Here is a 54,897-nt window from a genome sequence, read left to right as displayed (position 1 = left end):
CGTCCCCGTCCCCCACCGTTTCGGAGAGGAATCGAGATGAGTCCTGCACGAAAGCCCTCCCGCACCGCTCTCACGAGATCCACGCGCTGCGCTCTCGTCGCCTTGATGGGCTGCACCGCTCTCGCCGCGCTGCCCGCCACCGAGGCCGGAGCCGCCGCGGGCGCCGTGTCGGTCCAGTACCACACCGGCTCCACCGGCAGTGACCAGGCCGAACCCTGGCTGAAGGTGAAGAACACCGGCTCCTCCCCGGTGGCGCTCAGCGGCGTGAAGCTGCGCTACTACTTCAAGGCCGACTCCGCGAGCGCCACCTACCGCTTCGCCTGCTCGTGGGCCGTCAAGGGCTGCGGAAACATCACCGGCACGTTCGGCACACTCGCCCACCCGACCGCCACCGCCGACCGCTACCTGGAGATCGGCTTCACCTCGGGCGCCGGTTCGCTTGCCGCCGGAGCCGACAGCGGCGACCTCCAGCTCCGCTTCCACCGCTCCGACTGGCAGTCGCTGAACCAGCGCGACGACTACTCCTTCGGCGCCACGCAGAGTTCCTACGCGAACTGGACGAAGGTCACCGCTCAAGTGGACGGAGCGACGGTCTGGGGCACCGCCCCCGAAGGCAACGACCCCACAGATCCGACGGACCCGACCGACCCCACCGACCCGCCCGGCTCCGGAGCCAGCCTCTTCGACGACTTCAACTACACGAAGCACGACGACCCGGCCCTCTCGGCGCACGGCTGGAACGTGCGCTCCAACTCGGGTGGCCCCGGGGTGCCGGGTGCGACCTGGGCACCACAGAACGTGACGTTCTCCGCATCCGGCGGCAACTCGGTGATGAACCTGGAGACCTCCACGGCCGGCACGGGCGCCAGCACCAAGCAGACCGAAGTGCTCACCAAGGCAACGAAGTTCAAGAACGGGACCTACGCGGCGCGCGTGAAGTTCAGCGACGCACCCAAGAGCGGCCCGGACGGCGACCACCTGGTGCAGACGTTCTTCACCATCAACGACCTCAAGGCACCGATGGCGGACGACTACGCCGAGTACGACTTCGAGTACCTGCCCAACGGCGGATGGGGTGAGCCGTCGAACATCCTCTACACGACGTCCTGGGAGACCTACAACCCTGACCCCTGGCAGGCCGTCAACCAGCACACCGAGAGCCGGCAGAGCTACGCCGGCTGGCACGACCTCGTCGTCACCATCGACAACAACTCCATCAAGTACTACGTCGACGGCCAGCCGTTCGGCACGCACGACGCCGCGTATCTGCCGGAGCGGCCCATGTCCATCAACTTCAACCAGTGGCTGATCGACCTCGCCGGGCAGACCAGCACCAGCCCGCGCGCGTACGACCAGCAGGTCGACTACGTACTGCACGTCAAGGACCAGGTCCTGAGCCCCGCGCAGGTGGCCGCCAAGGTGGCCGCCTACCGCACCGCGGGAACCGCCTTCGAGGACACGGTGCCCTCCGCGTGAGGTGAGAGAGGACCGCCTACGGCCACAAAAAGGCGTCGGGGTGGAGAGAGTCGAGCTCTCTCCACCCCGACGCCTGAAGTGGTGGGTGGTATGAGGCAGAAGTCAGATGTGGCCATGCGTCAGTCGCGTCAGCGGTCCGCCCTGGATCTTCGCTGTCTTGCGCCCGGCGGTGAAGGAAAGACCTACCACACTGACCAGACCCGCAGCGGCACCCGCGGCTATCGCCTTGCGGTTCTTCACCAGCGTCCAGCCGGCGACCGCCGTCGACGTGACCTTGCCGGTGGCCGCTGCCACCGTCTTGCCGCCGCTCTCGAGACCGGCGGCCGCCGCCTGCTTCGCGCGCTGTGTCGCGAGCCCGAACGACTGCGCACCGGAACCGGCGGCGTCGGCCGCCTCCCCGGCGGAACCCTTCGCCTTCTCGGCAGCCTCAGCCGATTCCTGCTTGGCCTTCTGTGCTGTGGTATTCACCTTGCGCGCCCCTGTACTCGCCGTGGACCGCCCCTTGGCGGCTGCTGTCTTCGTGCTTTGCCGAGCGTTTCCGGCGTTGTCATCAGAGTTTCTTCTCTCTTCAGCCATGCGGACCGTGTTGCCACTCAACGGCTCATGAAACTTCCGTCGTTCGGGAGCGCCGATGGGCCGCGACGCGTTCGCGGGTCGCGCATCGGCGGGAGCAGTAGCGGCGTTCCGGGCCGCTGCCCTGGGTGATGAAGACGTTCCGGCAGCTGGGGGAGGCGCAGATCCCGCCGGGCGGGCGTTGGCGGTCCCAGACGAGGACGGCCAGGGCCATGCAGGAGGAGGCCAGGAGCCACTGGTCCCAGGGCGCGTCGTCGGCACGGTCGAGATGCGGATGCCAGGGGGTGCCGCCGCCGTGCGAGGTCAGGCGGAGCGCTCCGGTGTGGTCCCGAAGGAGACGGTTGAGGGTGGCCGCGGCGTCGTCGACGTGCTCGGCGGCGAAGACCTGCCGCAGCAGAGCGGCGGCTGCCCGCATCCCGGTGACCTCGCGGGGAGTGAGGTCGATGGGGTCGGTCTCCCCGTATGCGCGCAGCACATCGGCGACCTCCGCCGGGTCGGGGCTGTCATCGGCAAGGGCGTTGAGCAGGGCGGCGGTTCGCCGCGCCGTGGCCAGCACGGAGTGCCGGGTGGACCAGTCGTCGCTGTGTGGGGGCACGAGGGGAATGTAACGCATCTTGTGGAGTTTTGAGTTACCTCCGTAACGTCTCGCCGATGGGAAAGGGTTACTCACTCCGCCTCTACCTCGCCGGAGCGGTGGTGGCACGTGCGGGGGACGAGATGTCGGGGCCGGCGTTGATGCTGGCGGGATACGCCGTGGCCGGCTCGACCGTCGAGGCGTCATCGCTGCTCGCGGGCCTCACGCTCTCCGCAGCGGTGGGCGGGCCGGTGCTCGGGGCCCTCCTGGACAGAGCGGAACGCCCGGGACGCCTGCTGGCCGGGGCCCTGCTCATGTACACGGTGGGGCTGGCCGTGCTGCTTGCGGGACTCGGCCGGACACCGTTCGCCGTCACCATCCTCATCGCTTTGGCGACAGGGCTGCTGGGTCCGGCTCTCTCAGGCGGCTGGACGGCCCAACTGCCGCGCGTGGTGCGCGGCGACGACCTGCCCCGGGCGAACGCGCCCGACCACCTGCCCCGGGCGAACGCGCTCGATGCCATGACCTTCAGCGTGGCGAGTCTGGCCGGTCCGGCACTGGCCGGGGCCATCGCGGAAGCGTGGGGGGCTCCGTCGGCGGTAGTGGCCTCCGTGGTACTCATCGGCCTGGCGTTGCCGGCCGCGTGGTTGCTGCCTGCGGGTCCGGACCGCCCTGGGCGTCCTGCTCGTCCAACCCGTTCGGCTCGTCTCGCCCGCCTCGTTCGGGCGCGGGGCAGGCAGACGACTTCTCTGACGCGGGGCGGGCAGGCGATTTCTCTGACACGTGGCAGGCAGCCGACCTCGGTGATCACTGACCTTGCCGCCGGAATGCGGACCATCGCGAGGAGGCCGGCCCTGGCCCGGGCGACCCTCAGCTCCGTCATCTCCTGTGCCGCCACGGGGATGCTGACGGCGTGCATCCCGCTCCTGGGGGAGCGCGTCCTGGGCGGAGCAGGCCGCGGCGCGATGCTGCTCTCCTGCGCTGCTGCCTCCGCCTTGGTGGCCAACGCAGTACTCGTACGGTTTCCGCGTGCGGTCGCCCCCGACACGATCATCTGGGCGGGCGCCCTGCTTCAGGCTGTCGCGCTCGCCCTGGCGAGCACGGGATCACCCGTGGTGCTCGTCGCGGCCGTACTCCTGGCGGGGGCAGGTGAAGGCCCGCAACTGACCGCCTTGTTCGCCATCCGCCACCGAGAATCCCCAGAACACCTGCGCGGCCAGATCTTCACGACCGGCGCCAGCCTGAAGATCACCGGATTCGCGCTGGGGGCGGCGGCCGCGGGTCCCCTCGTGACCTGGTCCCTTCCGGGCACCTTGGCACTCGCGGCGAGTGTGGCCGCGCTCGCGGCGTCGGCCTTTTGTTGCGGGATCAGTCGGGGCGGTTGATCCGTTGCCGGTCGTAGGTCGTCCAGTCGTCGGGTGGGTACGTGGCTTGTGGAGCGGCGAGGGCCACGTCGATGGCGAGCCCGACGTTCCCGCCGAAGAACTCGTCGAGATCGCGGATCATCTCCAGTGCCCGCACGGTGGCGTCGCCGAGGGGACGTGCCATGCGATCGAGGCCGGAGGGGACGCCCACTGGTTTCAGGCGTGCCGTGCGGATCGCACGTTCGGCTTGTTCGTCCAGACCCAGCGCCGTGTACCCGGCGGCCAGGGCCACGCGACCGAGCGCGTCACGCACACCGCCGGAAAGCTCGCCGATCCCATGCACCGTCTGCCCGGGGCTGCCCGCGACGCTGTCCCCGTACCGCTTCCCGTACTGTTGCTCCAGGCGGTTCTGCTCGCCCACCAGCAACGCCAGCGCTTGGTTCAACACCCCGCCGACGCGGCCGAGTTCAGTTAAGTCCTGGGTCATGCGATGCGCCCTTCCCGTAAGACATCTCTGTGACTCTACGGGCGGGTGCGGTAACTGTGGGGGTGGTGGCGCACAACAGCCCCGTTGTAGTGAAAGCTCCCCTGGGAGGGAGTGGGTTCCTGTCTCACGTTGCTCGGCCCCCTGTCACCCGTGGCAACCACCCACCGGCTCAGGCGCCGGTGTGTCGCTGTCGTCGATGCCTTCGGTTGGCGATCAGGAGGATGACGAACGCCACGCACATGAGGGCGGCGGTGGTGATTTCTCCCGCCATGGCGCCGTCCACGACTCGCCACACCAGGAGAGCGGTACTCAGACAGAGCATCGGCCAGTAGAGCCAGGGCCCCCAGCGTGCTCCCGGCCGGGGCCAGGCCGGAGCTTCGGATTGTCTCGTCACCGTGCACCTCCTGCCGACCCGTATGCCCGTGGGACGTTGTCGCAACCGCCCACGGTGGCTGGTCCGTGTCAGGTACAGGCAAGACGGGGACGGCGCCCGTGCAGCGAGAGGACCCGTCTGCCCGCTCTGTCGTGACCAGCCGGGCGGTCCCGGCGTTGGCAGCGGAGAACCCTTTCCATCGCCGACCCACGCTGCACCGGGACGGCTCCGAACAGATCAGGACAGCTTGTGAACGCGCAGATCATCTACCTTGCCGACGACATCGAGAGCGAGAGCCGCGGCGTGATGGCCCTCGACCAGAAGACCGGCGCCGTCGCCTGGGGTCCCACCCGTGCTGAAGCGGAATCCCGTGTCCGTGAGAGCCAGCACGCTGAGCGCCCCGGCAACTAAGGGCGGGCCTGACCCAAGCCGCCGCGCGCTCCCCTCCCCGGCGAGGCCCGTGTGCTGCCTCGCAGGGCAGACAGCTCATCGTCGTCGGCTCCCTGCCCGTCCCAGCCTGACGCGATGTCAGTGCGGCGCGCCACACTGGTCACCAGTCGATCAGTGAGGGGGCCGGTGTGGCGTTCAGGGCAGTGCACGCGCAGTGGGGGACCGTGTTCGCTCATCTGCCCGATCTGGGGTGTGGGCAGAGCTGGGAGGCAGTGTGGAAGGTCCGGCCGCCCGCACCGATCACCTGTGACGAGTGCCGGCACCCCATGTACGCGAAGACCTCCCGCAGCGGCCTGCGCTTCTTCGCGCATGCTCCGGGAGCCCCCACCTGCGCGCTGGGACTGGAGACCGTCGCCCATCACTTGCTCAAGCTCGAACTCGCCACGGCTGCCCGCGAGGCGGGCGCGCACGCCGAGCTGGAGTTCCCCGGCCCCGGAGGTGCCTGGCGGGCCGACGTACTGGCCAGTGACCCCTTGGGCGGCTGGAAGACCGCGCTCGAAGCCCAGCTCTCTCCGATCACCGCAGGCGAGATAGCCACCCGGACCGAGCGCATGGCCGCCGACGGTGTCTCCTCGATCTGGTTCAGCGACCGGCGTCGGCCTCCCTGGCTGGGCATCGTGCCCTCGATACGCCTGGAGAGGATGGATGGCGAAAGCGACCTGACCGTCGCCGAAGGCCTGGCGAGGTTCTCCGAGGGAGGCTGGTCGACGGTCACCGCCTCGCTGCCCGACTTTCTCGGCTGGGCGTTCACGCGTCGCATCATCGCGCATGCCCCGCGCATTCCCTTGCGGCCCCCGCAGCGTGCCATCGCCACGGTGTGGACGGCACCGCGATATGTCGGAGCCGAGCTCGCCCAACTCCCGCCCGTCTTCCACGTCCACGTCTGCACCTGCACCGCCCCTCAGCTCGTCGCGAGATTTCAGAACGCCCTGTACGCCGCGCAACCGAGCGACCGTATGGGTCCCGGCGCCGCACATCTGCGAGCGCACTGCCGGGCGTGCGAGGGGAGGTATGACAAGCCATGGCGCCGCACCGGCAGCGAACCCATGTCGATGGTGTGACGCCGAAATCGCGAGGGCTCGCATCAAAACCCGTTGCGCGGGCCGGGCAACGAGCCGAATGTGTCTCTACGGCTGCGCAGCGCGCGCACTCCACGGCTGCAGCGCGCACAGCCGGCCGCAGTCCTCGGCCTGGGCGGTCGTGGACCCACCGGAAAGGACCTGATGTCAGCCGTTGTTGTTGTCGGTGCGGGGATCGTCGGCTCCTCAGTGGCCTACCACCTCGCACGACGCGGCGTCCCGGTCACCCTGCTCGAGCAAGGACCTGCCCCGGCCGCCGGGGTGACCGGCACGTCCTTTGCCTGGATCAGTGGCGTGGGAGGCCACTGGCCCGGCGGCGCCCAGGATCTTCGCGAGCACGTCCTGGCGGACTACCGACGCCTGGAGGAGGAACTGTCTCAACTGCATCGTCTGCCCCAACTGCCTCAACTGCCCCATGTCACTGTTCGCCGTACCGGTTCGCTGTCCTGGGCCGACACACCGGATGAGGATGCGCCGCTGGGGCCGGGCCAGTTCCGCATAGGGCGGAGCGACATCGCCACGCTGGAACCCAACCTCCGACACCCGCCCGACCACGTCATCCACACCCCGAGCGACGCAGGCGTCGACCCCACAGCATGGGCCCACGCCCTCGTGGCAGCCGCCGTCGCCCACGGGGCGACTGTGCTCCACGACACCGCCGTCACCTCCTTGCAGGTGACCAACGGGCGCATCGGGGGAGTGATGACGTCGAGGGGACTCATCCACACCGCCGAGACCGTCGTCCTCGCGGCCGGGGTCAATGTTCCCGAGCTCTGCGAACCGCTGTCCGCCGACTTGCCCATTGCGGCCTCCCCGGCCACCCTCGCGCGGGTCACCGCACCGCCTGGCCTGGTCAAGACCATCGTGGCCAGACCTGATTTCGAGGTCCGAGAGGTCCGGGATGGCGAGCTCTTGATGGTCCTGCCGCACCGTGAAGGCACCGCTGCGGTGTCGGAGCAGGCTGCGCAACACACGCTCCGGCGCTTCAAGGCAACCTTTCGGGGGAGCGACAGGTGCCGTCTGCTGGGCCACTGCACCGGCATGCGCCCCATGCCTGCGCACGGGCCCGTCATCGGTTACGCGACAGGCGATCGATCCGTGTACGTCGCTGTCATGCACTCCGCCATCAGATTGGCACCCACTGCCGGACGGCTCATCGCGGAAGAACTCGTGACCGGCTCTCCGCCCCCTGACCTGCGGCACTGTCGCCCGCCGACCGGCGCCACCTCGTTAGCACACGAGCACACGAGCACATGAGGATTCGCGTTCGGTGCCCCTGCGCCGCTTCACCTCGCTGGTGCGTGGTCCAACTGCCTGCGTTCTGCTTCGCTCAGTGCAAGCTCGGCCGCCTCGGCGGAGTCCCGGATCGATGCCGGACGACTGGCACCCGGCACGGGGATCACCGCTGGGGAGCGGGTCAACAGCCAGGCCAGGGCGACCTGTTGTGGGCTTACGCCTCGCTCAGCTGCGATGCGGTGAAAGGCAGTGCGGGCCCCGACCGGCCCGGAGGGACCGTCCAGGGAGCTTCGGGAGATGCCGCCCAGTGGGCTCCAGGGCAGGAAGGCCAGACCCAGCTCGGTGCTCAGCCGCAGCTCGGGCTCGCTGTCGCGGACAGCGGGTGAGTACTGGTTCTGTACGGAGACCAGGTCCTCGCCCAGGATGGCGTGCGCCTCGCGGATGTGCTCGGTGGTGACGTTGGAGATTCCGGCGGATCGGATGGTCCCGGCGTCGAGCAGTTCACGCAGCGCGCCCACGGAATCCGCCCAGGGAACGGCCGGGTCCGGCTTGTGCAGCTGGTACAGGCCGATGGCCTCCGTGCCCAGGCGTCGGAGAGAGGCTTCGGCGGCGCGCTTGAGGTGGGAGGGGTCGGCGGTCACGGTCCAGCTGCCGTCTCCGGGGCGGCCGCGGCCACCTTTGGTGGCGATGAGCACGTGGGATGTGTCGCCGCCGTAACGGGTCAGGGCGCAGGCTATGAGGAGTTCGTTGTGGCCGGTTTCTTCGGCGTGCCAGTGGTAGCTGTCGGCGGTGTCGATGAGCGTGATCCCGGCGTCCAGGGCCGCGTGGATGGTGGCGATGGCTTGCTGCTCGTCCGGTCGGTGCTCGATGGACAGTGGCATGGCGCCCAGGCCGACGGCGCTCACGGAGGTGTCCCCGATGGTGCGGTAGCGCATGGTGTCTGCTCCTCAGGCGACGGGGGTGGCAGCGTTGGTAGCGGCGGAAGTGGCAGAAATGGGCGGCGCGTTGAGGGTTGCGGAGGCAGTTTCGGCGACGGCTTCGTCCACGGCGTCGGGAAGCCACTGTGCGGTGTGGGAGAAGCAAAAGCCCAGTTCTTTCGCGCGGGCGTTGCTCATGGCGTAGTGGCGGTCGAAGGAGAACGGCGAGGCCGGCTCGCCCGCCACGACGCTGCGGTAGGAGGCTTCCGCGCCGGTCTGCGCGGCGATCACAGCACACAGGGCACGGACATCGAGTCGGCCGTCGGAGCATGCGTTGATCGGGCCCGTGAAGTCGCTGGCCGTGGCCGCCCACAGCAGCAGGTCGGCCAGCTCCCGGTAATGGATGAAGACGGTGGGCAGCGCCTGGGCGTGCACGGTGATCTGCGTGCCCTGGGTGATGTGATCGATGTAGTGCGCCAGCCGGCCCGTGAATTCCTGAGGGCCGCCGCCAAGGACGTGGGCGCTGCGCACGGCAGCGAAGTCGAACCCGCGATGCTGCGCGAAGACAGCCTCCGCCTGACGCTTCCCCTCGGCGTAATGAGCCTCCAGATACGCCGTGTCGTGCCAGGGCAGGTCCAACTGCACCCGCCACATGGCCGGATCGACCGTCTGTTCAGGGATCGGAGTTCCGGCCGGGACGTCGGGCAGTGCGGCGGTGGCCGGATCGTAGACCTCGATCGTGGAGGTCATGACGTAGCGCCGGGTACGGCCGCTGAAGGCGCGGGCGGCGATTGCGGCCTGGATCGGTGTGTAGCAGACCTGGTCCACGACCACATCGAAGCTGCGGTCGCCCAGGACGGCGATCAGGGCAGCCTCGTCATCGCGGTCGGCGATGAGGTGCTCGACCCCTGCCGGCGGCGGGGTGGAGCCGCGGTTGATCACAGTGACCTGGTGGCCTGCCGCTTGCAGGAGCTGTACCAGGAGCTTGCCGAAGTATCGGCTTCCGCCGATGACGCAGATTCTTTGCATGCCCCTCATCCTGAACACCTAAGGTCGTCAGTAGAAGTGCCTGCTTACTGGCTACGTATTAAGGAATACTGTTGATCGATGTGCAGCGGCTCCGAGTCCTGCGGGCGGTGGCCGAACACGGCAGCTTCAACCAGGCGGCAGCGGCCCTCCGCCTCACCCCCTCCGCGGTCTCCCAGCACATCGCCGCACTCGAACGCAGCCTGGGCGCCCAGGTTGTCGCGCGCAGCACCCGCGGAGTCACCCTCACCCCGGCCGGGCGGATCATGGTGGGGGCTGCCGAGTCGGTGGCCGCGGAACTCGTCCACGCCAAGCAACAAGTCGACCAACTCGGCAGTGGCCGCTCCCAGATCACCATCGCCACCTTCACCAGCGGAGGCAGGCTCCTGCTGCCCGGCGCACTCGCGCGCCTGGCCGCCGCCCATCCCGACACCGTGGTCCACGTCAGGGAAGCCGAGCCCGAGGACAGCCTGCCGCTGGTCCGCCAAGGCGCCGTGGACGTCGCCGTCGCCTACCACTTCGACGGCCCGCTGCCCGGCCGCCTTGGCCCAAGCTCCAGCCTGGCGTGGACGCCGCTCATGGAAGACCCGCTGCACGTCGTCCTGCCCGAGGCTCATCGGCTGGCCGACCGCACCTCACTCGACATCACTGAACTGGCCGACGAACCTTGGGTACTTGGGTGCCTCAAGACCGAGGCGTACCTGCGCCGCCACGCCGAACGCGCAGGCTTCGACCCGGAGGTGCGCAGCACGACGACCGACTACTTCTTCGCCTGCTCGCTCGTCGCCGCGGGCGTGGGAATCTCACTGATCCCCTCCATCGCTCTGACGCCGCGGACAACCGGAGTACGCACCATCCCCATCGCACCACCCACCCCGACCCGACACATCGGCGTAGCCACGATCCTCCGCCGCCGCCATCCCCAGGTCATGACGCTGATACAGGCACTACAGGCTCTACAGGAAGAGCCAGAGAACAGTTAGTAACGCCGGAGGAGGTCTGACTGACGGAGCGTGGGGTTAGCCTCATGCGTTCCGGGGGCTGAGGTACTGACGGCGTCATCCGGCCGCTGGTGGGCTAAGCTGCGCGGCGATGACTACCGGGACGGCGTTGCGCCACACACAGACTGGTTACCCGGTGCTCTCCTGAGCGCCGTGCGGGCCGGAGTGGGCCCGCTGTTCGACCAAAGGTCTCGCGCTGCCGCGCGGGCTCCGCCTCCGTCGTGTTGATCTCAGGTTCCACACATCAACCACGACAGGAGAAGTCATGCCCACCAAGACGTTGCAGATTCCCACCGCGGACGGCCAGGCCGACGCGTTCGCCGCCTTCCCCGACGACGGCGAGCGGCATCCGGGGGTGCTGCTGTACGCGGACGCCTTCGGCATGCGGCCCGTACTGGCGGAGATGGCCCGTGAACTGGCCGGGCACGGGTACTACGTGCTCGTCCCCAACTACTTCTACCGTCATGGCCCGGCACCGCTCGTCGAACTTCCCGACTACATCGGAGAAGAGGCACGGCCCGCGATCCTCGCCCAACTGATGCCTTTGATCGAGGAGCACATCGCCGGCGAACGTGTCGCGAACGACGCGGAGGCCTACCTCAGGTTCCTCACCGCGCAACCTGAGGTCGCCGCCGGACCGGTGGCCGTGACCGGCTACTGCATCGGCGGTCTGCTCGCCCTGCGCACCGCCTCGGCCCACCCCGGCCAAGTGGCCGCCGTCGCCGGATTCCACTGCCCGGTGGTCGCGGACGGGCCGGGCGGCCTGCACGGTCTCCTCTCGAAGATCACCGCACAGGTGCACCTCGGCCACGCCGAAACAGACCTGACACCCGAGGCCCTCGGCGAGCTCAACCAGGCTTTGGACACCGCAGGTGTCGACCACACCTCCGAGATCTACCCCGGCACCGTCCACGGCTTCACCATGGCCGACACCGACGCGTTCAACGCCGCTGGCCTGAAGCGGCATTGGGAGCGCCTGCTCGACCTCTTGGACCGGAATCTGGCCAGTAGCTGAGGCCTCGCTTTCGCGAACGGGAGTACGCCATCACGCTGTTGCGCGGGCGCCGTGGTGGCGAGCGGCTCGCGGCCGTGAGGGCGCCAAGTCAGGACTCGCGGGCCGGACTGCGCCCGGTCGCGAGGCGGCGTTACTCCCCCTTGGACAGGGGCAGGGCCGCCAGTGCGGTGTCCGCAACGCTCCGCACCGTCTCCGGGTCCAGGCCGGCCTTGCCCACCGCCTCGATGCCGCGGACCACCGTCAGCAGCAGTGCCGCCAACCGCTCCGGATCCGCGCCACCATCGATGTCGCCATGGCGCTGGGCGGCGCTGATCTCCGTCCGCAGCAGGGTCAACAGCGCCGTCATGGTCTCGGCCGACCGTTTGGCGACTGTCGGGTCCTGCTGGGCCAGTTCCGCCACACCCTTGGCCATCAGGCACCCGCGGCGCTCGGTGTCGGAGGCGGTGTTCTCCGCCATCAGGCGTACGTACGCCGACAGCCGGGCCAAGGCTTCTGAGTCCGGGCCACCTGCCAGCCGCCCTTCGGCCACCTCGGCGACCGCGGTGCACCAGTCGTCGAACACACGGTGGAACAGCTTGCCCTTGTCGCCGAACGCGCCGTACAGGCTGCCCTTGCCCAGGCCGGTCGCACGGGCGATGTCGTCCATCCGGGTTCCCGCGTAGCCGCTCGTCCAGAACTGTTCCCGGGCCTGCTCCAGGACTTGGCGTTCGTCGAATGCGCGTGGTCTCGGCATGGCCTCAGCCTAATCATTCTTGACTGGATCGTCCATTACTGCTTTCGTTATGGACGATCGATTCCATAACCGAAGGGGTTCGACATGCCAGGCGTGCTGCAGGAGAAGGTGGCTGTGATCACCGGAGGGACCAGCGGGATCGGGCTGGCCATCGCCCACCGCCTCGTCCGGGAAGGCGCGCGGGTCTTCGTGACCGGCCGGGACGTCGACCGCCTCGAGGCGGCAGTCAAGGAGATCGGCCCAGCGGCCACCGGCGTACGATCCGACGTCTCGGTCCTGGCCGACCTGGACGCGCTCTACGCGCGAGTCCGCGAGGAGGCCGGGCGCATCGACGTGCTGGTGGCCAACGCGGGGATCGTCGCGGACGCCGCGCTCGGCGCTCATACCGAGGCGAACGTCGACCTGACGCTCGCCGTCAACGTCAAGGGGCCGCTCTTCACGGTTCAGAAGGCTCTTCCGCTGCTGGCGCAGAACGCTTCCATAGTGGTCATCGGCTCGAGCAACAGCGTGCGGCCCAATGAGCAACTCGAGGTCTACAGCGCCTCGAAGGCGGCGCTGAGCAACCTCGTGCACAACTGGGCCCGGCAGTCGCGGGAGCGCCGATTCCGGGTCAACGTGCTCAGCCCGGGACCCACGCGGACCCCCGGCCTGGTGGGCGCCGCGGGGCCGGGCGTCGACCAGTTCGCCGAGGCCGTCGTACCACTGGGGCGCTTGGCCGACGCCGAGGAAATCGCCGAGGCCGCCCTCTTCCTGGCATCGGACGCCTCGTCGTTCGTCACCGGCGCCGAACTCTTCGCGGACGGCGGCTACACCCGGGCGTGAGGCTGCGATCGGTGGTGCGCGTCCGCTTCCCACCGAGTTCCCACCGAGGTGCAGGCACTCCCGGTCGAAATGAGGGGGTGCACCCCGGCCGCGTATGGACGTGGTGCGAGGTCGGCGCGCGCGTGTGACCCTTTCCAATTGAGCCACGTTCAGAGGCTGTTCCGGCCCCAATTGCTCCTTCTGGGCAAGCCGCTTCCCGTCAACACCCCCCACCCCTATGGTGGTGGATACGGATACCCAAGCGTGCCCGGGGGGTGAGACCGATGGCCTTGACGGAGATTGCCGTAGCTGTGATTACTACAGGCCCTGCCTATATCGCGGTCTGGCTGACCGTACGCAAGGCCCAAGCTGGACCGGCGCAGCCGCGTACGTGCGCGCAGGCCGCCCCTTGTCAGCAGTGCGAGGATCGAACCCCGCAGGACAGCATGCACGGCATCCGTGAGGTGTGGGCTCTCGCGGTCTGACCTGCCCTCGTCGCCGTAATGTCGCCGTAATTCCGCGGGCCCGCCGCACCGCATCAACAGAGTGGATCAGGTGTGTGCGGGTCGCGTGGGACGGCTCCAATGTGGCGCCCAGACATTGCTGTCGGAGCGACCGGGATACGCGGCGGTGAGATGACGGCGCAGGACGGCGAGGGAGGGGTGCGGATTCTGCGTGCGCCAGACCAGCGAATGGGGATAGACCGGGGTCGGGTCTTTCAGGGGAATGCGGCGCAACGTATGGCCGGCGGGCCACACCAGAGGTGTCTGTTCGCTGACGAAGGTGGCCAGCGTCGCGGAGCCGGCGATGGTGTCGAGCAGAGCCTCGATGCCGAAGTCCGGTCCCACTGAGTCGATGATGAAGCCGAAGGCGGTGGCGAGGTCGGCGTAATAGGCCTCCCACTCGGTGCCGGGCAGGTTGCCGGGCATCCAGATGCGCTGCCCGGCGAGTTGGGCGGGCGTGAGCGAGGGGGCATTCGCGAACTCATGCCGTGAGCCGGTGAACAGGTGCAGTGGTTCATCGAAAACGGGAGTGGCCTCCACGCCTTGCGGGAGTTGCTGCCCCGGCATGCTGACGGCACGGAACGTCGCGTCGATCGTCCCGTCCCGCACCGCGGCGGTGGCCGCGTCGGAGTCGAAAAGCGTCACGACGTCCAACTCGATCTCGGGGTAGGCGCGATGGAAGTCGCGCAGCAGCCCTGCCAGGGAGAGCTGGCGACCGATCACGTCGACACGCAGGGCCCGATGGCCTGGCTGCACGGACGCGACAGCGCGCTCTGCGGAGTCGAGAAAGGAGCGGGCGTGAGGCAGGAACGCCTGCCCGTCGATGGTGAGCCGTGCCCCGCGGGCGTCTCGGGTGAAGAGCTGGACCCCGAGCACCTTCTCCAGTGCGGCAACGCGCTTGGACACGGCTTGCGGCGTGACCCGCAGATCGGCGGCAGCTTCCTGGAACTGACCCGCGTCCGCTACGGCGACGAAGGTGCGCACGGCCATGACGTCCATACGTCGAAGTCTAGCCAGACAACCAACGGTTGATCCTACGGATAGTGATCGTTGTTTGATTCGCACTTCATGCGGCCGCTTTGATGACTCGGGTGGACCTCCGGTCAACGCCTGGTTGCTCAAGTGGCGCGACCGGCCGGTGCCATGCACCAGCTACGCGCCCTCAGACACCCCATCGCGAGGACTTCTCATGCCTGATCTGAACCGCCTCTACGTCCGCACTCCCGAGTTCGCGCGGGTAGCCGAACGGATCGAGCACGTGACCACGCTCACCTCTCGGCTCAATGTCCTGCCTTTCGACGACAAGGTCACCCGCGCGGCCTTGCTTTCCGAGATCATCGGCAAGCCGGTTTCGGACTCCGTCACCGTCTATCCGCCCTTCTACACCGATCACGGACTCCGCATCGAGTTCGGGGAGCACGTCTTCGTCAACCAGAGCTGCACCTTCCTGGACCAGGGCGGCATCTACCTGGGCGACGGCGTCCTGATCGGCCCGAAGACCAACCTCATCTCCTCCGACCATCCCCTCACGATGCCGGAGCGCAGCGATATCATCACGCGTGCTCCCATCACGATCGGCGCCAACGCATGGCTCGGCGCGGATGTGACAGTCCTCCCCGGCATCACGATCGGACACGGTGCCGTTGTCGGCGCCGGATCCGTGGTCACCAAGGACGTTCCCCCGAACACCTTGGTGACGGGTCCGGCGGCGTGCGCGCGCAAGCACTGGAACGGCTGAAGGCTGCACTCGCCGCACCGATGGCCCCGGCCCTGGCGGTCCCCGTCCTGCCGGTCACAGCCCCGACGAGTGACCGGAGAGCCAGTGGGCATGGCGATCGCGTATCCGGTCCCGTTCCTCGGGGGTGGGGAGGAAGACGTCGGCGCCGCCGTCGTAGGGACAGTGGATGCGCTGCATTCGAGTGTCGGTGATGAGGACCCCCGCCACCTTTTCGTCGGCGATGTCTCGCAGCAAGTCGTCGATGCAGCCTCGCTGCCAGGGTCGGCGGGTGGTGAACAGGTGGCAGTACGTGCGGAACTCAGGGTCCGGGTCGTCCATCACCAGATGGCTCCGCCAGTAGCTCGCGCCGGGTCGGCTTAACGGAACCTCGGCTTCGGTCGTCCAGAGGGGAGTGATCACGTATACGTCCGCACCAGCGAACAACTCATCAAGGACGGTGTTGTAACGCTCCAGGACAACGGCGTACTCGCTCTCGTCCTCCGCGTAACGCTGTGACTCCGGCAAGCTGTGAAAGCGAACCCAGACATCCCGATACGGGTGACGGAGCTTGTACCCAACCGGAGGGCACCTGGGCCAACGCTCCTGCCACAGCTCCGTCAACGCTTCCTGCCCGCCTTCAAGCACCTGCGGCACTCGCCCTTTCGACGTATGAATCCACGTGCGCCCATGATGCCGGTGCTCACCCACGCCAGAAAGCCGGGTGGCCAGAGGTCGCTTTTACTGAAGGCGCGGCTGTGGCGGTGTCGCGAAGGCGACGTCGGGTGCCGGATGCGTACATAGGACTGAAGAACACGCTGCCTCTACAGGAGTGGGTCGCCCGGTGATTTGGATGCGGCAACTCCTGTGTCCGGGCGCTGGGTTGTGGCGAGTCATGGGTGGGAGTCGTGAAGAGTTCGCTCTTCGTTCTGGGGATTCGGTCACGGGAGCGAAAAGATCGGGGAGTTTACTCGGCGCTTTCGAACAAGTCGGGGGCGTCGACCGTGCGATGGGAGACCGATCAACGATGTTCACTCTGGTACGGAGCAGAGTGCGGACCGCCGCGCTCGCTCTCTCGGCCGTCGCGGCCCTCGCCTTCGGCGCGACCGCCACGACCGGCGCGGCAGCGGCCCCTGCGCCCGCCCCCGCTCCCGCTTCGGCGAAACAGGGGCCAACCTCGGTGGCGTACGTCGAGGTGAACAACAACAGCATGCTCAACGTCGGCAAGTACACGCTCGCGGACGGAGGCGACAACGTTTTCGACGTAGCTGTGATCTTCGCGGCGAACATCAACTACGACACGAGCAAGAAGGCCGCGTATCTGCACTTCAACGAGAACGTGCAGCGGGTCCTCGACAACGCCGACACGCAGATACGGCCGTTGCAGCAGAAGGGCATCAAGGTCGTCCTCTCGGTACTCGGCAACCACCAGGGCGCCGGGTTCGCCAACTTCCCGTCACAGCAGGCCGCTTCGGCGTTCGCCAAGCAGATGTCGGACACCGTGACCAAGTACGGTCTCGACGGGATCGACTTCGACGACGAGTACGCCGAGTACGGCAACAACGGCACCGGCCAGCCCAACGCCAGCTCGTTCGTCCACCTGGTGTCGGCATTGCGCGCGAACATGCCGGACAAGATCATCAGCCTCTACAACATCGGCCCGGCCGCAACGCGCCTGTCCTACGGCGGGGTCGACATCTCCTCCAAGTTCGACTATGCCTGGAACCCGTACTACGGCACCTGGCAGGTCCCCGCCATCGCCCTGCCCAAGTCGAAGCTGTCGCCGGCGGCCGTCGAGATCGGCCGAACCTCGCAGAGCACGGCAGCCGACCTCGCCCGCCGCACCGTCAGCGGCGGATACGGCGTCTACCTGACGTACAACCTCGACGGCACCGATCGCAGCGCCGACGTCTCCGCGTTCACCAGGGAGCTGTACGGCAGTGACGCCGTCTACACGCCGTAAGGCCTTTGTTCGCTCCGGCGCGCGGTGCTGCTCCGGGGCAAGCCACATCCCCTGAAGCTGCGGCGATCCGCCCAGGCCGCGCCCTCGACAACGATGTCGAGGGCGCGGTCGCTCTGCCCACCCGTGAACATTCCAGTGTCGCGATTCGGGTTCGCACGACCGCAATTGCGCCCCAGTGAGGGATGATCGGCCGCAGTCGGTACATCAACGTGTCGGCCAATGGGGTTTCTTTTGACTGCTGTTATGGACAGTGGTCGACTTTGGGGGAGTCATGACGAGCTATTCGATCTCGGTTCGCTTGCAGCGCACGACGCTGGAGGAGGCCTACGTCTCCGTCCCGGTCACCGGTGCCCTGATGCAGGAGGAGCCCGGCGAAGACGGGTCGTACAGCATCGACACGGAGAAGTTCGTCGCCGCGGCGATCGAGCTTCAGGGCGGAGCTGATTGGGTGCCGGAGGAGCAGCAGGTCGGACTGCACCCGATCCAGCAGGCTCCCGACAACGCATAGCTGAACGGGCCGAAGCCACCGGCCCGGCCCGGCCCGTCAGCAGCCACTGCCTCCGCGAGAGCCGTTGCGTACTCGCGTCCTCAGTGTCTCAGTGGCTGCTCAGCGGCTTGCCGTACTGCTGAGCCGTCGTGAGGTACGGGAGGGCGAGCGTGCGGGGGGAGAAGGCGGCCGAGCCGTTGGCCGCGCCCTTGGGGAAGAGCCATGCGGCGCCCAGGGAGGAGTTCTCGCCCGGCGATCCGACCGTGACGTCCGGTGCACCGTCGGCGTTGTAGTCGCCCGCGGCGACAGCCGCGCCGAACGCGTCACCCGCTTCGGCGACGCCCGGGACACCGGACGTGTCCTGGTTCCAGGAGACGGAACTGGCGGCACCCTTGGCGTCGACCAGGCCTTGGGCACCCCCGCGCAGCAGCCACGCGGCGCCCGCCCCCGTGCCGCTTCCGATCGCTTCACCGGGAGCTCCCGCGATCAGGTCGTCGCGGCCGTCGCGGTTGACGTCGGAGACCGCGAGGGAGGCACCGAAGCGGTCGCCGTCCTCGGCCGCCCCCGGCACGCCCGCGGTGTCCTGGTTGAGGGTCTGGGCACGGGTGCCGAAGGAGCCGCTCGCCGGGCTTCCGTAGTGCACGTGGATGCCGCCACCCTTGGCAAGACCCTCAGGGCCGCACGGATCGTCGATGTTCTCGTCGGCGATCTCACGGCATTCACCGAGCGCCAGGTCCTCGTGACCGTCGCCGTCGAAGTCACCGGCGGCCAGGGCGGTCACACCGGCGTTGTCCGTGTTCCAGAAGTTGGCCATCTCGGATGTGTCGGCACTCCATTTCCACAGTCGTACGTGGGACTGAGTATGGGGGTCGTCCTTGGTCCAGTACGCCACGGCCAGGTCCGCCGTGCCGTCGCTGTCGAAGTCGCCGGTGGTCAGGACGGGCGCGCGGCCGCCCATGGGGGCGGCGACGACGGTGGTGACCATGCTGTCCTCGCCCACGATGACGCGGGCGACGACCTTGTCCGTGCCGCCGACCACGATCGCCTTGTTGTCGCCGCCGGTCAGGTTGGCCGCAGCGATCGATTTCCCGTAGGCGGCGGACGCTGACGGCCCCGTCAGGACCGTCGAGCCGGGGCCCGGCCCGGTCTTCGAGCCGCCTACGGCGATGACCATGCCCGCGTCCGTGCCGCGGTCGGTGACGTCCTCGCCGGGGACGCCGGCGAGCAGTTCGGCGATGCCGTCGCCGTTGAGGTCGGTCAGGGTCACGGACGCGCCGAAGCGGTCCCCCGCCTCCGGGGAGCCGGGAACTTCGGGAGTGGCCTGGGTGACGCGGATGCTTCCGTGGGCGCCGACGCCCTTCGCGCCGCCCCAGACGATGTTCACGTACCCGGCCTTGGCCTGGTCGGCCACGGTTCCGTCCGGGACGCCGACGGCGAGGTCCGCGTAGCCGTCGCCGTTGAAGTCGCTCATGACGGTTTCGGGGGCGGCAGCGGTGGCACCGGGCGGGAACACGAACCCGGCGGTGGCCGCAGCGGCGGCCGCGATGGCGTACGTCAGAAGGCGGCGGCTGTGTGGCACGGTGGCTCCCACTCGGTCGACGGGGTGCGGGTCTGTCTGGTGTGACCGTCGAAGGGCGGGGCTGGTTGTACGGAGTTCACCAGGGGTTGGTGCCAGGTTCGCGGTGCCGGTTCCAGGGTGGCGGGGAAGGCTCTCACGGCGCCATAGTGACGGCGCCGGGTCCAAGGTGGCGGGCGCGGCTCTCGATGCCGCGGCCGCCACCGGACTGGACAACTGGCGGTACGGATTGCGCCTTCCGCGGCTGGCGGCCGCGGTGGGTGGCCGCATCGGGCGGCCCGTCCCGCCACCGTGGCTACTGCGGGAGGCTGCTTCGGCGGTTACTTCGGGTCGCGGTTGAACGTCGAGGTCGACCAGAAGTAGCCGAGCGCCGCGAGGCCCACACACCAGGCGACGGCGAGCCAGCCGTTGTGGCCGATCTCGGTGCCGAGGAGCAGGCCGCGCAGGGTTTCGATGGCCGGGGTGAAGGGCTGGTACTCGGCGATGGGCTGGAACCAGCCGGGCATGGACTCCACCGGGGTGAAGGCGCTGGACAGGAGCGGCAGCAGGATCATCGGCATCGCGTTGTTGCTGGCGGCCTCGGCGTTCGGGCTGACCAGGCCCATGCCGACCGCGATCCAGGTGAAGGCCAGGGAGAACAGCGCGAGCAGTCCGATCGCCGCCAACCACTCCACGGCCGTGGCATCGGTGGAGCGGAAGCCGATGGCCACGCCGACGGCGCCCACCAGGAGAACGCTCATGACCGACTGCAGCACGCTGCCGACCACATGCCCGATGAGTACCGAGGCGCGGTGGATGGCCATGGTGCGGAAGCGGGCGATGATGCCCTCGCTCATGTCGTTGGAGACCGAGACCGCGGTGCCGATGGTGGTGCTGCCGATGGTCATCAACAACAGTCCGGGGACGATGTAGGCGATGTATCTGGAGCGGTCGGCCTCACCGCCTCCGATGCCCGCGCTCATCACGTCGCCGAAGATGTAGACGAAGAGCAGGAGCAGCATGATCGGGGTGAGCAGCAGGTTGAGCGTGAGGGAGGGGTAGCGCCGGGCGTGCAGAAGGTTGCGGCGCAGCATGGTGTTGGAGTCGCGGACGGCGAGGGCGAGGGAACTCATCGGACGTTCTCCTTGGGCTGGTTGAGCTGCTGCTTGGGCTGCTGGTTGGGCTGGCTGGGGATGGCGTCGGTGCTGGTGAGGGCGAAGAAGACGTCGTCGAGGTCGGGGGTGTGCACGGTCAGCTCGTCGGCCTCGACGCCGACGGAGTCCATCCAGTCCAGGAGGGAGCGCAGTTCGCGCTGGCTGCCGTCGCTGGGGAGCTGCAGCGACAGAGCCTCGTCGTCCGCGTGGGCTTCCCGCAGGGCGAGGGCGGCGGCCCGGTAGGCGGTCGGGTCGGTGAACCGCAGGCGTACGTGGCCGCCGGGGATGAGGCGCTTGAGTTCTTCGGCGGTGCCTTCCGCGGCGATCTTGCCGTCGTTCAGGACGGCGATGCGGTCCGCCAGCTCGTCGGCTTCCTCCAGGTACTGGGTCGTGAGGAAGACCGTCACCCCGCCGGAGACGAGTTCGCGGATGATCTGCCACATGTTGTGACGGGAGCGCGGGTCGAGGCCGGTGGTGGGCTCATCGAGGAAGATGATCCGCGGGTTGCCGACCAGCGTCATGGCGATGTCCAGGCGGCGCTTCATGCCGCCGGAGTAGGTGGAGGCGGGCTTCTTCGCCGCGTCCACCAGGGCGAAGCGCTCCAGGAGTTCGGTGGTGGCCCGCCGCCCCTCGCTCTTGGAGAGGTGGTGCAGGTCGGCCATGAGGAGCATGTTCTCCTCGCCGGTGATCAGCCCGTCCACGGCGGAGAACTGCCCGGTCACGCCGATCGCGGCCCGCACGGCCTGCGGGTCGGCGGCCACGTCGTGACCGGCCACCAGAACCTGCCCGCCGTCGGAGGCGACGAGCGTGGACAGAATCTTGACGGCCGTGGTCTTCCCGGCGCCGTTCGGCCCGAGCAGCGCGAACACGGACCCTGCCGGGACGCTCAGGTCGATGCCGTTGAGGACGGTCTTGTCCCCGTACGACTTGTGCAGACCGGAGGCGAAGATGGCAGCGGCCGGCGGGTGTTCACCGCCCTGTCGGGACGCTTCGCTCGTCGTACGGCTGGTGTTGGTGGATGTGGGCATGACAGATGAAGACATGAGGCCCTCCCATTCGAAGGCGGTAGGTGCAGAGGATGCGGTGGGTTGTGACTGAGGCGCAGAGAGCAACGCCCGTACGCGAGGTGGGGTGGCGTCAGGCGCCGGCGGGTGGCACCCACTCCACGAGCTGGATCACCACGCCGTTGGGATCGGTGAGCTGCATGACCCACTCACCCCAAGGCTCTTGCCGCAGCGGTGTCGTGATCCGTGCCCCCTCCCGCCACAGACGCTCGTGCTCGGCGGCGAGATCGGTGACCGTGAAGGAGACCTGAGCTTCGGTCTGCGGGGCCGACGGCCCCAGCCCCTCCCGCTCCCGTTCCTGTTCCCGCTCCGGTTCCCGCTCTCGCGGTGCCGGCTTGCTTTCCAGGACGACGAGATCGGTGGCCGCGTCATCGCGGGAGAGGTGGATGGCGCTCTCGGCCACCATCACTTCCCGGAACCCCAGATGGCTGGTGAAGAACCGGCTCGAGGCCGCAGGGTCGTCGACGGTCAGCAGCACCGCCGACGCAATGATGTTCATGTACTGAGCTCCTTCCGCGCAGCCGTGTGTCATCACGGACAAGCATCGGCACCGCGGGAGGGTGGATCAACGCCGTATCCTGCAACGGCACTTAACACAGCGGTTCATGATGTGGGGGCGTGGAGCGTGGAGCTGCGGGAGATAGAGATCTTCCTGGCCTTGGCGGAGGAATTGCACTTCGGCCGCACGGCGGACCGATTGCGCGTCACGCCGGCCCGCGTCAGCCAGGCCATCAAGAAGCAGGAACGCGTCATCGGCGCCGAACTGTTCAAGCGCACCAGCCGCAACGTGCAACTGACGCCCATCGGCGCGCAGCTCAGGGACGGGCTCGCCGTCGGCTATCAGCACATCCAGGAGGCGCTGGCGGCCGCGACCGCCGCAGGGCGTGGGATCGCCGGGGAGCTCCACATCGGCTACTCCACCCCGTGGTGCGGCAAGCTCATCGTGACGGCCGCAGACACCTTCCGCGCCCGCCACCCTGACTGCCGGATCCACATCTACGATTCCCCGCTGCTGGATCCGCTCGGCCCGATGCGTGACGGCAGCCGCGATCTTCAGCTCGTCGAGCTGCCGATCAACGAGCCCGACATCGTCAATGGCCCCGTCCTCTTCAACGAGCCTCGCGCACTGATCGTCCCCGTCGGCCACCCCTTCGCCGAGCGGGAGACGGTCTCCCTGGAGGACCTCGCCGACGCCCCTCTGATCACGGTCACCAACCAGCCCCAGTACTTCCTCGACCTGCACTACCCCCACCGCACACCGCAGGGCCGGCCCATTCCCCGAGGCCCGTCGACCACCGCCTGGCAGGAAGTGCTCACCATGGTCGGCGCGGGCAAGGGGGTTTCCCCCACCTGCGCACGCGCGGAGCAGTACTACTCCCGCCCGGACATTGTCTACGTACCCTTCAGCGACGCCCCGCTGGTGGAGTACGGCCTCCTGTGGCCGGCCGCGGCGAACACCCCGGGCTTGCGCGCTTTCGTCCAGACCGTCCTGGAAACGGCAGCCCTTGAGCCCTCCAGGGCCTGATGGCACTTGGCCCGTTGCTCATCATGCCCTCGTCGGGCTGGCTTCAGGCCGGTCGGCGGGTCACGCAAGTTCCGATGACCGCAGTCACGAGTTTGCTGACGGCCGCGGTGGACGGTGCGTCGGCGTCGCGGTCTGCGAAGAGGAGATGGCCGCCGCCGACCAAGGAGAGGGTCAGTGAGTCGATGTCCGCGTCGGCCGCGATACGGCCCAGTTCACGTTCTTCGATCAGATAGTCGGAGACCGCCGTTGTGGCCTGGGCGAGGATCGCGATGCCGCCGCCCGGCCTGGCTTGTCGCAGCCGGGCGCGCAGCTCGTCCCGGAAGGTGATGAGCGGGATGATCGCCACCGGAATCGGCCCGAACAGGGTGGTCAGCGCGGCGGTGAGGTTGTCGGCCACTGTGCCGGTGCCTGCGGACTCGCGCAGCGCGTTCGCCTGCGCCTCGAGCTGCGCGGCCCGGTCGAGCACCAGGTCCGTGAGGAAGGCGTCGAAATCGGTGAAGTGCCGGTGCAGGACGCCCTTGGCGTAGCCCGCCTCGCCGGTGACGGCCCGGCTGGTCAGCCCGTTCGGCCCGTCTCGCAGAAGTACGCGTTCGGCAGCCTCGAACAGCTGCTGCCGTGCGTCGCGAAGGTGCACCCCAGTCGGCACTGACAGATCCTCTCGTTTCGCTCCCCGCCGGGCGACCATTGCCTAGTGGGTATGCGCCCATTAGAGTGGGCGCATGCCCACTTTACCCCGCGAGCAGCCGGAGCCTTCTCCGCCTGAGCCGCACGAAGCCCGGGCGATGGCCCAGTCGTTCGGCGCCGGCGCGCAACGCTACGACCAGGTGCGGCCCCGCTACCCCGATGCGTTGGTGGCGCGGATCGTCGCCGGAAGTCCCGGGTCCGAGGCCCGTGACGCGCGCGAGGTGCTTGACGTCGGCTGCGGCACCGGCATCGCAGCCCGCCAGTTCCAGGCAGCCGGCTGCGCGGTGCTCGGCGTTGAGCCCGATGCGCGGATGGCCGACTTCGCGCGAGCCCAAGGCCTGCGGGTCGAGGTGGCCACCTTCGAAGCCTGGCAGCCGGCCGGCCGGACGTTCGATGCGGTCGTCGCCGCCCAGTCATGGCACTGGATGGATCCGCTCGCCGGCGCCATGAAGGCCGCGCGCGTGCTGCGCCCAGGGGGTCGCCTTGCGATCTTCGGCCACGTGTACGAGCCGCCGACCGAGGTGGCAGAACCGTTCGCCGCTGCCTACCGCCGGGTGGCACCCGACTCTCCACTCAACAGCCGGCCGGTCCAGTCGGCCCGCCGTCCGCTCGACCTCTATCAAGCGGGATACGCGCGGTTCGCCGACAAGATCCGTGAGATCGGACAGTTCAACGAGCCCGAACAATGGCGCTTCGACTGGGAGCAGTCCTACACGCGCGACCAGTGGCTGGACCTGCTTCCCACCACCGGCGGCCTCACCCAACTCCCTCCCGCTCAGCTGGCCGAGATGCTGGGCGCGGTCGGGGACGCCATCGATGCACTGGGTGGAAGTTTCCTGATGCAGTACACCACCCTGGCGACCACGGCGGTACGCGCCGGAACTTCCTGAGCCACCTGCCCCTGCCTTGAGGCTGCCTGGAGTTGGGTTTGTGCCTGCATCAATGGAACTGCACCAATCCTGAAGCGAGTTGACCGGCGTGCGCCCCCGCGTGGGTCGGGCGCGCCCGCCGGTGGGTTCAGATGCCGCAGCTCGACGCCGACCAGAAGCGGCTGGGGCGGTGATCGAGGTGGGTGTGGTCGCCATGGCCGGGATATCCGGGACCGAGAATCCCGTTGAAGCCGTGGTTGCGGGCCTGCTGGGCGAGGCGGCACAGCGTGTGCGGGCCTGAGCCGAGGTCGGCCGCATCGCCGTACAGGTGGCGGCTGCCGGCTGCTCCGCCGACCGCGTCGTTGCAGGCATGCGAACGGAAGCCGCTGGTCACGCGGATGGGCTGGTCGCCCAGTGCGTGCCGTAGAGCCTCAAGTTTCCACATGGTGCGCAACGCGTTCGACTTCGCGGTGCTCGCGCTCACCGCACCGCCCGCCCAGGTGGAGTTGCAGGTGTTGAGTTCGGCGTAGGTGAAGTGGATCGGAGTGCAGTCGTTGTCCTGAAGGTCATAGATCTTGCTGAACGTCGCGGGTCCGGCGACCCCGTCCGCGGCCAGTCCGTAAGCCGACTGGAACCGTTTGACCGCGGCGGTCGTCGCCGGTCCGTAGGCGCCGTCGATGGCGAGCACGCCACCGTTGCCGGCATGCCCCGCCACCCGGATCTGCAACTGCGTCACGTCGGCACCCGAGGCCCCTTGGGACAAGGTGCGCGACCACGTGTAGCAGCCGTCGGCCTGAGCGGTTCCAGTGGCGGCGACGACACCGCCCAAGGTGGCGGCAATGAGCATGACAATAGAGAGGATGAGTTGGGTGGTGCGTCTGGCCATCGTGACTCCTTCGTGGATACCCCCACCTTGAGGTGGAGGAAAGGAAACCAAGCTCCTGTGAAACAGGGCAGGGTCAGAGGGTTCGCCTCCGGGTGATTCGTCGCACCGCAGCGGTGGTGGCTGCGTAGGGTAGGTCTCCTCAACTCTCGGTGCTTCCGGGTAGGTTCAGGTTTGTGACGGTGCAGGAGCGGGCAGCGCAGATGGCCGGGCTTGCCCGGTACACCTACCGTCTGCGCCTGTCGTCTGTGGCCCGCGCGGCGCTGGAAGCGGAGTGGGATCGTTGCCGGTGGACGTGGAACGAATGCGTCGCGAAGTCGAAGGCCATTCACGCGCATAACCGGACGAGCGGCGAGAAGAGGACGTGCGGGCCTGCGCAGAACGGGCATTGATCGAGCAGGCCCGCAAGCACGGGTGCCGCGACCTGCGGAGCGAGAGCCAAGCACCGCCTACCTCTTTCCCAGAGAACGTATACCTGCACCGCGTGCGGAGCTGTCTCCGGCCGAGACAAGAACTCCGCCCGCGTGATGCTGGTCCGGGCTGGTCTACACCCCGGCTAGCGCTGATCGTGTAAGACCTGCACCCCCGCCGGGGGCCAGGCAACGTGAGCTAGGAATCCCCCTCGTGCACACGAGGGGGAGGAGTCAACAGAGCACTCCATGGGGGCAGGCAGAGGATGGAAGGTGCGCACGTGCATTCTGAGGGTGGCGGGGTGGGCGGCGCACGTCAACGGGACGTCAACGTCCGTCATTTGTCGGCCCATTGGCGGTGCCGACCAGTCCTGCCAGGCCGTGGGTGGAGCAGGGGCGGCCGGGTCACCTTCCGTGCTCGGCTCACGCTGGTTCGCTCGGCTTTTCGGGGGCATCCGGCAACGTATGACGACTCATGACGAGCATCGTGGATCGCCTGACATGGGCGAAATGGAACGAGGTACCTCGCAGCGGCTTGCGGCGCGCAACCAGATGTGGACGGTCGCCTGGACCGCCCTGTGTGTCCTGCTCTCCATCTGGTCGATCGCCTGGGCCGTGGGCGCGGCCAGGGGCAGCACCAACGCATGGGCCTATTGCTTCGCCGGCCTGGTACTGCTGGCCTGCGCGCTGTGGGCCCGCCGCTCGGCCATCCGCAACAGCCCGCCACGCCGCTTGTGAGGGGGAGGCCTCTCTGAGCCCGACGAAGTGCACGAGCGAGAGTGGGCTTGGGATGGCGGTCGGATGCCGCGTCAGTCGCCCGGCCGCGGTCACCGACCCGCGGCCAGTACTGCCGCGAGCCCCTCTTGCAGATCCTTGACGAAGAACTCGGGGACCTCCAGCGACGGGAAGTGCCCGCCGGTTTCGGGCGACCTCCACCGGACGATCTGCCGGAACCGCTCCTGTGCCCAGGGGCGCGGGCACTTCTCGATGTCGCGTGGGTACACGGTGATCGCCGACGGGACGTCGACCCGGAGGTCGGGGTCGAGCGAGTCATGGCTCTCGTAGTAGATACGGGCCGACGACGCTCCGGTCCGCGTCAGCCAGTACAGGGTGACATCGTCGAGAACACGGTCCATGGAAATCGCCTCGAACGGGCTGTCCTCGGTATCCGTCCACTCGGCGAACTTGTCCAGGATCCAGGCGAGAAGCCCGACCGGTGAATCGACGAGGGCATAGCCGATGGTCTGCGGCCGGGCCGCCTGCTGCTTGGCGTATGCCGCGCGGGGGCCGTCCCAGAAAGCGCGGGTTTCCTCGGTCCAGTCGCGTTCGGCCGCCGTCAGTGTGTCCGTCGGCAACCCGGGCGGTGCCTGCGGGGTCGTGGTGTGGATGCCGAGAACATGTGCCGGGAACCTCCCGGCGAGGACCGTGGTGATCACACCTCCCCAGTCGCCGCCGTGGGCCACGAACTTGCTGTAGCCGAGCCTGCCCATCAGCTCCACCCATGCGGCCGCGATCTTCTCGATGCCCCACCCGGTGGTGGCCGGCTTGTCGCTGTAGCCAAAGCCTGGCAGCGATGGGACCACGACGTGGAATGCGGGGGCGTCCGCGTCCTTCGGGTCTGCCAGCTCGTCCACTACGTCGATGAACTCGGCAATGCTGCCGGGCCACCCGTGGGTCAGGACGAGAGGGGTGGCATCTGCGCGCGCGGATCGGCGGTGCAGGAAGTGGATTCCCACCTCATCAATGGTCGTGCGGAACTGGCCGATCTGGTTGATGCGCGCTTCGAACGACCGCCAGTTGTAGCCGGTGCGCCAGTAGTTCACGACGTCGGTGAGGTCGGCGAGAGGAACGCCCTGTGCCCATCGGTGAGGGCCGGGCTCGGTGCGATGAACCGTCTCGGTCTCCGGTAGCCGTGCCGCGGCCAGCCGCGTGCGCAGATCGTCGAGGTCAGCGTCGGTCGCGTGGGCTTCAAACGCCTGGATGTCGCTGGTCGGACGGTTCATGAGGCCTCCTGGGCTTGGTGGATACGGCGAAGTCGTACGCGAACCGGCTTAGACGGTTCTAACCGTCCACGTCGTTTGAGCGCAACCTGCTAAGGTGGTTCCATGCGCGCCGAGTTCCCTGACTTTCGCCTCGGTAGGGTCCTGGCGACGAGCTTCACCGCGACTCTTACGGAGCGTCGTGGCGACGCCGTGGAGCGCATTCCCACACCCCACCGACTCGTCGACTGGCTGGCAGTGAGCGGCTTGGCCGTTGACTCCTGCACCACCACCCAGCTCGAACTCGCCCGGAAACTGAGGGAGTCGATCCACGTCGCCGCGACAGCGGCCGCGACCCAGGCCCCCTTGCCCACCGCTGCCGTCAAAGTCATCAATGACTGCAGCGTTCAGGGACGGGCCGCGGCGGTCTTGACACCTGAGGGCGAGCGGCGATGGCAGCTCAGCTCGGCGTCCTGCGTGGAAGATGCCCTCAGCGTGATCGCCGCCGACGCGATCAGCATCATCGCGGGCGAGCGAGACGGAAAGCTGGCCCTGTGCGCGTCACCGACCTGCCAGGCCGCGTTCTTCGACACCAGTCAGAGCCGCACCCGCAGATGGTGCGACATGAACACGTGCGGGAATCGCCAGAAGAAGGCGCGCTTCCATGCCAAGGAGCGCAAGAACTCCGCCCCGCCGACGTGATCATTAACGCCGGGCGGCGCGAAAATTGGTGTGCGGGGCCGCTGGGAGCGGGTAACGTCTAGGTCATGTTCTTCCAGACGCCGATTTACGAGTGAGAGCGTGATGGGCCCCTGCTGACGGCCCTCGTCGTCGCCGCGCCCGTCCCCCACCGATGAATCCGTAGATCACTTCACATCACCCGGGAGAACCCGTGAGCAAGAACATCAACAACCCCGTGGGCATGGGCGGCGGCAAGCGCAAGAGGCTGTCGCGCGCCGAGCGGCAGAACAACGGCCCGCACCGCAACCTCGACCGCAAGGGTGCCGCCGACCAGAAGGCGGAGCTGGTGCGCAAGATGCGCGAGAAGACGCAGGGCGCCGAGGGCACCGAAGGCGCTGGGCAGGCGGACGGCGACGCCGCACAGAGCTGACACACCGCTGCCACAGGGCGGCACAGCATGGGGCAGGGCCCGAACCGTGACGCGCGGTTCGAGCCCTGCCTTTTCTGCTGCGCGGCGCGATGCTGCATGAGGATCTATGTGCCGGCCTCTGTGGAGTTCTGGGCCGTCGCCCGCTCCAGGATGGCGGCGACCACTTCGGACTTGGCGTCCGCGTAGTTCTGCACGTACTCCCACTTTCGTTGGGACAGGGAACGCTTGGTGTCGGCGTACAGCTGCCGGTCGCCGCCGTGCTTGCGCAGCCGATCACGGAAGAGCAGCATGCGCTCGGCCTCAGGGCAGCCCGCCGAGAGGACGTGCAGGTTGGCCGTGGCGGCACTCGTATCGAGGTCGTACTTGCGCAGGACCCGGTGCTCGTACCAATCGGGCTCGCATATGACGAGCTCGAAACCGAGTGCCTCCAGGACGGGAACGTACGAGGCGTCGGCGGCGGAATCCGGAACGGTCAAGAGCATGTCGATGACCGGCTTGGCGGGAAGGTCCGGCACGGAAGTTGAGCCGACGTGCTCGATCCTGTGCTCGAGGCGGTGTTCGGGGCGGCTGAGATGCTCACGTATCCGCGAGGCTTCCCGTTCGAAGATCAGAGCCCAGCGTGGGTCGTGGTCTCGCAGGGTGACCTGGCCGTTGAGCTTGGTCGGGGCGACGACGTGGACTGCTTCAATCTCTTCGGCGGACATGGAGACGGGTGGGATCTGCTGCTCGGACATGGGGGCTCCCGTCCTGGAGGCCTGGGGATGGATATGTGTCGCTGGTGTCGCTGGATGGAACCGGATCTGAGCTGGTGCATCCTAGACGGCCCGAAAGTCGCCTGAGGCTGGAAGCCAACGCGGTCAACGGAGCCGGCGGAGCCAATGCGGCAAATGCGGCCAACGCAGCGCGGCTTCGATGCGAGCGTCGGGTGGGGCGGGTGGCAAGGCCTCAGGCGGGCGGCGAGGCCTCGTAGGAAATCGATTGACGCTGTGGTGTCGTTCGTGAAGCATTCCGGACCGTGACGACGAACATCGATCATGACCACCCCGCCCACGAGCAGGACGCTCCGGCGGACCGCCCGCTCGCCCTGATCACGGGGGTGGGCCGCACCGTCGGTATCGGTGCGGGTATCGCCCGGCGGCTGGCCGCGTCGGGCTGGGACATCGCCTTCACCTACTGGACTCCGTACGACGCCCGCATGAGCTGGGGCAGCGAGCCAGGAGCGACCGAGGCGATCAGTCAAACCCTGGCCGAGCACGGAGCGGCCACCACCGCGATCGAGGCGGACCTCGCGGACCCGGACACCCCGGCACGCGTTTTCGACGAGGTCGAACAGCGGATGGGCAAGGTCACCGCGCTGGTGATGAGCCACTGCGAGTCCGTCGACTCCGGGCTGCTCGACACCAGCGTCGAGAGTTTCGACCGGCACTTCGCCGTCAACGCACGCGGCCCCTGGCTGCTCATCCGCGAGTTCGGACGCCGCTTCGCCGCGGAACGCGGGACCGGCCGGATCATCAGCCTCACCAGTGATCACACCGTCGGCAACCTTCCCTACGGGGCGAGCAAGGGCGCCCTGGACCGCATCACGCTGGCCGCGGCCCACGAACTCGCCCACCTCGGCGTGACAGCCAACGCCATCAACCCTGGGCCGATCGACACCGGTTGGATGCCCGAGGAAGTGCGGGAGCACTGCGTGCGCAGCGCCCCGCTCGGCCGCCTGGGCACTCCGCAGGACACCGCACACCTGGTGGACTTCTTGTGTTCCCGGGAAGGCGAGTGGATCAACGGCCAGTTGCTGATGAGCAACGGGGGCCTTGCGTAGGCGAGTTCTGCGGCGTCCGTGTTCCAGTCGCAGGGACCGCCCGGACGGCCCCCCCCAAAGACGCACCTACCCTGAGTGCGGACCTTACGGACCAGAGCGCACCCCAAGAACACTGTGCTGCACCACACCCGAGGAAATATCGCTCTTGCCTGAAGCCCGAGCGGACAACTCCACCAGGCCGGACCGGAGATCGGCAGCCGGCTCACCGAGGACGATCGCGCTGATGATCAGTTCCAGCATCAGACGGTCGTACTCGTCGCCCACGCTCCGGTAGCGCTCCCGGTCGGCCTCCACCACAGCAGAGGCGATCCGCCTCCCGCCGGTTGTGGGGGCAAAGGTCGCTTCATAGACCCCGTGGCCGGTCCAACTCCGGTGCATGAAGAGGACGTTGTCCTCAACGAAGACGTTCCACTTCTGGTCCATGTCCTGGGCACGGTATCCGCGCCGAATCCGGTCCCACTCCTCGTCGGTCCAGACACGTTCCGGCAATTGGGTCACCGGCCGTGGCGTGTTGATCGGATTGAGGCGCCGGAACGACTCCCGGGTGAGCGGGGCATCTGCAGTCATGGCGTGATCCTACGGAAGCCCCACTCCGACAGGGCAGTGGATTTCCTTCGCCTGCGGTGGTCGGCCCTGGTGGGGGAGTGGTAGATGTCGACCACGGTGCGGGTGGTCGACATCTACCGCCGCCGGGAGGCGAGGTGCGTTCGGCGGCATGTGTGGGCCTTGGTGGGCCAGGCGGGTCAGCGCAGGCCGGCGAAGAGGTCGTTCTCGGGTACGGCGGCGTTGGTGGCGTCCTTGACGCGTACGAAGGTCTCCATGCCCATCAGCTCGCCGAACTTCTCCTTGCCCATCTTGAGGAAGAAGATGTTCTCGCCCTGACTGGCGTGCGCGGCCAGCGCATCGAACTTCTGACCCGCGAACGCGGTGGTGTCCACCCACGTGGTGATCTCATCGTCGGGGAGGCCGATCTTGGCCATCGCTGCGGCCTCTTCGGGGTCGGGCTCGGGCATGTTCTCGTCGAGCTCGCGCATGGTCTCCCCGAACCGCTGCATCGCCGAGCGGGGCATCGTCGTCCAGTACACCTTCGGTGTCAGCGTGACCATCTCCAGCGCCGCCATCGTGATGCGGTGGGCCTGGATGTGGTCGGGGTGGCCGTAGAAGCCGTTCTCGTCGTAGGTGACGACCACGTCGGGTCGGTAGTGCCGCATGAGTTCCGCGAGCCGGGCGGCCCCCTCCTCCACGGGGGTCTGCCAGAAGGAGCCGGGGGCGTCGTTGCTAGGCCAGCCCACCATCCCGGAGTCGGCGTAGTCCAGCATCTCCAGATCGCTGATCTTCAGGACGTCACAGCTCTCCTCGAGTTCCCGACGGCGCATCTGGGCGACGGCCGCCGGATCGTGCCCGGGATCGCCCGGCTTGACACCCCCCGGTCCATCACCGCAACCACCGTCGGTACATGTCACGAGGACCGTCCTGATGCCCTCTGCCGCGTACCGCGCGAGGACCCCTCCGGTTCCGGTGGCCTCGTCGTCGGGGTGGGCGTGCACTGCCATGAGCGTCAAGGGTCGGTCAGTCATGAAACAGTCCTTCGGTAGAGGTACGTAGTGGTTTATAAGAATGCGTCGTGATGCAAGCGCGCGCGGGGGCGTACCGCGACCCTGAGGGTCCGGTTCTGGTGGGGCGTACGGCTTTCTGGCCTCCGTGTTCCCCGCCCGTACGGCGCCGGTCCCTCGGTCGATGCAACCGTGCCGACCGGACTGGATGTTCCCGGCGCGGCTGATTGGCTCGGCGGGCTCGGTGATTCAACCCTCGCGCATGTTGCGGTCGGGGGTGGGCGGCCTGCGACGGCATCGACGCAGGACGCCAGTTCAAGCGGGACGCCTGGCCATGACGACCACGCCCGGCCCGGCCTGCTCGCTCGGGGGGAGGCGGAGCTCGGCGACGGGCTCCAGTCCCGCCTGGCCGATCAGGTCGACGAGCTGCTCCGGGCGCCACTGGTGTGTGGTCCAGCGAACGGGCACCCCACCGTAGGCCTCGGTGCGCACCGCGTCCTGGTCGCCGACGTGGGTGGCGGTGATGAAGTGTCCGCCCGGCTTCAGGGCGCGTGCGAAGAGGGCCAGGACCTGCGGGAGCACGGCACGGGGGAGATTGAACAGCGACCACCATCCGAGTACGCCGCCCAGGGATGCGTCGCCGAGGTCGAGCTCGGTGGCAGAGGCGACGCTGAAGCGGCACTGCGGATACAGCCGACGCGCGTTTTCGATCATGCGGGGCGAGAGGTCCACCCCGGATACGTCGAGTCCGCGTTCGGCGAGGTAGCCGGTCACCGTGCCGGGGCCGCAGCCGACGTCCAGGACGGGCCCGAGGTCGCCCACGGTGTCGGCGAAGGCGTCGATCGACGCCTTGAGCCAGGGATGGCGGCGGATGTCGCCCATGCCGGTCGTCGCCACCATGTGCGCGTAGTTGTCGGCCACCTGGTCATAGGACTCCCGGACGACATCGAGGTCGGCGGGGCGGTCGATACGGCGTGCGTGCATCAGCCAACAATAGGGCGGCCGCCCTGAAGCGGGCGGGCGTTGCCCCATGACTCTCGCGCGCCTTGAGGTTGCCCCGTGACTCCGGCGCGCCTTTAGACGGAACTCGTCCTGTATCACGACGTGTTCACCGAGTCGCAATCTTCGCACAACCCTTCGTACGCCTCGTGAGTCACACTCCCGCAAGCTCTTCCCCTGCATTTCCCCTTTGACCAACGGAGTTCCACCGTGCGTGTACGTACCCTGGCCGCCACCGCCGTCGTGGCGGCGCTCACCGCCACCGGTCTGACCCTGCCGCTCGCCGGGAGCAGCGCCGCGGCGGACACGACGACGCCGCGGTTCGACTTCAACGGCGACGGATACGCGGACATCGCCGTCGGTATGCCCAACGCCACGGTGGACGGCAAGGCCAAGGCCGGCTACGTCAGTGTGATCTTTGGCGGGCCGCAGAGCCCGAGCCAGTCCACCGGCGTCATCAGCCAGGCCGAGGCCGGCATACCCGGCACGCCCGAGGCGGGCGACCGCTTCGGCTCCTCCGTTGCGCCCGTCGACGTGAATGGCGACGGCGTCTTCGAGCTCGTCGTCGGTGCGAGCGGTGAGTCCCTCACCTCCGAGCAGCTCCAGGACGAGGGCACCATCACCGTGCTCGACGGCTCGGAATTCAACATCAAGGGCACCACCGTGGCCAGGGGCACATCCGAGTGGAGCAGCATCGGCAGCACCATCGCCACGGGCGACTACGACGGCGACGGCGACACCGACCTCGCGTACAACGACGGCGGTGAGGAGCGCGGTTCGCTCCGGTTCAGGCCGGGCCCGCTCACCGCCGACCCGGTGACCCCCACCACCTTGCGCACGTACAGCATGGGCGGCCGCACCCTCGACCTGGCCACCGGCGACTTCGACGGCGACGGCCGGGACGACCTCGCCACCACCTGGCAGGCCATGGAGGACTCCGGCACCTTCATCACGCGCTGGGACGACCAGGCCAAGCCCGCCCAGTGGTGGGCCGACGCCGACCGCGGCAGCGCGCTGGCGGCCGCCGACTTCGACCGGGACGGCACGGACGACCTGGCGGTCGGTCTCGTACAGCCCAACCCCGAGACGGAGACCACGCATTGCGAGAACCGGCTCGGCGGTGCGGTGCTCCTGCTCAAGGGCTCGAAGACCGCGGAGTTCGGCACCGAGAACGAGTGCATCACGCAGGACAACCCCGAGGTCGGCGGCACCGCAGAGGAGGGCGACGACTTCGGCGCCGCGCTGTCCGCCGGTGACCTCAACGGCGACAGCCGTCCGGAACTGGTGGTCGGCGTGCCCGGCGAGGACGTGGGCACCGTGAAGGACGCGGGCGGATACGTCACCATGAACGGCACCGAGCACGGCCTCTACGGTGGTCTGGCCCGCAGCCAGAGCACCGCGAACATGCCCGGCACGGCCGAGGCCGGCGACCGCTTCGGCGCCCAGGTCGCCGTCGGCGACTACAACCGCGACGGACTGTGGGACACCGCGGTCAGCGCGCCCGGGGAGAACGCCGGTGAGCCCCGCTCGGGTGGTGTCTGGTTCGCGCCGAGCAGCGCCGAGGAGACGTACCCGGTGGGCAAGTCGCTGACCCCGTTCGGCTTCGCGCTGCCCAACGGCGCCATCAAGTACGGCGAGGTGCTGGGGCAGTAGGCCCTCGGTAGGTCCGCCGGCCGTCGTAGCACGTGAACTGACCTGACTCACCTTGCGATGTGGAGTACCTGTGCGCAGTAAGAGACTCTCGGCCGCCCTGCTCGGCGCCGCCACCGTCCTCGTGTCGACGGGGCTCGCCCCCACGGCGGTGGCGGCGCCGGCGGCGGCCGTCCAAGGGCCCGACTTCAACGGTGACGGGTACGCGGACTCCGTGGTCGGCGTCTATCGAGGGGACATCGACGGGCAGAAGTCCGCGGGCTATCTGCACGTGCTCTTCGGCGGATCGAGCGGGGCCGGTGCTTTCACCGCCTCCGTCAGCCAGGACAGTCCGGGCGTCCCCGGCACCAGCGAGAAGAACGACCACTTCGGCGGTGCCGTCGCGACGGCCGACGTGGACGGCGACGGCTTCACCGACGTCGTCGCCGGGGCGCCGGGCGAGGACGTCGGCAGCGACCCGGCGGCGACGGGCCACGGCTCGGTGGTCGTCCTGTACGGCTCTTCCAGCGGCGAGTTCGAGCGCGGCCGGACGATCGCGCAGGGGCCGGTGGGCGGCGGCGCGGGAGCCTCGCTCGCCGTGGGTGACCTCACCCAGGACGGTGCCGTGGACGTGGCGGTGGGTCTGCCCCACGGAGAATTCGGCGAGGTCGCGCTGCGGCCGGGTCCGCTCACCGAGGACAAGCCGCTGACGTCTCTGCTCCGCACCGGCTTCGGGGGCACATCGGGCAGGTTGGCGGCCGGGGACTTCGACGGGAACGGCAAGACCGACCTGGCGATCTCCGCGTACTCCAACGACTACTCGCGCACCGCGCTGTGGAGCTGGAACGGCTCGGCGCTGCAGGAGTACTGGAAGTCGCCGGCCACTGGCTACGACATCGCCGCGGGTGACTTCAACGGTGACAGTGTGGACGACCTGGCGCTCGGACACTGCCTGATCATCGCCGAGGCCGACCGGCCCACCGGAGACTGTGGCCCCGACGAGCTGGCCAAGGGCGGCAAGGTGCAGGTGTTCTACGGAGGCGGGGGCGCCGAGGACTTCGGCACCCGCAACCACACCTTGAGCCAGGACACTCCGGGCGTCGCGGGCACGGCGGAGGAGGCGGACAATTTCGGGATCAAGCTGGCCGCGGGTGATCTCAACGGGGACGGCCGGGACGACCTGGTGGCGGGCACGCCCGCCGAGGCCATCGGGACGGCCGGCCATGCCGGTTCGGCGACCGTGCTGACCTCGGGCCCGGACGGTCTGCTCGATGCCTCGGGCACCGCGAAGTCGACGGCCTGGCACCAGGACTCCGCCGGAGTCCCGGGGGCGGCGGAGGTCAACGACGAGTTCGGCTCGGCGCTTGCGGTCGGGGACTACGACGGCGACGGGGACGGCGATGTCACGGTCGGCGTCTACAACGAGAACAGCACGGAGTACGAGGAGAACCTCAGCACGGGCGGCGTGTGGACCCTGCCCAACGGCGCCGGAGGCGGCTCCAAAGCGCTGACACCACGGCTGTTCGGGCTGCGAGGGGCGTTGAATTACGGGCAGATACTCGGGCGTTGAGACGGTGGCGAGCGACTCGGTGGTGAGTCCGTGGTGATCCGGCGGTGAGAGGGGCGGCGCGCTGCTGATACTGGCGGCGCGCCGCCGCTATGCGGGTATGGCCACCTTTACGGGTGGTGCCGTGGGAGGCCAACTGCGCTTGCTCTACGCCGCGGGCACCGAGAAGCGGAAGAGCGTGCCGGACCACGTGGCGTACAGGTTGTCGCCGATGGCCTGTGCGGACCAGGAGCCGGTGCCGCCGGTGGCCCGGTGGTGCCAGATGCGCTCGCCGGTGTCGGCGCGGAAGGCATACAGGCCCTTGCTGCCCGCGGCGACGAAGAGGCCGCGCAGGGCACCCAGCAGGTTGAGGTCGCCCAGGCCCGTTCCCGCGGTCCAGCGTTCGGCGCCGGTCTTGGCGTCGAGGCCGTGCAGGACCTTCTTGTCCAGGTAGCAGACGGTCGCCCCGGTGCGTGCGTAGCCGCGGTTGCCGCGGGCGGCGGTCTGCACCGACCACAGGGTTTTGCCCGACGCCGGGTCGAAGGCGGTGAGCAGGCCCCGGGTCGAGCCGCTGAAGCCGGTGCTCGGGTAGCAGAACAGGGTGCCCCCGAGCAGGCTCAGGGACCCGGAGAAGCCGAGGATCTCGCTGTTGGTCGGCGGGAGTTCGGTGGACTTGCTCCACAGTGTGCGCCCGTCGTCGGGGTCCAGGGCCAGCAGCCTCATGTCGGCGTCGATCCCGTAGAGCACCTTGCTCTTGTCCGGCGGGTAGAGGGTGACGAGGTCCTTCGACCACACGCGCTCACCCGTCTCCCGGTCGAGGGCGGAGTAGCCCCGCAGCATCGCGGCCGGATTAATTTTCGACGCGCCGCCCCAGGCGAGCAGCGAGCCCGCCGGGGTGGCGCCGATGATCATGCCGACGTCCTTCACGTCCCGTGAGGTCCACCGCACCTCACCGCCGGACGCCTCCAGGGCCCTGAAGCGTCCGCCGCTCGTGGTCAGCACCAACTCGCCGTCGGAGAAGTCCAGCTTGGCCGTGTCGCCCCCGGCCGGCGGCGCGTCCCACACCTTCTTGCCGGACCGGCCGTCGAATGCGTGCACCTTGCCGTCCGTACGTACCGTGTAGACGCGCTTGTCGTCCGGGAGGGCGTCGGTGTTCTGGCCGCCGAGGTCCTTCCACAGCAGCTTTCCGGTGCCCCGGTCGAAGCAGGCACCGGTGGTCTTCTCGGTGCACAGCAGCGTGGAGCGGGTCACCGCGCGCAGTGACATCCCGGGCCGTGGAAGCTCCTTGGACCAGTCGAGTGCGGGGGCGGCGACCGAACCGCCGTCCTCGCCGCGGGAGCGAAGGAACCAGGTGGTACCGCCCGCCGCCGCGGTCACCGCGAGTACCGCGCCACCGGTCAGCACCCGGCGGCGGCTGAGCAGTGGGACACGAAGTGCGCCCTGCAGCATGCGCTGGTCCTCGGTCACCTGCGCCTCGACCGCGCCGAGCCAGCCGGCGGTGGTCTCCGGGCGCAGCCAGGCCTGGAGTTGCTCGACCGTGGGGCGGCGAGAGGGGTCCTTGTCGAGGCACGCGGTGACGATGCCGAGCAGGTTGGGGGGCACTCCGTTCAGCTGCGGCTCTTCGTAGGCGGCCCGGTAGAGCAGGGCGTGGGCGGAGCCGGTGCCGAAGGGCGGGACGCCGGTGGCGGCGAAGGCGAGCACGGAGCCGAAGGCGAACACATCGCTCGCGGGTGCGAGTTCGCCCCCTCGCGACTGTTCGGGCGACATGAAGCCGGGCGAGCCCGCGACCTGACCCTCGGCGGTGAGCACGGTCGCGTCGACGGCCCGGCTGATGCCGAAATCGATGACGCGGGGGCCGTCGCGGGTGAGCAGGATGTTGGACGGCTTGAGGTCGCGGTGGATGAGTCCGGCGCGGTGGATCGCGGCCAGCGCCTCGGCCAGGCCGCCGCCCAGTATGCGCAGGGTGGACTCCGGCATGGGGCCGTGCGCGTCGAGGGCGTCGGTGAGCGAGGGGCCGGGGATGTACGCGGTGGCCAGCCACGGCTGCGGCCCCTCGGGGTCGGCGTCGATGACCGGCGCGGTGAAGGCGCCGGACACCGCGCGGGCGGCGTCGGCCTCGGCCTTGAAGCGGCGCCGGAAATCCGGGTCGGCGGCCAGTTCGGGACGCACGACCTTGACGGCCACCGCGCGGCCACTGCGCGACGCGGCGAGGTGCACACGGCCCATGCCGCCCGCACCGAGCTCTCGGATCACCCGGTAGGGGCCGATGTACGTGGCTGGGGCGGGGGCGGGGGAGGAAACGGGCACTGGGGAGACGGCTTGCGGAGGCGGCGTCGGACCGGACGGCGCCGGCGCGGACGGCGGCATGGGTGGTGTGGGTGGTGTGGGCGGTGTGGGAGGCATGGTCACGGCGCGTCGCTCCGGAAGGCGTGGAGGGTGGTCTCGGATGCGGCGAAGAGAGTGCTGCCGTAGATCTGCAGCAGCCAGTTGCTCTTGCCCCCGGCGGTGTCGCCGTCTTTGTCGGTGGCCTTGTCATCAGCCTTGCTACCGGCCTTGTCACCGGCCTCCTCATCAGCTTTGCTACCGGCCCCCTCATCGGCTTCGTCATCGGCCTTGCCGCCTGAGGGCTGGTGTGCCCAGAGCGGTTTTCCGTCGGAGGCGCGCAGGACGACGAAACCCGGGACGTCGCCGGTGGCCCAGGTCGCGATGGCCAGCACGGACGAGGAGACGGCGGGCCCCTGGTCCTGTGCGCCGCCGGTGGTCGTCAGGTGCACCGGGCTCGCGGTGTGCCACACCTGCTCGCCGCTGCGCATGTCCAGGGCGAACACGGTGCCCTGGCCGTCGTAGAGGTAGGCCCGCTCGCCGCGGACCCTGGCCGCGCTGATCGTGGTCGTCTCATTGACGGCCGTCCACAGCTTCTTGCCGTCGGCGGCGCGGAAGGCCTGCACCTTGGTGCTGGTGAGGAGCAGCGTCCTGCCGTCGGTGGACAGGTGGGGATAGGCGCCGGGCTTGATGACGTCACGTACCTTCCACTGCTCGGTACCCGAGCGCAGGGCAAGGCCACGGAGCGTGCCGTTGTCCTGGAGGAAGCAGCGGCTCCCCTCGGCGTACGCCTGGAAATCGCTGCCCCTGACCTTGCGCGACCACAGCACCTTGCCCGAGCCGAGATCGACCGCGAGCACCCCGTACCCGTCGTGCCCACTGGTGCCCACGACTGCCACCGAACCGGCGACGGACAGGACGCTCTCGACGTGGTCGGCGAACTGGGTGCCGTCGCTATGCTCGGTGACCGGGTAGGTGAACTCCTGCTTGCCTGCGGTGTCGACGCCGAACAGATAGCCGCGCTCGCCGCTCCAGGCCGAGGCGAACAGAGTCGGTCCGCGTACGCCCAGCCACTTCGGGTCCCCCGAGACGCCGGAGGGCAGGCGCAGCGATCCCGCCCAGCGTTCCTTGCCCGTGGTGGTGTCGTAGGCGGTCGCCCGTCTCTGCTCCCAGTGCACCAACACATCGCCGTGCAGGTGGAGTTGTCCGCTCGACAGTTTTTTCAGCGGGACCGACCATCGCGGCTTCGGGCCGGCCGGCACCTTGGGCCGGGGCCGGCCGGTGGTACCCGTGTCGGCCCGGGTCGGGGTGGCGCCGGGCTGCGAGCGCCACCCGGCCAGCGCCGCGGCCCCTCCACCCGCCACGACGGTCGTCCCTGCCGCGGCGATCCACAGGAACCTGCGGCGACTGGGTCCCCGAGGGTCGGCGGCGAAAGGGTCGTCGGGCGGCGGCGCGAGGGACGCCATGGGTACGGGCGGCGCGGACGCCAGCACGGTGGCGTGCGCCTCCCGCCGCGCCAGGTCCTGCCGCAGGCCCTGTGTGAGCAGCGCGGCAGGATCGGCGCTCCCCAGCTCGGACAGCACCGACGCGGCAGGTGGCCTGCGGGCGGGGCCCTTGTCCAGGCAGGCGCCGATCAGCGGTCTCAAGGCCGTCGGGACGCCGTCCAGTTGGGGCTGGTGATGAACGACCCGGTAAAGGACCTCGGTCACCCCTCCCGAACCGAAAGGACCCCGCCCGGTGGCCGCGAAGACCAGCACGCAGCCCAGGGAGAAGACGTCGGCCGCCGGCCCGGCCTCGCGGCTCGACATGATCTGCTCGGGCGCCATGAAACCGGGCGTTCCCATCACCGCGCCGGTCCGCGTCACCTGGGTGGCGTCCACCGCTCGGCTGATGCCGAAGTCGATGACCCGGGGTCCGTCCTCGGCGATGAGTACGTTGCCGGGCTTGAGGTCACGGTGAACGATGCCGGCGTCATGAATGGCCAGCAGCGCCTCCGCGAGTCCGGTGCCCAGGGCCCGCACACCGGCCTCGGAAAGTACGCCGAAGCCGCTCACGGCTTCGTGCAGCGACGGCGCGGGCACGTAGGCCGTGGCCAGCCAGGGCTGCGGGGCATCGGCGTCCGCGTCGAGCACCGGCGGGGTGAAGAAGCCGCTCACGCGGCGAGCGGCTTCGGCCTCGCGCCGGAAACGACCGCGGAAGTCGGGCGCCTCGGCGTACTCGGGCCTGATGACCTTCAGGGCGACCAGCCGCGATCCCGGCGACCTGGCCAGGAACACCCGGCCCATGCCGCCCTCGCCGAGGAGATGGAAGACCTCGTAGGGGCCGATACGGGCGGGGCTGTGCCGGTGGTGAGGGGCCTGACCGGGCGAATGCGGGAGCTCGGTGAGCGGCCGGGTCGGCGTGGCCGGAAGCTGGGGCACGGTGGTGTGCGCGGGCTGTCCGGGCTGCGCGGGCTGTGCGCGTTGTCCGGGGGGTGCGACCGTTGGGTCGCTGCCTTGGTGGGGGTGTGTGGGCATGTCGTCGCCGGGGCGGTCAGCTCATCGAACCGAGCACATCACGGGCGGCGGCGACGGCGGCGTCCTCGGCCTGCTTCTGGGTGGTGTCGGTGGACTCCCGGCTGTAGACGAAGTCCACTCTGAGTGCGGCATTACCTTCCAGGACGACCACCTCTGCCTGGGCCAGCGTCCCGTCGTGGGCATCGACGCTGTTGACGACGAGAGACTCGTCGCCGAGCCCGCTCACCGGCTGGGAACCCTCCACCTTGCGCATGCCGTTGAGGTCGCTGAGGGCGGTCTTTTTCTTGACGTCGTACTGGCCCTTGGCGCTCGCGCCGACGGTGAGGCTCACCCCCAGGCTCTGGTAGACGCCGTAGTCGTCCGGCCGCCACTCCGGCATCCTGGTGATCATCGAGGGCAGATCCTTCTCGTCCATCAGGCCCGGCGTGCACTTGCCTCCGGGCGCGAACTTCTCGATGGTCGACGCCTTGATCAGCTCGCACCCCTTGGGCACCTTGGTGAACGCCTTGCCCCCCGACGGCTCCTTCGGCTTGGAGACACCTCCCGGCACGCCCGCGGGCTTGCCCGACGCGGTGTCCTTCTTGTCGTCCCCTGATGTGGCGACGACCACGCCGATGACCACGGCCACGGCGAGCGCCGCGGCACCGCCGACCAGCCAGACGCGAGAAAGGCCGCCGCGAGGACCCGAGCCTCCAGGACCTCCGGGACCGCCCGGCGGAACTGGCTGCGACCAGGCCGAAGGCGCGTTCGGTGCCTGCGGTGGAACGGGCGGCGGCGCCTGATTGGGCATGGGAGGCGGCGCGTGACCGGCACCTTGGGGACTCACGCCGAAGCCCTGCCGGGGGTCGGGGTCCACCTGTCGGGGGTCCACCTGCGGGTTCTCACTCACTGAACGGCTCGCTTTCCTACGGTTCACGCCCTTGGGGCAGGCCGGAACCCGTCCCAGGGGAAGAGGCCGGAACGGATCGACCGGGACCGGACACGACGCGCCGAACCCTCTCGCGAGACACTGCAATGCCGATGAAATTCTGCTGAAGCAGAGGATTGGGCTGCCGCAGGGAAAACGGGGAACTGCGGTGAACTGCGCTACGCACGGGGGAGTTCATAGTGGACACGACAGGGAACCCAGGGAAACCAGGGCACACAGCGGGCACAGCGAACATGGGCGGGACGCCAGCCGCAGGCCCCAGCGGCGCCGAGGCCACGGCCACCGACCGGCGGCTGCGTCTCGCCCTGCTCGGCCCGGTCGGCGCCCACCGCGGTGACGTGCCGCTCGACCTCGGGCCCGTGCGGCGCCAGGCGGTGCTGGCCGCACTGATCCTGCGGGCGGAGACGCTCGTCACCCATCAACAGCTCCTGGACGACGTATGGGGACTTGAGCCACCGGGCACGGGCCGCCGGGTCCTTCCCAGTTACGTCTACCCCCTGCGCAAGGCCCTGGACGCGCCCGGCACCGGCCCCACCGCATCCGTGATCCGCGGTGAGCGCGGCGGCTACCGTTTCGTGCCCGGCGAAGCCCGCACGGACATCGGTGAGTTGACCCGACAGTCCGCAGCCGTACGCGAGGCGAGAGCCGAAGGTGACCTCACCACCGCTCTCGACGGCTGTACGCGGGCTCTGCACCTGTTCCGCGGGGAGCCGTTGACCGGCCTGCCCGGCCCGCTCGCCGACGCCGAGCGGGAGCGCCTTGCCCGCCGGAGGCGCACCCTCCACCAGGAGCGGGTGGAGTGCCTGGTGCTCCTGGGCCGGTACGCGGAGGCCCTGGACGAGCTGCTGGCCGCGCCCGTGGCGCAGCCGTACGACGAACCGCTGGCCGCCCTGCGTATGCGCGCGCTGTACGGCAGCGGTCGGCAGGCCGAAGCACTCGCCGCCTACCAGGAAACCCGCAACCGGCTGCGCGAAGAGCTCGGTGTGGAGCCGGGCGAGGAACTGCGCCGCGTGCACCAGGGTGTGCTGCGCCGGGATGATTCGCTGCTGCTCGGCCAGGACCCGTCGTCCCGCGCCACAGCGTCCCCGCAATCGCCCCGCCGCGCAGCCGTACTCCCAGACCCGCCGGAACCCGAGCGTTCCCCGTCCCCGTCCCCGCCTACCCCCACCCCCCGACCCCGCCGCAACGAACTTCCCGGTGACACCGCCTGTCTCGTCGGACGCGAGCCGGAACTCGCCTTGCTCACCGCGCCGGTGCACGGCGCCTCCGTGTCCGTGGCCGTCGTGGACGGCACGGCAGGTGTCGGCAAGACCGCGCTGCTGGTCCGCGCCGCCTGGGCGCTGCAGGACCAGTACCCGGACGGCTGCCTGTTCGTGGACCTGCACACGCACGGCGCGCCCCACGAGAGCCTGCGACCGCAGCGCGCACTGCACCAGCTGCTCCGCGCCGTCAACGGTGCCGACGACGAACTCCCCGACGAGTTGGAGGAGTTGGTCATCGCCTGGCGGGCGGCCACCAGCTCCCTGCGGCTGCTGGTGGTGGTCGATGACGCCGGCAGCGCGGAACAGGTACGCCCCTTGCTGCCCGCGGGGCCGGGCAGCCGGGTCCTTGTCGCCGGCCGCCAGCGCCTGCCCGGCCTCGACGCCGACCGGCGCGTCACCGTGGAGCCGCTGGACACGGGCGACGCGGTCACCCTGCTCACGCGCCTGCTCGGCGAGAGGCGCGCCGGGCAGGAACCGAAGGCCGCGCGGGAACTCGCCCACCGCTGCGGCGGACTGCCGCTGGCGCTGCGGATCGCAGGCGCCCGGCTGCAGAACCGCCCGACCTGGACACTGGCCCACCTGGTCGGCCGGATGTCCGACGACCAACGACGCCTGGGCGAGCTCAGGGCGGAGGACCGCAGCGTTGAAACCGCCTTCCGGATGTCCTACGATCTGCTCGCCCCCGAACTGCGCCGCGGCTTCCGCGCGTTGAGTCAGGCCCCGACCGCCGAGTTCGACGGGCTCACCCCCGCCGTCATGCTGGGCCGCTCGCTCCAGGACACCGAGGACCTTCTGGAGCGCCTGGTCGACGCGAGCCTGTTGCAGCAGCCACGGCCCAGCCGCTACCGGCTGCACGATCTCGTACGAGACCACACGCGCCGTCTCGCGGCAGCCCTACCCGAGGAGTCCGCCGCGGACCGTACCGCCGTGCTGGACCTCTATACGGCCGCCGGACGCATCGCCAGCGACTGGGGCCCGGAGGGCTACCCGACCGGCCCCGATGTCTCGCATGCTCCCTTCTCGGACTGGCGGGAGGCCGACGCGTGGCTGGATGGCGCGGGCGGCCAACTGCTCGACGTGGTCGCTTTCGCGGCGGCCACCGGGCAGCTCGACCACGCCTGCTGGATCGCCGAGTCCCTGGTCGACCCACTGGTCCGCCAGGGCCGCTTCCACGAATGCCGCTCGGCCCTGGAGCTCGCACTGCCCGGCGCCGACCTGGCCGACGACCGGCGGATGCCCTCGTCCCTGCGGAACTGCCTGGCCATCGCGGACATCTACCAGGGGCGCTTCCAGCAGGCGCACGCCTGGTGCACCGATGCGCTGCGCCTCGCCCGCCACCAGGGTGACCTGCGCGAACAGGCCCGGGCAACCGCCGTCATGGGCGCGGCGGAACGCGCGATGGGCCGCTTCCCGGAGGCGGCCGCCCACCTGAGCGAGGTCATGGGGCAGGCGGCCCGGCTCGACGACGACTGGCTGGCAGGGATGTCGAGTTGCAACCTCGGCGCCCTCCACGACCAGCAGGGACGCCACGAGGAAGCACTCACGTACTACGCCGCCTCCCTCACCTTCGCCGAGAAGATCGGCCGCCCCAGGATGATCAGCAAAACCCTGTGCTTCACCGCCGAGGCCCACCTGGCACTCGGACGGCACAGTGAGGTCAAAGACCTCGCACGGCGCGCGGCGGACCTGGCCCAAGAGGTCGGTGACCTGCAACTGCGCGCGACGAGCCTATCCCTGCTCGGCGCGGCCGAACACGGCGAGGGGGACCTGCCGTTGGCCATCACTCTCCAGCGGGAAGCACTGGCCACGCTCACCGAGCACACCAGCAGGCCCTTGGAGATGGAGGTTCGCCGCCGACTCGGCCACACCTACGCGGCCGCGGGCCACCCGGCCGAGGCCGAGCAGCAGTTCCACCTGGCCCGGTCCCTGGCCGGCGCGATGTAGCGCCACCGGCTTCCCCGGAAGGCGGGCCGGGGCCTTTCCCCGGGTGGTGTGCGGCGGGGGCGTGTACTTTTCGGGCGGTGTCCCGGAGTCTGTTGTGGTGGACTCACCGTTGACCACCTATCTGCTTCCCGCTGTCCTCGCCGTGATCATGTTTGGTCTCGGACTCGGTCTGGCCGTGGCCGACTTCCGCAGGATCGCGGCGTTTCCGCGGCCGGTGGCCTGCGCGCTGTTCTGCCAGCTCGTGCTGTTGCCCGCCGCCTGCCTGGGCCTGGTACTCGCCTTCGACCTGGGCCCCGCGCTGGCGGTCGGCATGATGTTGCTCGCGGCGTCTCCCGGCGGAACCATGGCCAACATCTTCAGCCACCTCTTCGGCGGTGACGTCGCCCTGAACGTGACGCTGACCGCCATCAACTCGGTGATCGCGGTCGTGACGCTGCCGATCGTGGTGAATCTTTCCCTGGACCACTTCATGAGCGGCACGGATGAGGCGCTGGGGCTGCGTTTCGACAAGACGCTGCAGGTGTTCCTGGTGGTCCTGGTGCCGGTGGCGGCCGGGATGCTGGTGCGGCACCGCCGACCGGACTTCGCCGAACGCTCCACCAGGGTGGTGAAGGTGACGGCGGTGGCCGCGCTCGTCGGGATCATCTTCGCGGCGCTCGCCGCCGAGCGGAAGAACGTCCTGGGCTACCTCGCCGACGTAGGCCTGGTGACCTTCCTGTTCGGCCTCATCTCTCTGAGCGTCGGCTACGGCGCGACCCGGCTGGTCCGCGGCGATCACCGGCAGTCCGTCGCCACCTGCTTCGAGATCGGCATGCACAACACCACGCTGTCGATGGCGATCGCCCTGAGCCCCTCGCTCCTGGACAGCACCCGAATGGCGATTCCGTCGGCGGTGTACGCGGTGCTGATGTTCGCCATGGCCCTGGCCGCCGGCTTCCTGCTGCGCCGCATGGCTCCCGCAGGCACCCCCGACGCCTCCGCCGCGACCTCGACGCCGCAGAACCCGGTCGGCCCGCAGTAACACTTCCGTTTCGCCCGCCCGGCTGCCAACGTCCGCAACAGACACTAGTCTGCCCGAATGACCTCAGACGCGACATCGGCTGCGGCTGCGACTCCGGCTGAGGACGCGGACGCCCCGAAGGATTCGAAGGCCACATCTGCCCATACGCTGAGGCGGTCCCTGCCTGTACGTGACGGTGCTCAACCCCGTCCCGACGAAGCCCTGTTGGTGACGCGTGTAGCGGTGGCGAAGGCGGCCGTCGACGGGCGCCGCACGGCCTTGGGTTGCTCAGTGTCGCTGTACCTGCTGGCGGCGGTGATGATGCTGATCGCCGGTCTGTCGGGTGCAGTTGAGTGGTACGCGGCCCTGGCGTGCTGGTTGGTCGGCGCCGTCGCGGTTCCGCTGCGCCACGGTGTGCGCGCGGGCTGGGAGATGACCCGCGAGACGTGGCGACTGCGCACCTGTGGCGTCCTTGTCGAGGGGCGCAAGGTGTACTCCGGTACCTATGAGTTCACCGACACCGACGGGCGGGCCCGTCAACTCACGGACAGCTACGAGTCCGCGGAGCAGGTGCGGATTCTCTACGATCCGACGGCTGCCGGACAGGTTGCCCAGGTCGGCCGCCGAACGGCCGGCACGCTGGCCTTCGCCGCCCTCGTCTGCCTCTTGTCCCTCATCATGACCGCGGCGTTGGCGGCCCTCGGGGTGGCGGGGCCGCTGGTTGCCCTGGACGTCCTGCCCGTCGACCTGCACTGAGGTCGGACGGAGGAGGCACAGGGCCGCCCGGAGGCTGGTCAGCAGGACGACCCGGCGCGATGCTCGGGGCAGTCTCCCCATCAGGAGGGCCCATGAAGGCCATCGCCCAAGATTCCTACGGCACCGCCGACGGCCTGGAACTGCGCGACATCGACCGCCCCGTTCCCAAGCCCAACGAAGTGCTGGTCCAGGTGCGTGCCGCCGGGGTGGACCCGAGCATCCTGCACCTCATGACCGGCAAGCCCTACATCGCCCGCCTCGCTCTGGGTCCGCGCAAGCCCAGGAACCCGGTCCGCGGCTGGGACCTTTCCGGAGTGATCGAGACGGTCGGTGCGAAGGTGACGCGCTTCGAGCCGGGGCAGGAGGTCTTCGGCAGCGGCGACGGCTCGCTGGCCCACTACGCCTGCGCCAGGGCGGACAAGCTCGCCCCCAAGCCCGCCAACCTCACCTTCGAGCAAGCCGCGGCGCTCCCCGTCTCCGGCGTCACCGCCTACCAGGCCCTCAGCGGCAAGGCGCGTCCCGAACCAGGGCAGAAGATCCTGGTCATCGGCGCTTCCGGCGGCGTCGGTTCCTATGCCCTACAGCTCGCCGCCGCGCAGAAGGCCGAGATCACCGCCGTCTGCGGGCCAGCCAACGCGGACTTCGTACGGGCCCTGGGCGCCACCCATGTCATCGACTACACCAGCGGGGAGATCACCGACCCCGGGCAACTCTTCGACACCATCCTGGACACCGCGGGCAACCGCCCGCTGTCCCTGCTGCGCCGCGCACTGGCCCCCAAGGGCGTCCTGGTGATGGTCGGGGGTGAGGGCGGCGGTGACTGGGCGGGCGGCATGGGACGCCAGCTCGGCGGATACGTACTCTCACCCTTCCTCGGCCAGACGCTGAGCAGCTTGATCGCGAGGGTGCGCCATGAGGACCTGCTGGCCCTCAAGCAGCTCGCCGAGAACGGCACGATCGCACCGGTCATCGACCGTACGTATCCGCTCGTCGAGGCCGTCGCCGCCATCAAGCACCTGGAGACGGGCCACCCCCGGGGCAAGATCGTCGTGACCGTGTGAGCTGAGGGCGTTGGCGGCGACAGCCGCACCAAAGCCGACGGCTTGGCTCAGTCGAAGTAACACCGAGGGTGCAGAACGTGTGCCGACGGGTGCCCGGGAGTGGCCCGGCTTCGATGGGGTGCCCGGGGCGCGGCCCGGCTTCGACGGGGGTGAACGTTTCTGCGGTGAACTTTTTCCGCACTTGGCTGACGCCTCGGCGCGTGCCCGCCGACGGTGCCCGGCAGCGGTGGAGGCTGCCTGGGTGATCAAAAACGTTGCCCGCGGCTTGACCGCGCTCACGCTGTCCATCGTCCCGCTCCTCGCCCCGTCCTTTGCGCCGACTCCGGCGCAGGCGCAGGCTGTTGACGCCCAGACCACGACCCTGGCCGACGCCGTGCATCGTCTCCCCGTCTCCGACGAACGCCGTCACGGCTACGCCCGCGCCGCGTTCAAGCACTGGAACGCCGGGGCGGAGAAGGGCGACGGGTGCGACACCCGTGCCGAGGTGCTGATCGCCGAGGCCGCCGAGGCGCCGTCCGTCGGCGCGGGCTGCGAACTCTCCGGCGGTGAGTGGCTGTCGTACTACGACGCCCAGGAAGTCGAAGACGCCGACAAGATCGCCGTCGACCACCTGGTCCCCCTCGCCGAGGCCTGGGATTCCGGTGCATCCCACTGGAGCGAGAGCCGCCGCGAGGCCTACGCCAACGACCTGGGAGCCCCGGCCTCCCTGGCTGCGGTCACCACCCGTACGCACCGCGCCAAGGCCGGCCAGGACCCCGCCCAATGGCTGCCCCCGCTGCCGGCCGCGCACTGCCGCTACCTCGCGGAGTGGGTGGGCACCAAGCTGCGCTGGGACTTGGCCGCGAACCCGGCGGAACTTGATGCCATCGCCGTCTTCGCCTCCGGCCAGTGCAAGGACACCGCAGTCACCTACACCGCGGCGTCCTAGCTCCGCAGCAGGAGGGGGGCTGGGACGATCAGTCAGCCACGCCGCGCCTTCGGTTGGGCCTGCTCTCCGTCCACGCTCCGGCAAACCGTTCGTGAACGGGGATCGGGACCGCGAGGGCTGCGGGGCCGTCCGTCGGGGAGGGCGGTGTGGGGCGGGGGGCCTTGGCGGCGGTGAGTTCCTTGCGGACGGCTCGGTGGTGCTCCAGGGGCCAGGTGTTCCAGCGGCGGATGGTGCGGCCGGGCGGTCAAGGGCGTGCAGTTGGAGGTGGAGGGCCGCCGCGTCCCGGCCTACGCCGAGTGTTGCTGCTGCCTCGTCCACCAGGGCCGGGACGCTGAACAGGGGGTTGGTCTCGTACTGGCCCGGCGGGACCGGGGTGTCGGCGGACCGGTCCCCGCCAGTCGGCGCAGGGTCCCAGAACCAGGGCAGATGGGCCGCCGGTAGATCTCGGGCCAGCCTTTCCATGTCGTCCACGAACCGGCCTGGCTTCTCCCGGGCCCGCCCCCGCTTCCGGTCGGCCTGGTCGAGCACGGCGCGCGCGGTGGGTTCGGTGCCCGGCTCCTGGGTGCGCGCCCAGTCGGCGTAGGCCTCGGAGACGCGGTGGTTGGGCGGGAGCGGGACGGGAGCGTCGGTGCGGCTGGGCATGGGCCTGATCGTGTCAGTTGGCACTGACACGGCGGGCATGGCCCCGGCTTTGCATGCCCGGCCTTCCGGCCGGCTTTGCCGGGTCCATGCGCCAAGTTGGTCTGAGCCCGCCGAGGCTCAGCGTCGGCCTCCACGTCTGCGTGTGGACCAGCCCGACCCCACGCCACCCAAGTGCAACGCGAGAAGGGTAAGCCCGACGAGCATGAGACTCGTCGGGCTGAAGATTGCCTCCGTCGACGTCTCGGTTGCCTGGATGAGGAAGGCGATGAAGAACAGTACGGCTGCCCCGAGTGCCAGCATGTGTTTTCTCCTGTCGATGGACGGCGGACCATCGGCGATTCCGGTGGCCGTGCCGCTCCTCGCCGAGTGCCCCGCGCCACGCCGATCACGCTTGACGGGATGTCATGGGTCGCCGCACCAGATAGGTGCCGGCGGCTGCGGCGAGCAGCACCATGACACCGATGAAGACAAGGCCGGCCTCCTCAAGGCCGAGTGGCTCGGAGAGCACGCCGATGCCGATGACGGGGATCGAGATGCCCGTGTACGCGACCACGAAGAGCGATGAGATGGCGCCTGCCCGGTGTGTCTCAGGTGCGGCGTCCGCGACGCCTGCCACCGCGGCCCGCAGGGCAAGTCCCTGACCCGCACCGCCCACCAGTGCGCTGAGTACCAGCAACGGGAGCTTCTCCCAGGCCAGCGCCCCGGCCAACAGGCCCAGTCCGGCGATCAGCAGGAGGCAGCCGAGTGGCAGCGCGCTTGCCACACCGAGCCTGCGGACCAGGAGTTGGCCGATGGTGGATGCGAAGAACGCGAGGAAGACGATCAGTCCGATGAGGGCGAGGTTGGTGACGTCGAGCGTGTGGGTCAGGAAGGCGGGGGACACCGAGGTGAACACCCCCAGCAGGGAGAAGCCGACGAAGGCGGCGAGTGCGGCGGGTACGAAGACCTGGCGGACCTCAGGCGGCAGGCTGGGTCCCTGTGGTCGTGCCGTGTGCAGGCGCTTCGGGGCGTGCACGGTCTCGGCCAGGGACCAGATCATGGCGAACGCGATCCCCACCAGGACAAGATGCACCACGAACGGCAGGGACAGCGGCATCGGCGCGTACTGGGCCAGCAGCCCCGCGAGAAGCGGGCCGCAGCCGAGGCCTCCCATGTTGGCCGCGGTCGAGGCGAAGGCGGCCCGGCCCTCCTTGCCGGGCGGGGCGCACTCCATCACGTACGCGGTCGCCGCACCGGTGAACAGCCCGGCGGACAGTCCCGACAGCAGCCGCCCGAGGTAGAGGAGCGGCAGGCCGCCCTCGAACAAGAAGCACACCGCACTGAGCGCGGCGAGCCCCAGCCCGCAGAGCAGGACCGGTCTGCGGCCGACGGTGTCCGAGACGTTGCCCGCGAGCAGCAGTACACCGATCACGCCGAATGCGTAGACGGCGAAGACGACCGTCACGATCAGCTCGGAGAAGCCGAGCTCATCCTGGTACAGGCCGTAGAGCGGGGTGGGAAGTGTGGTGCCGGCCATACACACGGCGAAGGCACCGGCGGCCCGGAGATAGCCACCCCGTGGACGGTCCGGCACGGTGTTCTGACGATCAGTCACAACCGGAACCGTAGTCGCCGTCGGGAGGAGGCGGGCGTTTTGAGGAGTTGGCGTGGTGTCGCCACTTCACATCCGGGTTGCACCGGCCCTGAGATGCCGGTTCAGGGCTGCCGTGAGACCCGACATCGCCAGAGCTGCCAGGGCGAAACAACCGCAGACGAGGCTCACGGGCGCGGCCCATGCGGCGGGCAGGCCGTACACCGTGAGGGAGAACTGAAACCCTGCGCCGAGCGCACCCGAGCCTGCCGCGAGCAACCACGTGCCAGGGGTGAACGCAGTCCAGACGTCACCCCCGGCAGCAGACCGCGCGATGCGCACGAAGACTCGCCCGGCAAGTACCGCGCACGCGATCGGCGAGACAGCGGTCAGCCCCAACAAGAGCACTATGGGCAGGATCCAGATACCGGCATCTTCGGACGCGAGGGTCATGCGTGCATGAGCGACTGAGCAGCCAAAAGGTTGCCCTGCGCAGGACGCCTCCGACGGTGAGAGGGGATGCCGTCAGCGCCGAGCGCAGGAGCTACGAGGGGGCGATGGCGCCCGGTTGTGCGTCGTCGGTGTCGGGCTCCTGGGGCGGGTCGCTGAGTTGTTCGCGCATGTAGTTCCAGGTCACTGCGATCAGGGCGGTCACCGGTACGGCCAGGAGACCTCCCACTACGCCGGCGAGATTGGTGCCCAGGGTGACGGCCAGCAGGATCACCCCTGCGTGCAGGCCCAGCCCTCGGCTCTGGATGATGGGTTGGAAGACGTTGCCCTCAAGTTGCTGGACCACGACGATGATGGCGAGCACGATCAGCGCGTCGGTCAGGCCGTTGGAGACCAGGGCGATGAGTACGGCCACCGCTCCGGCGAACAGGGCGCCCACGATCGGCACGAAGGCCGTGATGAAGGTCAGTACGGCCAGCGGGAGGACGAGGGGCACGTCCAGGATCCACAGGCCCAGGCCGATGAAGATGGCGTCGAGCATGCCGACGAGCGCCTGGGAGCGCACGAAGGCGCCCAGGGTGTCCCAGCTGCGGGCGGCCACGGTGGGGATGTGGGTGGCGAGCCGGCCGGGGAGCTGACGGGAGAGCCAGGGAAGGAAGCGAGGGCCGTCCTTCAGGAAGAAGAACATCAAGAAGAGCGCCAGGATCGCGGTGACAAGGCCGTTCAGCACGGTGCTCACGCCGGTGAACAGCGTGCTGACCATGCTGCCGACGCTGTCCTTGATCCGGTCGGTCGCCGAGTCGACTCCTCCCGAGATCTGGGCGTCGTCGATGTTGAGGGGCGGTCCGGCGGCCCACTCGCGCAGTTTCTCGATGCCTTGGACCACGCCGTCGCTCAGTTCGCCGGACTCGGAGGCCACCGGCACCGCGATCAGCGCCACGATGCCGGCGGCGGCCACGAGGAACAGCACGGTCACCACCGAGGCGGCCAAGGCCGGGGGCCACCCGCGCCGGCGCAGGAAGTGAGCCAGGGGCCAGGTCAGCGTGGTGAGCAACAGGCCCACTATGAGCGGCCAGATCACTGACCACATCCGACCCAGAACCCACAGGGCCGCTGTGGCGGCCACAACGACCACCAGCAACTCGGCGGAGACCCGCGCCGACTGGCGGAGCGCGGCAGCGGTTTTCGTGGAACTCAGCGTGGCAGGCATGGGGGACACCCTATGGATACTTCCGTCTCACGAGTGCACCGCAGCCCCGTGGAAGTGATCTCGACACGCTGCTTCCAGGGATCCGCCGCGGGCCGAGTACCAGTAGTCCCGTTTCAGGCGGCGGGAGTTGTGGATGTGGAGAGGATGCCTTCGACGCCGTCCAGGAACGTCTCGCAGATCAGTGTCGGGTCGTAGAGGCAGCCGGCTGCCATGGCGCCGTCGCGCAGCATGACGAAGTGACGCCCTGCCGCGTCGGCGGGCGTGCAGCCGGCCTGTGCCAGAACCTGCGTGACGGTTTCCAGAAACCATTGACGGTGTGCCAGAACCGCTTGGTGGACGGGGTGCGCCACGTCGGGGTATTCGGCTGCCGCGTTCAAGAAGGCACACCCGCGGAACCCGGAGTACTGGATGCCCTCGGCGATGGTCCGGGCGATGGCCCGGGCGGTGTCGGCCGCCGGTCCGTCCTGCGCCTGGGCGGCCGCGACCTGAGCGCGAATGCCGCGGTCGGCCTGTTGGAGGTAGGCAAGGATCAGCTCGTCCTTGCCCTTGAAATGCCGGTACAGGGTGGCGCGGGTGACCTGAGCTTCCGCGGTGATGCGGTCCACACCGACGGAGTGGATGCCCTCCGCGTAGAAGATCCGGGTCGCGGTGTCGAGCAGGCGCGCTCGCGCCGGGGAGGTGCTCTCGCCGTCGGTACCGCCTTGTGTGCGCACGCTCATGGCGGCAACGGTACCAGCCCGTGAGGGAGAACGTTCGGTCTTGACAGCGGGACTGCGACGCCCTTCAATCGAGAAAGAGACCGAACGTTCTCCCTCATTGGTTGGAGGGGGTGGCACGGTCAGCCACGATCACGGCACATGGCTCCCGTACGTCGCCTCACCCACACCGCTCGCTGGCTTCCGCCGAAAGGAATCCCATGGACACCACCTTCGTCACTCCGGCCACCGATGTGGCCGCGCGTGCCTCCACCGCGCTGCGCCACCTGTATCTCGCGCGCTTCACGTTCGCCGCCGTGTGGGCCGTTCTGCTGTTCACCTCCGCGCGCACCCTGGGACCTCTGAGCGTGACGCTGCTGGTGGTCTATCCCTTGTTCGACGTGGGATGCGCCGTCATGGACGCCAGGGCCACCAAACCGGGCGGCGGACCGGCGCGTGCTCTTTACGCGAACATCGCGCTGAGCGCTATGGCCACTGCGGGCCTGGCCGTCGCGGCAACTTCCGGGATCCCGGCCGTCCTGCGCGTCTGGGGGCTCTGGGCGATCACGGCGGGACTCGTCCAACTGATCGTCGGCGTCCTGCGGCGCGGCATGACAGGCCAGTGGCCGATGATCGTCAGCGGCGCCCTGTCCACCCTCGCCGGAGGTTCCTTCATCGCGCAGGCCGGCAAGGACAACGCCTCGCTGAGCGCGCTGGCCGGCTATGGATTGCTCGGCGGAATCTTCTTCCTCCTCTCCGCCTTCCGCCTGCGTCGGACCACCACGCAGTGACCCGGTGGCCCGGTCGCGGGCGGGTCAGCGGGTGATGAACGGCTCGGTCAGGTGCGGGGTCGCGAGGTGAAGGGTGGCGGCCGGGCCGTGCAGCACCTGTTCCCTTGAGGACCTTGCCTGCTGCGGGTCCATCTCGTGGGCGTAGGCGAGTTCGGGGTGCAGCAGTTGGATCGCGTGCACGAGCAGGTCGCCGGTGACGGCGACCTGCTCGCGTCCCGCGGTGACGAGGACGCTCTGGTGGCCGGGTGTGTGGCCGGGTGTGGCGACGAT

56 protein-coding genes and 1 pseudogene (2 of these 57 cut by a window edge) are annotated in these 54,897 nt (G+C 69.2%); 28 read left to right on the top strand and 29 right to left on the bottom strand.

Features of this window, described 5'->3' with window-relative positions:
• On the top strand, positions 1-40 hold the 3' end of the coding sequence (locus tag ACWFRU_RS05135; RefSeq protein WP_453684731.1) for a beta-N-acetylhexosaminidase. The gene continues 1,526 nt to the left of window position 1, outside the view; only the last 40 of its 1,566 coding nucleotides appear in the window; its start codon lies off the left edge, out of view; the stop codon is at positions 38-40.
• A gap of 65 nt (positions 41-105) precedes the next feature.
• Positions 106-1,476 carry a cellulose binding domain-containing protein gene (locus ACWFRU_RS05130; protein WP_453685261.1) on the top strand — a complete coding sequence of 457 codons (1,371 nt, stop codon included), beginning with the start codon at positions 106-108 and terminating at the stop codon, positions 1,474-1,476.
• Positions 1,477-1,578: 102 nt separating this feature from the next.
• Here ACWFRU_RS05130 and ACWFRU_RS05125 read toward each other — a convergent pair whose 3' ends face one another.
• Positions 1,579-1,944, bottom strand: coding sequence for a hypothetical protein (locus ACWFRU_RS05125; RefSeq protein WP_453684730.1), 366 nt, complete (start codon positions 1,942-1,944; stop codon positions 1,579-1,581).
• A 133-nt stretch (positions 1,945-2,077) separates the two neighbouring features.
• Positions 2,078-2,662, bottom strand: a complete 585-nt coding sequence (locus ACWFRU_RS05120) for a CGNR zinc finger domain-containing protein (protein ID WP_453684729.1) — start codon at positions 2,660-2,662, stop codon at positions 2,078-2,080.
• A gap of 38 nt (positions 2,663-2,700) precedes the next feature.
• Here ACWFRU_RS05120 and ACWFRU_RS05115 point away from each other — a divergent pair, with 38 nt between their 5' ends.
• Entirely contained in the window at positions 2,701-4,008 is a 1,308-nt protein-coding gene (locus ACWFRU_RS05115; protein WP_453684728.1) for an MFS transporter, read from the top strand.
• Here ACWFRU_RS05115 and ACWFRU_RS05110 read toward each other — a convergent pair.
• Together ACWFRU_RS05110 and ACWFRU_RS05105 are read right to left on the bottom strand one after the other, a co-directional pair.
• A complete protein-coding gene (locus ACWFRU_RS05110) occupies positions 3,992-4,474 on the bottom strand; it encodes a hypothetical protein (RefSeq protein WP_453684727.1) in 483 nt (160 codons plus the stop codon). The genes ACWFRU_RS05115 and ACWFRU_RS05110 overlap by 17 nt on opposite strands.
• A gap of 169 nt (positions 4,475-4,643) precedes the next feature.
• Positions 4,644-4,868, bottom strand: a complete 225-nt coding sequence (locus ACWFRU_RS05105) for a hypothetical protein (RefSeq protein WP_453684726.1) — start codon at positions 4,866-4,868, stop codon at positions 4,644-4,646.
• Positions 4,869-5,096: 228 nt separating this feature from the next.
• Between ACWFRU_RS05105 and ACWFRU_RS05100 the strand changes: the two genes are divergently transcribed.
• The 3 genes from ACWFRU_RS05100 (at position 5,097) to ACWFRU_RS05090 (ending at position 7,633) form a co-directional block, all read left to right on the top strand.
• Positions 5,097-5,258, top strand: a complete 162-nt coding sequence (locus tag ACWFRU_RS05100; protein ID WP_453684725.1) for a hypothetical protein — start codon at positions 5,097-5,099, stop codon at positions 5,256-5,258.
• 305 nt (positions 5,259-5,563) lie between these two features.
• Positions 5,564-6,358 carry a competence protein CoiA family protein gene (locus ACWFRU_RS05095; protein WP_453684724.1) on the top strand — a complete coding sequence of 265 codons (795 nt, stop codon included), beginning with the start codon at positions 5,564-5,566 and terminating at the stop codon, positions 6,356-6,358.
• Positions 6,359-6,520: 162 nt separating this feature from the next.
• Complete coding sequence (locus tag ACWFRU_RS05090) at positions 6,521-7,633, top strand: NAD(P)/FAD-dependent oxidoreductase (protein ID WP_453685260.1); 1,113 nt, start codon at positions 6,521-6,523, stop codon at positions 7,631-7,633.
• Positions 7,634-7,662: 29 nt separating this feature from the next.
• Here the strand turns inward: ACWFRU_RS05090 and ACWFRU_RS05085 are convergent, their stop codons facing one another.
• Entirely contained in the window at positions 7,663-8,547 is an 885-nt protein-coding gene (locus tag ACWFRU_RS05085; protein ID WP_453684723.1) for an aldo/keto reductase, read from the bottom strand.
• A 12-nt stretch (positions 8,548-8,559) separates the two neighbouring features.
• Positions 8,560-9,558: an NAD-dependent epimerase/dehydratase family protein gene (locus ACWFRU_RS05080; RefSeq protein WP_453684722.1), complete on the bottom strand. Its 999-nt coding sequence runs from the start codon at positions 9,556-9,558 to the stop codon at positions 8,560-8,562.
• A gap of 71 nt (positions 9,559-9,629) precedes the next feature.
• Between ACWFRU_RS05080 and ACWFRU_RS05075 the strand changes: the two genes are divergently transcribed.
• Positions 9,630-10,538 (top strand): LysR family transcriptional regulator, encoded by a 909-nt coding sequence (locus ACWFRU_RS05075; RefSeq protein ID WP_453684721.1) that lies wholly within the window; start codon positions 9,630-9,632, stop codon positions 10,536-10,538.
• Positions 10,539-10,821: 283 nt separating this feature from the next.
• Positions 10,822-11,571, top strand: coding sequence for a dienelactone hydrolase family protein (locus tag ACWFRU_RS05070; protein WP_453684720.1), 750 nt, complete (start codon positions 10,822-10,824; stop codon positions 11,569-11,571).
• Positions 11,572-11,701: 130 nt separating this feature from the next.
• On the opposite strand, the gene ACWFRU_RS05065 is transcribed toward ACWFRU_RS05070, so the two are convergent.
• Positions 11,702-12,304, bottom strand: coding sequence for a TetR/AcrR family transcriptional regulator (locus ACWFRU_RS05065; protein ID WP_453684719.1), 603 nt, complete (start codon positions 12,302-12,304; stop codon positions 11,702-11,704).
• An 84-nt stretch (positions 12,305-12,388) separates the two neighbouring features.
• Between ACWFRU_RS05065 and ACWFRU_RS05060 the strand changes: the two genes are divergently transcribed.
• Positions 12,389-13,126 (top strand): SDR family NAD(P)-dependent oxidoreductase, encoded by a 738-nt coding sequence (locus tag ACWFRU_RS05060; RefSeq protein WP_453684718.1) that lies wholly within the window; start codon positions 12,389-12,391, stop codon positions 13,124-13,126.
• Between the two features lie 530 nt (positions 13,127-13,656).
• On the opposite strand, the gene ACWFRU_RS05055 is transcribed toward ACWFRU_RS05060, so the two are convergent.
• Positions 13,657-14,607 (bottom strand): LysR family transcriptional regulator, encoded by a 951-nt coding sequence (locus tag ACWFRU_RS05055; protein ID WP_453684717.1) that lies wholly within the window; start codon positions 14,605-14,607, stop codon positions 13,657-13,659.
• A gap of 190 nt (positions 14,608-14,797) precedes the next feature.
• Here ACWFRU_RS05055 and ACWFRU_RS05050 point away from each other — a divergent pair, with 190 nt between their 5' ends.
• Positions 14,798-15,346 carry a sugar O-acetyltransferase gene (locus ACWFRU_RS05050; RefSeq protein ID WP_453684716.1) on the top strand — a complete coding sequence of 183 codons (549 nt, stop codon included), beginning with the start codon at positions 14,798-14,800 and terminating at the stop codon, positions 15,344-15,346.
• 54 nt (positions 15,347-15,400) lie between these two features.
• Here ACWFRU_RS05050 and ACWFRU_RS05045 read toward each other — a convergent pair whose 3' ends face one another.
• The gene (locus ACWFRU_RS05045; protein ID WP_453684715.1) at positions 15,401-15,850 is read right to left on the bottom strand and encodes a DUF3885 domain-containing protein; all 450 of its coding nucleotides are present in this window, start codon (positions 15,848-15,850) and stop codon (positions 15,401-15,403) included.
• Between the two features lie 499 nt (positions 15,851-16,349).
• Here ACWFRU_RS05045 and ACWFRU_RS05040 point away from each other — a divergent pair, with 499 nt between their 5' ends.
• Both ACWFRU_RS05040 and ACWFRU_RS05035 read left to right on the top strand, forming a co-directional pair.
• Positions 16,350-17,285 carry an endo-beta-N-acetylglucosaminidase H gene (locus ACWFRU_RS05040; RefSeq protein WP_453684714.1) on the top strand — a complete coding sequence of 312 codons (936 nt, stop codon included), beginning with the start codon at positions 16,350-16,352 and terminating at the stop codon, positions 17,283-17,285.
• Between the two features lie 271 nt (positions 17,286-17,556).
• Positions 17,557-17,793 carry a hypothetical protein gene (locus ACWFRU_RS05035; RefSeq protein ID WP_453684713.1) on the top strand — a complete coding sequence of 79 codons (237 nt, stop codon included), beginning with the start codon at positions 17,557-17,559 and terminating at the stop codon, positions 17,791-17,793.
• Between the two features lie 88 nt (positions 17,794-17,881).
• On the opposite strand, the gene ACWFRU_RS05030 is transcribed toward ACWFRU_RS05035, so the two are convergent.
• From ACWFRU_RS05030 to ACWFRU_RS05015, 4 genes are all read right to left on the bottom strand, one after another.
• Positions 17,882-19,351, bottom strand: coding sequence for an FG-GAP-like repeat-containing protein (locus ACWFRU_RS05030; RefSeq protein ID WP_453684712.1), 1,470 nt, complete (start codon positions 19,349-19,351; stop codon positions 17,882-17,884).
• Between the two features lie 317 nt (positions 19,352-19,668).
• Positions 19,669-20,460 carry an ABC transporter permease gene (locus tag ACWFRU_RS05025; protein WP_453684711.1) on the bottom strand — a complete coding sequence of 264 codons (792 nt, stop codon included), beginning with the start codon at positions 20,458-20,460 and terminating at the stop codon, positions 19,669-19,671.
• Positions 20,457-21,524, bottom strand: coding sequence for an ATP-binding cassette domain-containing protein (locus tag ACWFRU_RS05020; RefSeq protein WP_453684710.1), 1,068 nt, complete (start codon positions 21,522-21,524; stop codon positions 20,457-20,459). The genes ACWFRU_RS05025 and ACWFRU_RS05020 overlap by 4 nt, the downstream gene beginning before the upstream one ends.
• A 94-nt stretch (positions 21,525-21,618) precedes the next feature.
• Entirely contained in the window at positions 21,619-22,044 is a 426-nt protein-coding gene (locus tag ACWFRU_RS05015; protein ID WP_453684709.1) for a VOC family protein, read from the bottom strand.
• 126 nt (positions 22,045-22,170) lie between these two features.
• Here ACWFRU_RS05015 and ACWFRU_RS05010 point away from each other — a divergent pair, with 126 nt between their 5' ends.
• Positions 22,171-23,070 (top strand): LysR family transcriptional regulator, encoded by a 900-nt coding sequence (locus tag ACWFRU_RS05010; protein WP_453684708.1) that lies wholly within the window; start codon positions 22,171-22,173, stop codon positions 23,068-23,070.
• A gap of 43 nt (positions 23,071-23,113) precedes the next feature.
• Here the strand turns inward: ACWFRU_RS05010 and ACWFRU_RS05005 are convergent, their stop codons facing one another.
• A complete protein-coding gene (locus ACWFRU_RS05005; protein ID WP_453684707.1) occupies positions 23,114-23,716 on the bottom strand; it encodes a TetR/AcrR family transcriptional regulator in 603 nt (200 codons plus the stop codon).
• 73 nt (positions 23,717-23,789) lie between these two features.
• Between ACWFRU_RS05005 and ACWFRU_RS05000 the strand changes: the two genes are divergently transcribed.
• Entirely contained in the window at positions 23,790-24,644 is an 855-nt protein-coding gene (locus ACWFRU_RS05000; RefSeq protein WP_453684706.1) for a class I SAM-dependent methyltransferase, read from the top strand.
• A 127-nt stretch (positions 24,645-24,771) separates the two neighbouring features.
• Here the strand turns inward: ACWFRU_RS05000 and ACWFRU_RS04995 are convergent, their stop codons facing one another.
• Positions 24,772-25,509: a D-Ala-D-Ala carboxypeptidase family metallohydrolase gene (locus tag ACWFRU_RS04995; protein ID WP_453684705.1), complete on the bottom strand. Its 738-nt coding sequence runs from the start codon at positions 25,507-25,509 to the stop codon at positions 24,772-24,774.
• 173 nt (positions 25,510-25,682) lie between these two features.
• Here ACWFRU_RS04995 and ACWFRU_RS04990 point away from each other — a divergent pair, with 173 nt between their 5' ends.
• The 3 genes and pseudogenes from ACWFRU_RS04990 (at position 25,683) to ACWFRU_RS04980 (ending at position 26,654) form a co-directional block, all read left to right on the top strand.
• A complete protein-coding gene (locus ACWFRU_RS04990; protein ID WP_453684704.1) occupies positions 25,683-25,898 on the top strand; it encodes a hypothetical protein in 216 nt (71 codons plus the stop codon).
• Positions 25,892-26,208, top strand: a pseudogene (locus ACWFRU_RS04985) (hypothetical protein); the annotation flags it as partial. The gene ACWFRU_RS04990 and the pseudogene ACWFRU_RS04985, both read left to right, overlap by 7 nt.
• A 218-nt stretch (positions 26,209-26,426) precedes the next feature.
• On the top strand, positions 26,427-26,654 hold the full coding sequence (locus tag ACWFRU_RS04980) for a hypothetical protein (protein ID WP_453684703.1): 228 nt from the start codon (positions 26,427-26,429) through the stop codon (positions 26,652-26,654).
• Between the two features lie 89 nt (positions 26,655-26,743).
• Here ACWFRU_RS04980 and ACWFRU_RS04975 read toward each other — a convergent pair whose 3' ends face one another.
• Positions 26,744-27,919 (bottom strand): epoxide hydrolase family protein, encoded by a 1,176-nt coding sequence (locus tag ACWFRU_RS04975; RefSeq protein ID WP_453684702.1) that lies wholly within the window; start codon positions 27,917-27,919, stop codon positions 26,744-26,746.
• Between the two features lie 102 nt (positions 27,920-28,021).
• On the opposite strand from ACWFRU_RS04975, the gene ACWFRU_RS04970 reads away from it, so the two are divergent.
• Together ACWFRU_RS04970 and ACWFRU_RS04965 are read left to right on the top strand one after the other, a co-directional pair.
• On the top strand, positions 28,022-28,597 hold the full coding sequence (locus tag ACWFRU_RS04970; protein ID WP_453684701.1) for a CGNR zinc finger domain-containing protein: 576 nt from the start codon (positions 28,022-28,024) through the stop codon (positions 28,595-28,597).
• Between the two features lie 190 nt (positions 28,598-28,787).
• The gene (locus ACWFRU_RS04965; protein WP_453684700.1) at positions 28,788-29,006 is read left to right on the top strand and encodes a DUF6243 family protein; all 219 of its coding nucleotides are present in this window, start codon (positions 28,788-28,790) and stop codon (positions 29,004-29,006) included.
• A gap of 104 nt (positions 29,007-29,110) precedes the next feature.
• Here ACWFRU_RS04965 and ACWFRU_RS04960 read toward each other — a convergent pair whose 3' ends face one another.
• Positions 29,111-29,740 (bottom strand): GrpB family protein, encoded by a 630-nt coding sequence (locus ACWFRU_RS04960; protein ID WP_453684699.1) that lies wholly within the window; start codon positions 29,738-29,740, stop codon positions 29,111-29,113.
• Between the two features lie 281 nt (positions 29,741-30,021).
• Here ACWFRU_RS04960 and ACWFRU_RS04955 point away from each other — a divergent pair, with 281 nt between their 5' ends.
• Complete coding sequence (locus tag ACWFRU_RS04955) at positions 30,022-30,825, top strand: SDR family oxidoreductase (protein WP_453684698.1); 804 nt, start codon at positions 30,022-30,024, stop codon at positions 30,823-30,825.
• 84 nt (positions 30,826-30,909) lie between these two features.
• Here the strand turns inward: ACWFRU_RS04955 and ACWFRU_RS04950 are convergent, their stop codons facing one another.
• The 3 genes from ACWFRU_RS04950 to ACWFRU_RS04940 all read right to left on the bottom strand — a co-directional run bounded on the left by ACWFRU_RS04950 (position 30,910) and on the right by ACWFRU_RS04940 (position 33,362).
• Positions 30,910-31,392, bottom strand: a complete 483-nt coding sequence (locus ACWFRU_RS04950; RefSeq protein WP_453684697.1) for a hypothetical protein — start codon at positions 31,390-31,392, stop codon at positions 30,910-30,912.
• 176 nt (positions 31,393-31,568) lie between these two features.
• Positions 31,569-32,402, bottom strand: a complete 834-nt coding sequence (locus ACWFRU_RS04945) for a PIG-L family deacetylase (RefSeq protein WP_453684696.1) — start codon at positions 32,400-32,402, stop codon at positions 31,569-31,571.
• Between the two features lie 291 nt (positions 32,403-32,693).
• Positions 32,694-33,362: a class I SAM-dependent methyltransferase gene (locus tag ACWFRU_RS04940; protein WP_453684695.1), complete on the bottom strand. Its 669-nt coding sequence runs from the start codon at positions 33,360-33,362 to the stop codon at positions 32,694-32,696.
• A gap of 225 nt (positions 33,363-33,587) precedes the next feature.
• Here ACWFRU_RS04940 and ACWFRU_RS04935 point away from each other — a divergent pair, with 225 nt between their 5' ends.
• Both ACWFRU_RS04935 and ACWFRU_RS04930 read left to right on the top strand, forming a co-directional pair.
• Complete coding sequence (locus ACWFRU_RS04935; RefSeq protein ID WP_453684694.1) at positions 33,588-35,030, top strand: FG-GAP repeat protein; 1,443 nt, start codon at positions 33,588-33,590, stop codon at positions 35,028-35,030.
• A gap of 70 nt (positions 35,031-35,100) precedes the next feature.
• Complete coding sequence (locus tag ACWFRU_RS04930; RefSeq protein ID WP_453684693.1) at positions 35,101-36,576, top strand: integrin-like protein; 1,476 nt, start codon at positions 35,101-35,103, stop codon at positions 36,574-36,576.
• A 144-nt stretch (positions 36,577-36,720) separates the two neighbouring features.
• Here ACWFRU_RS04930 and ACWFRU_RS04925 read toward each other — a convergent pair whose 3' ends face one another.
• The 3 genes from ACWFRU_RS04925 to ACWFRU_RS04915 all read right to left on the bottom strand — a co-directional run bounded on the left by ACWFRU_RS04925 (position 36,721) and on the right by ACWFRU_RS04915 (position 42,018).
• Complete coding sequence (locus ACWFRU_RS04925; protein ID WP_453684692.1) at positions 36,721-38,859, bottom strand: serine/threonine-protein kinase; 2,139 nt, start codon at positions 38,857-38,859, stop codon at positions 36,721-36,723.
• 98 nt (positions 38,860-38,957) lie between these two features.
• Entirely contained in the window at positions 38,958-41,390 is a 2,433-nt protein-coding gene (locus tag ACWFRU_RS04920; protein ID WP_453684691.1) for a protein kinase domain-containing protein, read from the bottom strand.
• 16 nt (positions 41,391-41,406) lie between these two features.
• The gene (locus ACWFRU_RS04915; protein WP_453684690.1) at positions 41,407-42,018 is read right to left on the bottom strand and encodes a hypothetical protein; all 612 of its coding nucleotides are present in this window, start codon (positions 42,016-42,018) and stop codon (positions 41,407-41,409) included.
• Positions 42,019-42,551: 533 nt separating this feature from the next.
• Here ACWFRU_RS04915 and ACWFRU_RS04910 point away from each other — a divergent pair.
• The 5 genes from ACWFRU_RS04910 to ACWFRU_RS04890 all read left to right on the top strand — a co-directional run bounded on the left by ACWFRU_RS04910 (position 42,552) and on the right by ACWFRU_RS04890 (position 49,269).
• Positions 42,552-45,524, top strand: a complete 2,973-nt coding sequence (locus ACWFRU_RS04910) for an AfsR/SARP family transcriptional regulator (protein ID WP_453684689.1) — start codon at positions 42,552-42,554, stop codon at positions 45,522-45,524.
• Between the two features lie 97 nt (positions 45,525-45,621).
• Entirely contained in the window at positions 45,622-46,545 is a 924-nt protein-coding gene (locus tag ACWFRU_RS04905; RefSeq protein WP_453684688.1) for a bile acid:sodium symporter family protein, read from the top strand.
• Between the two features lie 270 nt (positions 46,546-46,815).
• Positions 46,816-47,280 carry a hypothetical protein gene (locus ACWFRU_RS04900; protein ID WP_453684687.1) on the top strand — a complete coding sequence of 155 codons (465 nt, stop codon included), beginning with the start codon at positions 46,816-46,818 and terminating at the stop codon, positions 47,278-47,280.
• A 92-nt stretch (positions 47,281-47,372) separates the two neighbouring features.
• Complete coding sequence (locus ACWFRU_RS04895; RefSeq protein WP_453684686.1) at positions 47,373-48,341, top strand: NAD(P)-dependent alcohol dehydrogenase; 969 nt, start codon at positions 47,373-47,375, stop codon at positions 48,339-48,341.
• 241 nt (positions 48,342-48,582) lie between these two features.
• Entirely contained in the window at positions 48,583-49,269 is a 687-nt protein-coding gene (locus ACWFRU_RS04890) for an HNH endonuclease family protein (RefSeq protein ID WP_453684685.1), read from the top strand.
• Positions 49,270-50,028: 759 nt separating this feature from the next.
• Here the strand turns inward: ACWFRU_RS04890 and ACWFRU_RS04885 are convergent.
• The 5 genes from ACWFRU_RS04885 to ACWFRU_RS04865 form a co-directional block, all read right to left on the bottom strand.
• Positions 50,029-50,211 (bottom strand): hypothetical protein, encoded by a 183-nt coding sequence (locus tag ACWFRU_RS04885; RefSeq protein ID WP_453684684.1) that lies wholly within the window; start codon positions 50,209-50,211, stop codon positions 50,029-50,031.
• A gap of 85 nt (positions 50,212-50,296) precedes the next feature.
• Entirely contained in the window at positions 50,297-51,505 is a 1,209-nt protein-coding gene (locus ACWFRU_RS04880) for an MFS transporter (RefSeq protein ID WP_453684683.1), read from the bottom strand.
• A 66-nt stretch (positions 51,506-51,571) separates the two neighbouring features.
• The gene (locus tag ACWFRU_RS04875) at positions 51,572-51,934 is read right to left on the bottom strand and encodes a hypothetical protein (protein WP_453684682.1); all 363 of its coding nucleotides are present in this window, start codon (positions 51,932-51,934) and stop codon (positions 51,572-51,574) included.
• A 91-nt stretch (positions 51,935-52,025) separates the two neighbouring features.
• Positions 52,026-53,141, bottom strand: a complete 1,116-nt coding sequence (locus ACWFRU_RS04870; RefSeq protein ID WP_453684681.1) for an AI-2E family transporter — start codon at positions 53,139-53,141, stop codon at positions 52,026-52,028.
• A 113-nt stretch (positions 53,142-53,254) separates the two neighbouring features.
• Positions 53,255-53,860, bottom strand: a complete 606-nt coding sequence (locus tag ACWFRU_RS04865; protein WP_453684680.1) for a TetR/AcrR family transcriptional regulator — start codon at positions 53,858-53,860, stop codon at positions 53,255-53,257.
• Positions 53,861-54,057: 197 nt separating this feature from the next.
• Between ACWFRU_RS04865 and ACWFRU_RS04860 the strand changes: the two genes are divergently transcribed.
• Complete coding sequence (locus tag ACWFRU_RS04860; RefSeq protein ID WP_453684679.1) at positions 54,058-54,627, top strand: hypothetical protein; 570 nt, start codon at positions 54,058-54,060, stop codon at positions 54,625-54,627.
• A 24-nt stretch (positions 54,628-54,651) separates the two neighbouring features.
• On the opposite strand, the gene ACWFRU_RS04855 is transcribed toward ACWFRU_RS04860, so the two are convergent.
• A protein-coding gene (locus ACWFRU_RS04855; RefSeq protein ID WP_453684678.1) for an MBL fold metallo-hydrolase crosses the window boundary here: on the bottom strand, positions 54,652-54,897 show its end. 549 nt of this gene lie beyond the right edge of the window; the window shows 246 of its 795 coding nt (coding positions 550-795); its start codon lies off the right edge, out of view; its stop codon occupies positions 54,652-54,654.

The organism is Streptomyces sp. NPDC055099 (assembly GCF_053607685.1).
The sequence above is the reverse complement of the archived record's forward strand: the minus strand, read 5'-3'. Positions and strand labels throughout refer to the sequence as shown.

Excerpts from the sequence above, each read along its gene's own strand:
- ACWFRU_RS05130 (WP_453685261.1), top strand. The coding sequence starts at position 106 with ATGGGCTGCACCGCTCTCGCCGCGCTGCCCGCCACCGAGGCCGGAGCC.
- ACWFRU_RS05120 (WP_453684729.1), bottom strand. The coding sequence starts at position 2,662 with ATGCGTTACATTCCCCTCGTGCCCCCACACAGCGACGACTGGTCCACC.
- ACWFRU_RS05115 (WP_453684728.1), top strand. The coding sequence starts at position 2,701 with ATGGGAAAGGGTTACTCACTCCGCCTCTACCTCGCCGGAGCGGTGGTG.
- ACWFRU_RS05110 (WP_453684727.1), bottom strand. The coding sequence starts at position 4,474 with ATGACCCAGGACTTAACTGAACTCGGCCGCGTCGGCGGGGTGTTGAAC.
- ACWFRU_RS05095 (WP_453684724.1), top strand. The coding sequence starts at position 5,564 with ATGTACGCGAAGACCTCCCGCAGCGGCCTGCGCTTCTTCGCGCATGCT.
- ACWFRU_RS05090 (WP_453685260.1), top strand. The coding sequence starts at position 6,521 with ATGTCAGCCGTTGTTGTTGTCGGTGCGGGGATCGTCGGCTCCTCAGTG.
- ACWFRU_RS05085 (WP_453684723.1), bottom strand. The coding sequence starts at position 8,547 with ATGCGCTACCGCACCATCGGGGACACCTCCGTGAGCGCCGTCGGCCTG.
- ACWFRU_RS05080 (WP_453684722.1), bottom strand. The coding sequence starts at position 9,558 with ATGCAAAGAATCTGCGTCATCGGCGGAAGCCGATACTTCGGCAAGCTC.
- ACWFRU_RS05070 (WP_453684720.1), top strand. The coding sequence starts at position 10,822 with ATGCCCACCAAGACGTTGCAGATTCCCACCGCGGACGGCCAGGCCGAC.
- ACWFRU_RS05065 (WP_453684719.1), bottom strand. The coding sequence starts at position 12,304 with ATGCCGAGACCACGCGCATTCGACGAACGCCAAGTCCTGGAGCAGGCC.
- ACWFRU_RS05060 (WP_453684718.1), top strand. The coding sequence starts at position 12,389 with ATGCCAGGCGTGCTGCAGGAGAAGGTGGCTGTGATCACCGGAGGGACC.
- ACWFRU_RS05055 (WP_453684717.1), bottom strand. The coding sequence starts at position 14,607 with ATGGACGTCATGGCCGTGCGCACCTTCGTCGCCGTAGCGGACGCGGGT.
- ACWFRU_RS05050 (WP_453684716.1), top strand. The coding sequence starts at position 14,798 with ATGCCTGATCTGAACCGCCTCTACGTCCGCACTCCCGAGTTCGCGCGG.
- ACWFRU_RS05040 (WP_453684714.1), top strand. The coding sequence starts at position 16,350 with ATGTTCACTCTGGTACGGAGCAGAGTGCGGACCGCCGCGCTCGCTCTC.
- ACWFRU_RS05035 (WP_453684713.1), top strand. The coding sequence starts at position 17,557 with ATGACGAGCTATTCGATCTCGGTTCGCTTGCAGCGCACGACGCTGGAG.
- ACWFRU_RS05025 (WP_453684711.1), bottom strand. The coding sequence starts at position 20,460 with ATGAGTTCCCTCGCCCTCGCCGTCCGCGACTCCAACACCATGCTGCGC.
- ACWFRU_RS05020 (WP_453684710.1), bottom strand. The coding sequence starts at position 21,524 with ATGTCTTCATCTGTCATGCCCACATCCACCAACACCAGCCGTACGACG.
- ACWFRU_RS05015 (WP_453684709.1), bottom strand. The coding sequence starts at position 22,044 with ATGAACATCATTGCGTCGGCGGTGCTGCTGACCGTCGACGACCCTGCG.
- ACWFRU_RS05000 (WP_453684706.1), top strand. The coding sequence starts at position 23,790 with ATGCCCACTTTACCCCGCGAGCAGCCGGAGCCTTCTCCGCCTGAGCCG.
- ACWFRU_RS04995 (WP_453684705.1), bottom strand. The coding sequence starts at position 25,509 with ATGGCCAGACGCACCACCCAACTCATCCTCTCTATTGTCATGCTCATT.
- ACWFRU_RS04980 (WP_453684703.1), top strand. The coding sequence starts at position 26,427 with ATGGAACGAGGTACCTCGCAGCGGCTTGCGGCGCGCAACCAGATGTGG.
- ACWFRU_RS04975 (WP_453684702.1), bottom strand. The coding sequence starts at position 27,919 with ATGAACCGTCCGACCAGCGACATCCAGGCGTTTGAAGCCCACGCGACC.
- ACWFRU_RS04970 (WP_453684701.1), top strand. The coding sequence starts at position 28,022 with ATGCGCGCCGAGTTCCCTGACTTTCGCCTCGGTAGGGTCCTGGCGACG.
- ACWFRU_RS04960 (WP_453684699.1), bottom strand. The coding sequence starts at position 29,740 with ATGTCCGAGCAGCAGATCCCACCCGTCTCCATGTCCGCCGAAGAGATT.
- ACWFRU_RS04950 (WP_453684697.1), bottom strand. The coding sequence starts at position 31,392 with ATGACTGCAGATGCCCCGCTCACCCGGGAGTCGTTCCGGCGCCTCAAT.
- ACWFRU_RS04945 (WP_453684696.1), bottom strand. The coding sequence starts at position 32,402 with ATGACTGACCGACCCTTGACGCTCATGGCAGTGCACGCCCACCCCGAC.
- ACWFRU_RS04940 (WP_453684695.1), bottom strand. The coding sequence starts at position 33,362 with ATGCACGCACGCCGTATCGACCGCCCCGCCGACCTCGATGTCGTCCGG.
- ACWFRU_RS04920 (WP_453684691.1), bottom strand. The coding sequence starts at position 41,390 with ATGCCCACACACCCCCACCAAGGCAGCGACCCAACGGTCGCACCCCCC.
- ACWFRU_RS04910 (WP_453684689.1), top strand. The coding sequence starts at position 42,552 with ATGGGCGGGACGCCAGCCGCAGGCCCCAGCGGCGCCGAGGCCACGGCC.
- ACWFRU_RS04895 (WP_453684686.1), top strand. The coding sequence starts at position 47,373 with ATGAAGGCCATCGCCCAAGATTCCTACGGCACCGCCGACGGCCTGGAA.
- ACWFRU_RS04885 (WP_453684684.1), bottom strand. The coding sequence starts at position 50,211 with ATGCTGGCACTCGGGGCAGCCGTACTGTTCTTCATCGCCTTCCTCATC.
- ACWFRU_RS04875 (WP_453684682.1), bottom strand. The coding sequence starts at position 51,934 with ATGACCCTCGCGTCCGAAGATGCCGGTATCTGGATCCTGCCCATAGTG.
- ACWFRU_RS04870 (WP_453684681.1), bottom strand. The coding sequence starts at position 53,141 with ATGCCTGCCACGCTGAGTTCCACGAAAACCGCTGCCGCGCTCCGCCAG.
- ACWFRU_RS04865 (WP_453684680.1), bottom strand. The coding sequence starts at position 53,860 with ATGAGCGTGCGCACACAAGGCGGTACCGACGGCGAGAGCACCTCCCCG.
- ACWFRU_RS04860 (WP_453684679.1), top strand. The coding sequence starts at position 54,058 with ATGGACACCACCTTCGTCACTCCGGCCACCGATGTGGCCGCGCGTGCC.